A 57,671-nucleotide genomic window follows, 5' to 3' on the forward strand; every position below is an offset into this window, starting at 1 on the left:
CGTCCTCCCACAGCTGAGAAAGCTTCATCTCAGTCACGTTTCTCGGCGCTGTGTAGGTCTCCGCATCTGCCGCTCCGCCAGGAGCTGGCAGGGCGTTTCGGTCAAGCTTTCCGCTTGGCGTAACAGGCCACTGTTCCATCTCTATCATATAGGCTGGGATCATGTAGCCCGGCAACAGTCTCTCAAGCTGTGCCCGCACTTCGTTTCTTTGGAGCCCTTCTATATAAGCGCATAATTCCGGCTCGCCGCTGTCTGTCCGTATGGTAACGGCCGCCTCCCTTACGCCTTCTATATTTCTTAGTGCCGCTTCAATCTCTCCCGGCTCAATCCGGTAGCCGCGAATTTTTACCTGATCATCCAACCGTCCCAGGAATTCAATATTCCCGTCAGGGAGCCAGCGCGCCACGTCTCCTGTTTTGTACATGCGTTCCCCCGGGTAAAACGGGTCTTCAAGAAAACGCTCCTCCATTAATGCCGGCCGATTCAAATAACCTCTGGCAACACCCGCTCCGGCAATGTACAGTTCGCCGGCGACACCGGAAGGCTGTACGGCTAAATGCGGATCTAAAACATACAAACGCGCACCGGGTACGGGCTTCCCAATCGGAATCCGCAAGCGGTCCCTGTCCCGTTCTGGATCCAATACGTAAAATGCCGCGTCTACCGTTGCTTCTGTCGGCCCGTAGCCATGGATTAATGAGACCTGCGGCAATACAGAAGCAAAATGGGCTGCCGTACGCGGCGCAAGCGGTTCACCTCCGGCGAATACACGCTTCAGGCTTGTCTCGTCACCGAGCGCTAACATTTCCGCTTGATCGAGAAAGCTGTTCAGCATAGCCGGAATAAAATGAGCCGTTGTCACGTTTTCCTGATGAATGGCTTGTACGATCAACGCGGGGTCTTTTTCCCAGCCGGGCGGAAGCAGATACGCCGAAGCACCGGAAAGAGTCCACCAAAACAGCTGCCACACAGACGCATCAAAGGAAAAAGAGGTTTTCACCATGACAATGTCATCTTCCGAAAGCGGAAACTGGTGCTGCATGCCGGTCAGAAAAGGAACAGCCTGGCGGTGCTCAACAGCTACCCCTTTTGGCTGCCCGGTGGATCCCGACGTATAAATGACATAGGCGAGAGATCCGTCGCTAACAGAAGCAGACACATAACGTTTTACTTCTTCACGCTCAAGAGATGTCATGTCCACTTCAAGCATTTCGCCAGAAAAGTTCGGTGCGGAGCATCCCGGCTGTGTCAGCAAGAGCGATGCCCCGCTGTCTTTCAGCATGTAGCTCAGCCGCTCCTTTGGATACGCAGGATCAAGCGGCAAATACGCCCCGCCGGCCTTCAAGACAGCAAGGACAGCGATCAGCATGTCAGGTGAGCGTTCAGACAGGACACCGACGATACTTTCGTTTGTGACGCCGCGTGCCGTAAGGTGCGCAGCCAGCCGGCTGGCGTACATATCAAGCTCAGCGTATGTCAGCGAACCGCCTGAAAAGCGAATGGCCAGCCGCTCCGGTGTGAAAGCTGCCTGTCGCTCAAACAGCTCATGCAGGGTGAAAGCTTTAGGCGAAACAGCTTCCGTCTTGTTAAACTCATACAACAATTTTTGCTTTTCTCTTGTATTCGTCATATCTAATTCTCTTATAAAGCTGTGCGGATGTTGAAGGGCGTTTTCCAGTATGGTAAGCAAATGAGATTGTATTCGTTTAATATCCTCAAGAGAAAACAAGGTATTTTGATAGTCGAAATTTAATTGAATGGTTCCATTGTCTATCCGTTCTTGTATTTGAACTGAAAGCTCGTTCGCGGTGTATCCGCTGAAATAAAGCGCTGTTTCATAGTCAAAATCATCTGCATTATGCCACTGAAGTGGCTGATACTGCATAGATATACCGATAAGGTTGTGTAAATCCTTCTGTTCATTTCTTAATTCATTTACAAGCAAATTATAAGGAAATCGTTGATGACGCATAACAGAAAGCTGTTCCCTGCCTATTGTGCGGACAAAGGAAAGAAAATCTGTGTCAGGATCAACCGTTATTCTGATTGGAAGAGAACTAACGAACATGCCGAGCATTTCTTTTTCAGCCTTTGACCCTCTGTTGCCATAGTAGGTGCCAATGGCAAGATCTTTTTTAGAAGTGATTCGGCTGATGCATATGTAAAATGAAGCCATAAATAAGGAAATGATATTGATCTTGTGTTCTTCGCAGAAGATTCGAATCGTTTGCTCTAGATCAGGTGAAAGAATGATGGTGTCTCTGGATGCAGATGTGCTCTGTTTTTGTAAGGACGTCTGGTCGGCTAACGAGTGGTATTCCAACGGGTGCTCAAAGGTTTGCGTCCAAAATAAACGGTCCTTTGCAAACCGCGGAGATTGTAGATATTGACTCTCTTTTTCGATGTAGCTCAAGTAAGAAGGTTCCGGCTGATCAGGTAAAGGATCTTTCTTTTTTATTTTTTGATAAAGATCTATAATTTGATTTCCCATCACGTTTAAAGAGATTCCATCCATTATGATATGATGGAATTTCGCAAATAGCCAAACTTCATGAGAGTCAATTCTAAGGAGGTAAAATTGATAAAGAGGCGAGTTGAACAGTTTAAATGGAATGCTCGCTTGATCCTGAATCCATTGCTCTATTTCTATCATTTCAACATTTGAAAAATCAATTATTCTAAGTGGATAATATTTATATTCAGTAAGGTGCAATCGCGGCTCAAGCTCTTCTCCTTCTAACAGCTGAAATCTAATGGCGTCGTTGCGGGAGATGGAATGATTCAGCGCTCCTTCCAGAGTATCAAGCTCAATATTGCCTTTGAATTTCACACAGGCTGTGAGATTGCAAATGCTGGTATCTGGCTCCAGCAGTTCGGTAAACCACACTCTCCTTTGGGCATGGGTTAAAGAATAAGTATGTTCGCTCAACGGATTCCCTCCAGTTCTCATAATAAGAGGATAAGAAAAAGTAGAAAAAAGCAGAAAAATGACAATAAAAGAAATTATATGACTATATAATCCATATATGCACTATATTAACGGATATTTTTTAAAGTACAATAAAAAACATTAAATTTTTATAACATTTTTTTGAATATAGTATTATTTCTTTATTTTTCGTTTCTTTTTTTATCAAATTTCCGGATATAAAGTGATAAAAGTATTGTTTTACATAAGGTCTTATACACTACTTTTTAATCGAACTAATTTGCTTTTGTGCATCATTCTTCTAATTATTGGAAGGTTCGACAAAGACAGACATAAAAAAACCTGTTTTCTCATGGAAAACAGGTCTGCCGCTATTATTGATTTGCCAAAATGACAGCGATTTGATCCTCAATATCTTTTCCATCCTCTTCATCAATCAATCCATTTAGAAGAATAGAGAAAACAAGTTTTTTTCCGCTCTTTGTTTCTGCGTACCCCGATAGAGAGCTTACCGTACTGAGCGATCCGGTTTTTGCTCTTACTTTTCCTTGTGCAGGAGTGTCTTTCATGCGGTTTCTCAGCGTTCCGCCCACCATTCTGTCAGGATTCCCCGCAACAGGTAAAGAATTTAGATAAGCCGAGAACCAACTCTGATCCTGAATGTCATATAACAGCTGTGAAAGTTGATCTGAGGATACAGCATCAATATGTGAGATTCCTGATCCGTCCCTTAAGACGAGTGATTTAGAATCAACACCAAATTCCGGAAGCGTACTGTTTAACACTTCGAGCCCCTTTTCCCAGCTCCCTTCTCCTTTTTTCACTTTCCCCATCTCTTTTACGAGCACTTCGGCATGTCCGTTATTACTTAATTTCATGAACGGCACAAAAAGTTTCGATAAAGGCATTGAGCGATGAGAGAGCAGCACATCTGAAGAACTAGGTGCTTCACCCGTCTTGATGTCCCCTTTCACAGTAATTCCTTGTTTTTTTAGTGACTGCTTAAATAAATCTAAGGCATATCCGGCAGGCTCCCAGACAGAAATCCATTCCTTTGTCTTGTTTGCGTCAACCGGTACGCTCCCTTCAATTGTAATCGTGTTTGTTCCATGCTCTCTTTCGATTGTGAGGTCTTTCTCTGAACCGGCAGCAGTCGTTTCAGCATCGTTCTTTATCGTTATATAATCGGTTTTCGGAGAGACAGACACGGCAGGCTCTTCCCCTTCTTTTTGATTTGGGGTGACTTCAACAATCACAGTGCCTGCATCATAGTCTTCGTTTGGAGACGCTGTTAGAGCGGAGATTGGCGCGCCATAATATGTGTATTCATCGCTCCAAGGCATATCAGGTGATAATCGCATGTCATCATGCCACGTATCATCACCGATCAGATTGCCTTTAATTACTTTTACGCCGGAATGTTTCAATTTCTCAGCCATTTTGTCAAAATCAGATGGTAAAAGTGTCGGATCGCCTTTCCCTTTCAAATAAAGGTTACCATTCAGCTTTTTCCCTTTCAGTGTTCCATCCGTCCGGACCTCGGTTGTAAAAGAATAGTTCTCGCCAAGGACAGAAAGTGCCGCGGCCGCTGTCAAAAGCTTTAGAGAAGAGGCAGGCCTCATTCGGGTGTCTCCTGAATGTTCATATAGAACAGCACCTGTTTCCGCAGAGCGAACGGTGATGCCGGCCATTGCGCCTTCGAGGGCAGGATGATCAGCTAAAATCTTATCGATCTGCCCGGAAAGTGCATCTTGTTTTTCAGCGGCAAGCGCAGCCTGATGCATATAAGGCACCGAAGCAACGACGAAAAGCAGTAAAACAGCAACATAAAGCTTTATGCTTTTTTTCATTAATTTCCCCGCCTCTCTGCGCTTCATCATTGGCTATTGATGATTCAGTTCAATGGTGATACTGCTTTTAGCTGTTGTTTCTTCTCCCGGCTCCAGCACTTGTAAACCAGTGAGTGACGAAGGTAAATCAAGATTCACTGCGTTTGTCACCCATGTGTAAGGTTCAGGGCATAAATACCCTTGTTTTCCGTCAGCATTGTATACAACCCAATGTTTAAACTGTTCATCTGCCTTATAAATAATGCTGATATGTGCATGCTGATGATAAATGACTGCCTGGTTTTCTCCGCCCCTCTTCTGATAAGAAGATAAAAAGACATCATCCAGCTGCTTGTGGCGCAAATCCATTCCTTCATGCAAAGCTTCTTTATTCGGTACATCCATCAGTTTCCCGGTCGGCAGCAGGCGTTCATCCAACTCCCATTGCTGATCTGCTGTCAGGGAGAATAACGAGCTTTCTGCCGGAAACACAAATGTAGTATGATAACCAATTCCCCAAGGAAACGCTTCCTTTCCTTTGTTCATGACCGTCGCATGTTTAAATAGAGTATTCCCTTTTACCGTGTATGTCATCCGAACGACGGCATGGTGAGGAAATTGCTTATACACATGGGGGAGCTCAGAAAGATCAATTTCTGTTTCAACAATCACTTCTTCATCAGTTTTCTTCGCGGTCACTACGTTCCACTTTTCATGGTAAAGAAACCCATGAAGATGGTTGTGTTTATCCTTCTCGTTGATATCAAAATGATACGTTCTGCCCCGGAAACTGAATGTACCGTCACTTATGCGGTTAGGCGGGAACAGGATTGGAATGCCATACAATGTTGGTGTGTCGTGAAAACTTTCTGCTGTTTCCGGTTCACGCAAAAGCTGGACTTTTGTTGTTTTGTCCACGAGAGAAATGACGTTGCTCCCCCACTCAGGGACAACAATCATTTCTAGATATTCGTTGCCCGCTTTGATGGCCGGCGTTCCCAAATACGTGATTTTCTCAATAAAGTTTGCCATGTTTACTCAACCTCTCCTTGATTCATTGCTAGTATAAGAATTCAATGTACTGTACCATATTTCCTCCATTTTATATTTTCCCCTATCAAATAAAAAAACACCGTTCAAACTTATGAACGGTGTGATTCGAAGGCTATTGGATGAGACGTGTGATTTGTTTCTTTTTCCAGACGAATTGATAATACCCATAAATCAACAGCAAGCTGACGGCAAACGCAGCTGGATAACCGACCCAGACGCCGAGTATTTCAAGCTTTGTATAGTGAGAAAGGACGAAAGCGACAGGCACCTCTACTCCCCAGATTGCAAAAATACTGATGACGGTCGGCCATAAAACCGTTCCGCTTGCCCGCATCGTTGCAGAAATAATTTGGGCATTTCCAAACAGCAAATAGCTCCACAATGTAATCATCAAAAGACGGTGCGCAATGTAAAGCGTCTCTTGCTCGGTTAAAAATAACGATAAAATCTGATGTGAAAAAACATAGATCAGAATGATCAGTACGCCGCCAATGATATAATTCAGCCAAATCCCCACGCGAATGACCTGCTTTAAGCGGTCAAACTCGTTCGCTCCGATGGATTGCGCAGCGAAAATAGAAACCGCAATACCAAGGCTGACGGCCGGCATCTGTACATAGCTGGCCACCTGGTTGACCACTCCGTATGCAGCTGTTGCATTAGAGCCGTAATGATTGACGAATGAAATAACCGCTATCTCTGATAATGAGACAAGAATCATATTGATGCTTGCTGGGACCCCAAGACGCAGCAGGAGAACCAGCAGTTCCTTATCCATTTTCAAATAACGACGCACTGTTTTATCAAATTGCAGCGGGTGTTTTCGCTTTCGTAAATACACCATTAACACGAGAAAAGTCGCAATCGTGGAAATGACAGTTGCATATGCCGAGCCGTATATGCCCAGTTTCGGAAAACCAAACATGCCAAGGATTAAGACAGGCAAAAGCGCAATGTTGATAACCGTGCTCACAATCAGCGTATAAAACGGTGTCTTGGAATCTCCTGTTCCGCGCAAAAAGGTAGTATAAGCAAAATATAAAAACATAAATGGCATAGCATAAAATAAAATACGTGCATAGTTAGCGCTGACATGAATGACATTTTCAGGTGTTCCCATTAAACGAAGAATATCGAGGGTGAAAATACTGCCGATGACGGCTAACACAACGCCTAATAAAAATGTAAACGTGAGCGTCGTCCCGACAACAGCCTTTAGCCGTTCCTCATTTTTCGCTCCGTAAGCTTGTCCGATCAGAATCGAACTTCCTGAACCGATCCCAATCGTAAATGAGATTAAAAGAAAAAATAACGGGAAAAAGGATGATACAGCTGCCACTGCATCAACACCGAGCCATCTGCCTACAGCCATCATCCCGACTAGCTGGCCGACTGATTGCAGCACATTGCTCAGCAGAAGCGGCACTAAAAAGAGTGACATCGACCGCCAAACTGATGGTTTGCTTTTCTTTTGAGTTACAAGAGGTTCTTGTGATGTTTCCATATTAAAGGACTCCTTTATTTGAAATCGTTTTTAAACATGCCCTCATTTTTTGACAAAAACAGGATATGTAACATGTTATTATTCATCACTGCACATATGAAACCCTTCCCGATTCTTCTAATTTTACACATCTTTTTAGCTTATGAAGAATAAACTAGCAAGTAATGGCGTATTTTTTGTGAGTAAAAGAATAAAAAATAATTTATGAAAAAGTATTGTAATCTATCCGTAATTATTGTAACATTTGTAACATAAGAGAAAGAGATTTTGAAGGAGAGAGCGATAATGAAAAAATGTCTTCTATTTCTAACAACCATTGCACTTATTCTGTCATTAAGCACAAATGCATTTGCGAAAAATACATCAGGCGATTTATCACAAAAACAAGCATTACAGTTGGCATTATCCGCTAGAGAACATTTTTGGAACACCATGAGCGGCCACAATCCAAAGGTGAAAAAAGCAGTTTGCCCATCAGGCACATTCGAGTATCAAAATCTTCAATATGTATACATGTGCAGTGATCTAGGCACTAAAGCAAAAGCGGTGAATTACTTAACTCCTATTTTTACAAAAACAGCAATCGAAAAAGGCTTTAAAGATTATCATTTCACTGTTTCAAAAGGAAAGCTTGCTGTTCCAATCGGTGACGGAGACAATCTTTTGAATTGGAAAAAATCAACTGCTAAACTGGTCTCTAAAAAAGGCGGCACAATCACATACGAATTTACCGTCCCTACATTAGACGGATCCCCTTCTGCAAAACGGAAAGTGACATTCGTGAAAGAAAATAAAAAATGGAAAGTCAATCAATTTGACGCAGTTATATAAGAAAAACGCCCGGTATAAGCGGGCGTTTTTTATTTGGTTTGCATAAAGAAAGACAACAGGCGAAAAGTGCCTGTTGTCTTTTTGTGAATATAACGCTCTAGGAGAGATTCGAACTCCCGACCTGCAGTTTAGGAAACTGCTGCACTATCCGCTGTGCTACTAGAGCTTTTGGTATTTATATAGTAGCTCTGATGATCAATATTTTCAAGCGATTTGTATTAAAGCCCTCCAAAAACCTTATACGCGGCTCTTGTCGTATCTTCATCAATACCGATATAGCGCATTGTAATTGATGGTGATGAATGATTCAGTATTCTCTGCAGCTCGGCGATGTCTTTCGTTCGCTGATAAAAATGATAGCCAAACGTTTTCCGGAGTGTATGCGTCCCTATCTCCTCAAGTCCGCACGCCGCAGCGGCCTCTCTTAAAATTCTGTAGGCTTGAATGCGGGAAATCGGCTTCCTGGTCCGCACTGATTTAAAAAGATATTCGTTTTCCTTCATGTCTTTCGTATACTCGTATATTTCCTGTTTCAGCGATTCTAAAATAAGAATCTTTCTTTTCTTTTTCGTTTTGCTTTCAGTCGCCCATAAATGATCTTTATTTTGAACGTCCTTCACTTGCAGCGGCAGAATATCAGAAATGCGGAGCGCGCTGTTGATGCCGAAAATAAACAGAAAATAATCCCGCTTGTTTTTGTTAAGCAAATACTGTTTGACTTCTTGGATTTTCTCTAGACTGCGAATCGGCTGTACAATATGCATCAAAAAACTCCTTAAAAACCGTTATGTAACGTTTTGAGATCTATGTTACTATTATAGCTGAAAAACGTTGAATGTCAAAGTGCGGCGGCATTTATGTAACATAATATACATAGTGTTACATAATCTTTTAAAGTAGCTTCTTCAAACCTTCACCCTATAAAATAAGCTTTAAAGCCTCTTATAAAGCTTTTAACCTCTTGGATACTTATCCCCCTACTGATCACCAAAAAACCTCTTAAAACGAAATCTGAAGCTCCCAATTTTCTGGAGCTTCCGCAAAAAAACATACAAAAAAAGACACAATTTCAAATTGTGTCCTAATCCTCATCCTTTACATCAATATCTTCCGGGATTGGTTCATTTAATATTTCCTGCACAAGTGCTTTGTAATTCTCCAGCTGTTCGAGATGCGTTTTGAACTGCTCCTTATAAATCAAAAATTGCTCCCCGTCATGAACGGCTCTGATTTTCCCTTCGAGCACCAAGCTTTTAATATAATCCTCTGAAAGATTTGTATATTCTGCTGTTTCTTCAATCGTTAAATACATATAGCAGTCCCTTCTTAATCCGTATGCTGATTCTAATATAGCACATGGCTCATATCAATATAATCAATTTTGCACAGAAAAACGGCTTTATGCACTATATAATATACCATTTGTCACTTGTGAAAACGCTGTAATTTTTTTACGCTAAGATTGTAACAATACAGCTTCATATAGGAGGGAGAACATGAAAAGAACGTGGAACGTCTGTTTAACAGCTCTGCTTAGTGTTCTGTTAGTCGCTGGAAGTGTCCCTTTTCACGCGGAAGCTAAAAAACCGCCCAAAAGCTACGATGAGTACAAACAAGTAGATGTTGGAAAAGACGGCATGGTTGCGACCGCACATCCTCTTGCTTCTGAAATCGGTGCTGATGTGCTGAAAAAAGGAGGAAATGCTATTGACGCAGCGGTTGCCATTCAATTTGCACTCAATGTAACAGAGCCGATGATGTCAGGTATTGGCGGCGGCGGTTTTATGATGGTGTATGACGGAAAAACGAAGGATACAACGATAATCGACAGCCGTGAGCGTGCTCCAGCAGGCGCAACTCCTGATATGTTTCTGGACGAAAACGGAAAAGCAATACCTTTCTCTGAACGTGTAACAAAAGGTACTGCCGTTGGTGTTCCAGGCACTCTGAAAGGGCTGGAAGAAGCCTTGGATAAATGGGGAACCCGTTCGATGAAGCAATTAATTACCCCTTCTATTAAACTCGCTGAAAAAGGCTTTCCGATTGATTCTGTGTTGGCAGATGCCATTTCTGATTATCAGGAAAAACTTTCACGGACTGCCGCAAAAGATGTATTTTTACCAAATGGCGAACCGCTTAAAGAAGGAGATACCCTTATTCAAAAGGATTTGGCTAAAACATTTAAGCTTATTCGCTCCAAAGGCACTAACGCTTTTTATAAAGGAAAATTCGCCAAGACGCTTTCTGACACTGTCCAGGATTTCGGCGGATCAATGACAGAAAAAGATTTAGAAAATTACGACATTACAATTGATGAACCGATTTGGGGAGACTATCAAGGCTATCAAATCGCTACTACTCCTCCTCCAAGCTCCGGCGGTATTTTCTTATTGCAAATGCTGAAAATCCTTGATGATTTTAACCTTTCACAATATGATGTCCGCTCATGGGAAAAATATCAGCTGCTTGCTGAAACGATGCATTTGTCTTATGCCGACCGTGCGTCTTACGCAGGTGATCCCGAATTTGTAAATGTTCCTCTCAAAGGCTTGCTTCACCCCGATTATATTAAAGAACGCCAGCAATTAATCAACCTAGATCAAGTGAATAAAAAACCGAAAGCCGGTGACCCTTGGAAATACCAAGAAGGATCAGCAAACTATAAACAAGTTGAACAGCCGAAAGACAAAGTAGAAGGCCAAACAACCCACTTTACAGTTGCTGACCGTTGGGGAAATGTCGTTTCCTATACAACAACAATCGAACAGCTGTTCGGAACGGGTATTATGGTCCCTGATTACGGTGTCATCCTAAACAATGAATTAACGGATTTTGATGCGATACCAGGCGGAGCTAACGAAGTACAGCCAAACAAAAGGCCTTTAAGCAGCATGACCCCGACGATTTTATTTAAGGATGACAAGCCTGTCCTCACTGTTGGATCTCCTGGCGGGGCGACAATTATTTCATCCGTTTTGCAAACCATTCTCTACCACATTGAATATGGTATGGAATTAAAAGCAGCTGTTGAAGAGCCGAGAATTTATACAAACAGCATGAGCTCTTACCGTTACGAAGACGGAGTTCCTAAAGATGTCCTCAGCAAGCTAAACGGGATGGGCCACAAATTCGGCACAAGTCCGGTGGATATCGGAAACGTGCAAAGCATATCGATCGACCATGAAAACGGCACCTTTAAAGGTGTAGCTGATTCAAGCAGAAACGGAGCGGCGATCGGCATTAATTTAAAACGTAAATAAATAAAAAAACTGTACTCGCTTCAAATGAGTACAGTTTTTTTATGCAGATCTTTAATAACAACGGGCATTGCTGATGCTCTGTATCCCTGATTGCAATCCAAAATGACAGAATGATGACTGCTTCTTTGACAAACGTCTTTATTCTGCTAATGCACGTCTATCTTCATCTTTTCATTTCGTTTATCTCATCAAGAAATGTCTGAAACGCACTCGTAATAAAAAAGTCTTTCCTGTATATAAAGACGATCTCTAAGTCTTGATATGCTGGCGGCAGTTTATGAATCCATACATTTGTACGATGCTCGGAGCCGTCAACAGCGGACTTTGGGAGCAGCGCCGTACCCATCCCGGCGGAAACACCTTTTATAATAGCCTCCAATGTGCCAAACTCTATGATTTTTTGATTGTGTATGCCTGCTTCCTCTAGTAATCTTTTGACCCTGTCACGATGAGAACAGCCAGCCCCAAAAAAGAGCATCGGCTGCTGAAGCATGTCTTCTGCCGTCCCTTCTCGTGATGAAATCAAAACTAATTCATCATGGGAAACATGGAGTTGTCTAACTGCAGCGTGTTCAACCGGCCCATATACAAAAGCGCCATCAACTTTATGATCAAGAACCTGTTGAATCAAATGATGCGTATCCGCTGTGTTCACTGATAAATCCACTTCAGGAAAACGCCTGAGGAAGGATGCTGCATGCTCAGGCAGATGCGTTACCGCCGTCGTTTCCAGTGATCCGATCCGCAAAGGCCCTTTTGGTTGCCTGCTCATTCGGGTCGATTTTTCAGCTTTGTCTAACAGCGATAATACTTGATCTGCATATTGTAAAAGATTTTCTCCTGCAGTAGTCAGCTTCATCCCCCGATTCGTTCGATGAAAAAGCCTGATATTCAAATCTTCCTCAAGGTTATGCACTCTGGCTGTCACATTCGACTGAACATAATTCAGCATTTGGGCTGCTTTCGTTATGCTTCCTTCGCGGGCGACAGCCTGAAAAATCTTTAAATCTCCGCTTTCCACGCGCTCTCACCTGCTTGCTATGATGAAAAGTGATATTGGCTATCATATTTGTTCATTTTACTCGAAGAAAACCGCTATGTAAAATATGTAAAGATATGAAAATACAATTCAATGAGGAGGCAGACAGCATGAAAGCTGTAATTCACAACGGAAAAGCCGGCCTTCAGGGGTTATCAGTCGAGGACGTTCCATCAACAAAGCCTGGATACGGAGAGGTAAAGGTTAAATTAAAATCCGCGGGCCTGAATCATCGTGACTTGTTTCTTATGAAAAACAAATCGGAACAAGATCCTCACATGATACTGGGTTCTGACGGCGCGGGTATCATCGAAGAGATTGGTGAAGGCGTGAAAAATGTTACTGTTCAGACAGAAGTAGTCATTTTCCCGACATTGAACTGGGATTTAACAGAGAATGTACCACCTGTACCTGAGATTCTGGGAGGTCCTTCGGACGGAACACTTGCTGAATATGTGATCATTCCTTCACAAAATGCAATCAAAAAACCTGCTTATTTATCTTGGGAAGAAGCGGGCGTTTTACCTTTATCCGCTTTAACTGCATATCGGGCTTTGTTTACAAAGGGGCAATTAAAAAAAGGCGAGCATCTATTGATACCCGGCATCGGCAGCGGTGTGGCAACCTATGCTTTATTTATGGCTAAGGCGATTGAGGCAACAGTAAGCGTGACCTCCCGCAGTGAGGAGAAAAGAAAAAAGGCGCTGCAATTAGGTGCTGATTACGCATTTGACAGCTACAGCAATTGGGATGAGCAGTTGCAGGGAAAAAAGGCGGATGTTGTTCTTGACAGCATAGGACCTGCTCTCTTTTCGGAATACTTCCGCCATGTAAAACCAAATGGCCGTATTGTCAGCTTTGGGGCAAGCTCAGGGGATAATCTCAGTTTTCCGGTGCGTTCTCTATTCTTTCCTCAGGTCAATGTTTTGGGAACCTCGATGGGAAGCGGTGAGGAATTTCAAGCTATGCTCGCTTTCATTGACAAACATAAGCTGCGGCCTGTAATTGACCGGATATATCCTTTAGAAAAAGCATGTGAAGCATATAAAAGAATGCAGGAAGGCAGACAGTTTGGAAACATCGGGATCGTAATGGAATAAAAAAAGAAACCGGCTGGCAACCAGACCGGTTTCTCTTATATGATAATCCCCTTTATTTACGGAAGAACTGAACTCCCCATCAAATATCGATCCACTTCACGCGCCACTTCACGGCCTTCATTAATCGCCCATACGATTAAGCTTTGGCCTCTTCTTGCATCCCCTGCGGCGAATACACCATCGATATTTGTTTGATAATCCCCATATGCTGCACTGATTTTGTTATTTACTGAATCAACACCGAACTGTTTCAACAGCGGCTGTTCTGTGCCTTCAAAGCCGATAGCGATAAAGACAAGCTGAGCAGGCCATACTTTTTCCGTTCCAGGCAGCTCGCGGAACTCGTATTTTCCATGCTCATTTTTCACTTTTTCCATTTGGATGGTATGAAGCTCTTTCAGCTTTCCGTTTTTATCCGCAACCATTTTTGTCGTTTGAATGGAGTATTCTCTCGGATCTCTTCCGAATTTTGCTTCTGCTTCCTCGTATGCATATTCAAGTGTAAAGACGTGTGGCTGTTCAGGCCACATATTGTCATTCGTGCGGGTTGGCGGAAGTTTCGGGTGTTTGCCGAATTGGTGCACGCTTTTGGCTTTTTGACGCAGAGCAGTAGCCACACAGTCAGCTCCTGTATCTCCGCCTCCGATTACGATGACATCCTTCCCTTTGGCATCAATGAATTGCTTGTCTTTAAAATTAGAATCTAAATAGCTTTTTGTTGCAAGTGTCAGGTAGTCCATCGCGTAATGGACTCCTTTTGAGTCGCGTCCTTCAATTAAGAGGTCCCGCTGTTTTTGAGCGCCTGTGCATAGGATCACAGCATCAAATTGCTCCTTTAGCTCATCAGCTGTAATGTCAACACCGATTTCTGTGTTCGTGACAAAATCAATTCCTTCTTGCGTCAGCAATTTAATTCGGCGTTCTACAATGCCCTTCTCAAGCTTCATGTTTGGAATGCCGTATGTTAAAAGGCCGCCCGCTCTGTCTGAGCGCTCAAAAACAGTGACGGAATGTCCCGCTTGATTCAGCTGGTCAGCACTCGCCAGTCCGGCTGGGCCCGACCCGACGATAGCCACTTTTTTGCCTGTTCGTTTTTTTGGAATTCTAGGTTGAATCCAACCGTTCTCAAATCCTTTATCGATAATGGTCCGCTCGATGTTTTTAATTGATACGGCCGGATCTGAAATCGCTAAAGTGCATGATCCTTCACAAGGAGCGGGGCATACCCGCCCTGTGAATTCAGGAAAGTTGTTTGTTTTCAACAGACGTTCCAATGCTTCCTTCCATCTGCCCCGGTAGACAAGATCATTCCATTCAGGAATTAAGTTGTAAATCGGACAGCCGGATGTAAATCCGTTAATGTCCGCACCGATCTGGCAAAACGGTGTACCGCAATCCATGCACCGCGCCCCTTGCCGTTTCGATGCTTCTTCTGAAAAAGGAGCAGAATATTCTTTCCAATCCTTTAAGCGAGTGAGAGGGTCCCGCTCCGCAGGTTTTTCTCGTTTGATCTCCATAAATCCAGTTGGTTTCCCCATGTTCCTCTCCCCTTCCTTACTGTACTACCGCTTGTTTTTGTCCCGATGCTGCTGTATTCTGCTTTGGCTTCGTGTTGGCCTCAAAAGCGAACATGATGGCTTCTTCATCTGATAAACCTGCAGCTTTTTGCTCTTGGATGCTTGCGAGCATTTGTTTATAGTTTTTCGGAATGACTTTGACGAATTTTTTCACACTGTCTTCCCATTGATCAAGCAGATCTTCTGCTTTTTGGCTGTTTGTATACGCAGTATGTCTTTCAAGCATTGCTTTGATTTGCTGGATTTCTTTCTCATCCTCTAATGATTCAAATAAAATCATCTCAAGGTTGCATTTGCGTTTAAACGCTTTGACATCTTCGGCCAGTACATAAGCGATTCCGCCGGACATACCTGCCGCAAAGTTTTTGCCTACTTCACCGAGAACGACAACGCTGCCGCCAGTCATGTATTCACAGCCGTGGTCGCCAATGCCTTCTACAACTACGTTCACACCGCTGTTTCGAACGGCAAAGCGTTCACCAGCACGTCCGTTAATATATGCTTCTCCGCTTGTCGCACCGTAAAAAGCCACGTTGCCGATAATGACATTGTCATCCGAAGCAGAGTTGAATCCTTCTGGTGACTTGACAATGATTTTTCCGCCAGAAAGCCCTTTTCCGACGTAATCATTTGAGTCTCCGTCCAAATAAAGCGTCATCCCTTTAGGAACGAAAGCTCCAAAGCTTTGGCCGGCTGATCCGGTAAATTGCAGCTTGATTGTATCTTCAGGAAGCCCTTCATCTCCGTAGCGCTTTGAGATTTCACTGCCGGTTATCGTTCCGGCTACACGATTTGTATTATTGATTTCAATCGAAATATCAGCTTCTTTTCCAGATTCGATGGCTTCTTGTACAGCCGGGAGAATTGTTGTGATATCAAGCGATTGATCAATTTTATGATTTTGCGGAGATTGGAATGTCCGCACTCCTTCAGGCTGATAAAGAAGTGTAGACAAATCAAGCTGGCCTGCTTTCCAGTGCCCCTTCGCCCGTTCACTTACATGAAGTACATCAGTGCGGCCGATCATTTCATCAAATGTCTTGAAGCCTAACGCAGCCATGTACTCACGAACTTCTTCGGCAATGAACAGCATATAATTCACAATATGATCAGGATCTCCCATGAACTTTTTGCGAAGCTCTGGATTTTGTGTCGCTACACCGACAGGGCATGTATCCAAATGGCAGGCACGCATCATGACACAGCCGAGTACAACTAACGGAGCTGTTGCAAAACCAAATTCTTCGGCGCCGAGCAAGGCAGCCATCACAACGTCGCGGCCCGTCATAAGCTTTCCATCTGTTTCTAATACAACACGGTCACGAAGTCCGTTCAGCATTAATGTTTGATGTGCTTCTGCAAGGCCAAGCTCCCATGGAAGCCCTGTATGTTTAATACTGGTTTTCGGAGAGGCACCTGTACCCCCGTCGTACCCGCTGATCACAATGACATCTGCAGTCGCTTTGGCAACACCTGCAGCGATTGTTCCTACACCTGCTTTTGACACCAGCTTTACGCTGATTCTTGCGTCACGGTTGGCATTTTTCAAATCGTGGATCAGCTGGGCTAAATCCTCAATCGAATAAATGTCATGGTGTGGTGGAGGTGAGATTAATCCGACACCTGGCGTTGACCCGCGGACATCGGCAACCCATGGATATACTTTGTTGCCAGGCAGCTGCCCGCCTTCACCCGGCTTAGCACCTTGAGCCATTTTAATCTGCAGCTCATCAGCATTGACGAGGTAATGGCTTTTGACACCAAACCGTCCGGATGCAATTTGTTTGATCGCACTTCTTCTATCATCGCCGTTCTCATCTGGAACAAAGCGTTTGGGATCTTCTCCGCCTTCACCGCTGTTGCTTTTTCCTCCAAGACGGTTCATTGCGATTGCCAAAGCTTCGTGCGCTTCCTTACTCAAGGACCCGAATGACATCGCACCCGTTTTAAAGCGTTTGACAATCGATTCAGCGGATTCAACCTCCTCCAACTTCAAAGGCTTGTGGTTTCCGTCAAATGCGAACAAGTTCCGCAAAAATCCGATGCGTTCTTCATCAGCCGCTTTTGTATACTGTTTAAACAGATTGTAATCATTTCTGCGGCACGCCCATTGCAAAGTATGAATCGTTTTCGGATTAAACGCATGATGCTCTCCGCCATTTCTCCATTGGAAGTCACTTCCCGGTTCAAGCGTTTTGCTGTAATCATCCTGATACGCTTCCCGGTGGCGGCGCTGTGCCTCTTCTGCAATTGTTTGTAAATCGATGCCGCCTAGCTGTGATGCAGTACCTGTGAAATAGCGGTCGATTACATCGCGGCTGATTCCTACTGCCTCAAAGATTTGGGCGCCTCTGTAGCTTTGCACAGTTGAAATTCCCATCTTAGACATCACTTTTACGACGCCCTCTGTAATGCTTTTTCCATATTTACTGACCGCTTCTTCATAGCTGATATCCAAACGGCCTTCATCAATTTCTTGCTTGTAGGTCGCATAAGCGAGATAAGGGTTAATCGCATCCGCGCCATAACCGATTAATGCTGCAAAGTGATGCACTTCACGCGCTTCTCCCGATTCCACAATAATACTGACCTTCGTACGCAGCCCTTTGCGGATTAAATGCTGGTGCAGCGCGCTTACTGCCAGAAGCGGCGGAATTGGTGTCAGTCGTTCGTTCATCTTTTTGTCTGATAAAATTAACAAACTTACGCCTTGGCTGATGGCTTTCTCTGCTTGTGTGAACATGTCCTTTAATCCGCGTTCAAGATCCTCTGAAAACAGCACATCAATTTTTTGGCTTTTTAAATCAGGATGAACAATCGTTTTCAATGCGTAAAACTGTTCATTGGATAAAACAGGTGTATACAGTTTAATCCGGCGAACATTTCGTTCACTCGGATGAAGAAGATCGCCTTCCGCACCGAGCCAAGTCATCGTTGAAGTGACAAGCTGCTCACGAATCGCGTCGATTGGCGGGTTCGTTACTTGTGCAAACAGCTGTTTAAAGTAGTTAAACAGTGATTGCGCTCGGTCAGAAAGTACAGCAAGCGGAGCGTCATTCCCCATTGAACCAAGGGGATCTTTGCCTTCTTTAATAACAGGAATTAGATACTTTTGGATATCTTCATATGTGTATCCGAATGCCTTCTGGCGAGTAAGAAGATCACTAAATTGTTCTTCTTCTCTTGACTCCGGATCAGGATTCACTTGTACGAGCTCTTCTTCAAGCCATTTTTGGTACGGATACTCAGTTGCAATTTGTGTTTTGACTTCTTCATCGGAGATAATACGGCCTTCTTCCAAGTCGATTAAAAGCATTTTCCCAGGCTCAAGGCGGTTTTTATATAAAACGTTCTCCTGTTCAACTTCAATAACGCCTACTTCAGATGAGAAAATAATATAATCATCTTTTGTGACATAATAACGGGCCGGACGGAGACCATTCCGGTCAAGGATCGCCCCGATTTGTTTACCGTCAGTAAATGAAATAGCTGTCGGTCCGTCCCAAGGCTCCATCAGGGAGCTATGGTACTCGTAGAACGCCCTTTTTTCCTTGGACATATGCGTATTTTCCGTCCAAGGCTCTGGAATGAGCATCATTGCCGTATGTGCCGGTTTGCGTCCAGCCATCACAAAAAACTCAAATGCGTTATCCAAAATGGAAGAGTCACTGCCATCAGCATTGAGAATCGGCAAAATCTTGTTTAAGTCCTCACCGAAGCTTTCAGAAACAAATTGCTGCTCACGTGCTCTCATCCAGTTGATATTTCCGCGAAGGGTGTTAATTTCACCATTGTGAACCAAATAGCGGTTAGGATGCGCTCTTTCCCATGTAGGGAATGTGTTGGTACTGAAGCGTGAATGAACGAGCGCAAAAGCAGAAACGAATGCTTCGTCTTGCAGATCAGAATAAAATGCATCAACCTGTTCAGGTGTTAAAAGGCCTTTGTAAACAATGGTCTGGCTTGAAAAACTGGCAAAATAAAAATCAAGACCTTCCGTTACTCCCCAATTTTCAGCCTGTTTACGAATGACATACAATTTTCGTTCAAAAGATAAATTGTCCTTTAGATCAGAACTTGCGCCGATAAATACCTGACGGACAAACGGACAGCTTTTTTGCGCCACTGTTCCGATTTTTCCGACATTTACAGGTACAGTTCTCCATCCAAGAACGACTTGGCCTTCTTGTTCAATCAGTGCATTGATTTGCTTTTCAATTTTTTTTCTTTCATCTTCTTTCTGTGAGAAAAAGACCATTCCTACCCCGTAACGTTCTTTTTCTGGCAGATTGATGTCTTTGCACTCTTTTCTAAAGAAAGCATCAGGGATTTGAACCAGTAAGCCGGCTCCGTCTCCTGTATCCGGATCACTGCCTTGCCCTCCTCTATGGTCTAGCTGGCAAAGCATCTTAAGTCCTTGTTTGACAATGTCGTGAGTCTGCTTGCCCTTTAAGTGTGCATATAGGCCGATTCCGCATGCATCATGTTCAAATTCAGGACGGTAGAGACCTTGAGCTTTTGGCATTTGATTGTACGTCATAATTCCTCTCCCCCGATCAATTTCCGATAATACCGGTCATAAAATCTAACAACTCTATAATCATTGTAGGTTTTCAAAACGATATAAACAATATATAATTTAGATCAAAAGAATCTCAAAATGAGATAGATGGATGTGAGACAAACATGGAGCTGCGCCAACTGCGTTATTTTATGGAGGTGGCTGAAAGAGAACACGTTTCAGAAGCCGCTGATCATTTGCATGTGGCCCAATCAGCAATCAGCAGACAAATTGCCAATCTTGAAGAAGAATTAAATGTGACCTTATTTGAGCGTGAAGGGAGAAATATCAAACTCACGCCAATCGGAAAAGAATTTTTGATTCATGTGAAAACGGCGATGAAAGCCATTGATTATGCGAAAGAACAAATTGATGAGTATCTTGACCCGCATCGCGGAACGGTAAAGATCGGCTTTCCTACAAGCCTCGCCAGCCAGCTTTTGCCGACTGTCATTTCAGCGTTTAAAGAAGAATATCCGCACGTCGAATTTTTGTTGCGCCAAGGCTCCTATAAGTTTCTGATTGAAGCTGTCAGAAACCGCGATATTGATCTGGCCTTATTAGGGCCGGTGCCGACGAATTTCTCTGACATAACGGGAAAAATATTATTTACTGAAAAAATTTACGCGCTTGTTCCATTAAATCATCCGCTTGCTAAACAAAAAACGGTTCATTTAATCGATTTGCGCAACGACCAATTTGTATTGTTCCCGGAAGGATTTGTACTTAGAGAGATGGCAATTGATACTTGCAAACAAGCAGGCTTTGCTCCTCTCGTTTCCACGGAGGGTGAGGATTTGGATGCTATCAAAGGGTTAGTGTCCGCAGGAATGGGCGTTACCCTTCTGCCTGAAAGTACTTTTGCTGAAACAACACCTCGTTTTACTGTGAAAATTCCAATTGAGTTCCCTCAAGTAAAACGGACTGTCGGAATCATTAAACCGAAAAATAGAGAGCTTGCGCCTTCTGCGAATGATTTTTATGAGTTTGTCATTCAATTTTTCTCTAAGCTGGAGCAGTATCAATAAAAAAATGAACCCGAGCTTCTATATAGAAGCTTCGGGTTTTTTTCTGCAAATTAATTTACAGGTAAAGAAAAATCCACATGGCAAACAAATGCTTCTTGATCAATTAGAGCTCTGTTTGTCAGTTCCTTTTTCTTTTCCGGTTCTTGAAGCTGTACAGAAGAGTAATTGACGATTCCAAGGCCGATTTCCGTCCCTTTTGAATTCATCAGCCGAACAACTGAACCGCTTTTGAATTTCCCTTTAATCTTCTGTACACCGTCCAGGTATAAACTCGATTGGCCGTTTGTTATTTTTCGTGAACAATCATCTGATAAAATCATTTCACCTTCCGGGCCGGAATTAAAAGCGATCCATTGCTCCTTTTGATTCAACGGAAGCGTTCCTTCTGCTTCAAAATAGGTGCCTTCCGCCTGTTCATGAACGGCGTGGTATAAAATATCGCCGGCATCTGCCTGACCTAGGAAACCTTTAATGCCAGACGCCATTACGATTTTAAACGCATCAAGCTTAGAACGCATGCCGCCGGTGCCAACGATGCTTCCAGTGTCACCTGCGCATGCTTCGATGTCAGGTGTTATTTCACTTACCCGCTGTATCCTTTTCGCTTCTGGATTTGTGCGCGGATTGCCGTCATATAATCCGTCTATATCTGATAAAATCACAAGCATATCTGCATCAATCAAACCTGCGACTTTTGCCGCGAGCGTATCATTGTCGCCAAACTTGAGCCGATTGACAGTAACTGTGTCATTCTCGTTTATGATCGGGATAATGCCGCGCTCGAGCAGTACATTCATTGTATTCCTGACATTGTTGTATCGATATTCATCAGAAAAATCGCTTCTCGTAATTAAAATTTGGGATGCGACATAGCCGTGTGCCAAGAACAGCTTTGAATAAGCCTCCATCAGCAATCCCTGGCCGATTGAAGCTGATGCTTGTTTTTCTGGAAGCTTCTCGGGCCTTTGGATAAATCCGAGCTTCCGATATCCTGCCGCCACTGCGCCTGAGGAAACCAAAATCACTTCATAACCGGCGTCTTTGAGTTTGACGACCTGGTCGACCAACGCTTCTAATTTTCGAATGCTGATTTCTCCATGAAGGCTTGTTAATGAACTGCTTCCAATCTTCACAACGACTCTTTTCATGCTTGTATCAGGCGTCACTTTATCACTCCTGATAGCGGCGTTGCAGTTTTTTCGATATCTTCGCTGATTTCCTTTGAACGCTTAGCCGCATGCTTTATTGCTTGAGAAATCGCTTCTCCGCCGCCGCTTTTTTTCAAGGCTTGCAGCCCCGCTGCTGTCGTTCCGTTCGGTGACGTGATATTATCTCTTAAGATCTCAGGATGTTCTCCTGTTTCCATGAGCATTTTTGCGGCACCTAAAAGTGTCTGTGCGCCGATGCTTCGAGATAACTGTTTATCGAGGCCCGCTTCCTCGCCTGTCTTTTCAATGAATTCCATTAAATAATAAAAATACGCGGGGCCGCTGCCTGCAATTCCGGTGAATATATCCATTTGATTTTCTTGGATTGTATAGACTTCGCCCATGCATCCGAGCAATGCTTCGGCCAGCTTCTTCAGGTCTTCCGACACATATTTGCCAAGGGCAATAGCTGTTGCAGAAGCGCCAATCATACTGGAAGTGTTGGGCATCACTCTGACAACCGGCTGTTCATTAAGCAATGATTGTTCAATAAAAGAGGTGGTTATGCCGGCAAGGACCGACAATATTAATTGATGGGGTTGAATACGTGATTTTAGTGATGACAGAGCGTTTTCGGCGTCTTTTGGCTTCATTGCCAAAATGAGCACATCCATGTCTTCAATACATAGTTGGTTCGGCAAGGCGCCTTTGATTCCATATTGAAGTTCAAGTTCAGTTAATCGCTCTGTATTGCTGCGGTTTGTTACGCAGATGTTTTGTTTCGGGATTTTGTTGGCACGAACGATACCTGATATCATTCCTTCCGCCATAGATCCTGCTCCTATAAAGGCTACTTTCTTTTGATCAAAGATCGGTAACATCTCCTTTGTTCGCTTTTTTGTTCGCATTTTCACACGTTTAAAATGTTACCACGTGAGGAAATGATGTCAAGTTTGAAGGTCATCATTGATTTGTATTGTTTCTTTTCGACAAATATGTATAATGAAAAGCAGAAAACACCCGGTTCATACTGCTGCGCCGGGTGTTTGTTTCTATTAAAAATTATCTGAGAGAGCTTTTTCAATCAGTTTTTTACAGCGATCCAGCTCTACCTTCAGCTGTTTTTTATATAGCTTGGCAGCTTCGTAATCTTTAAATTGATAGAGGACGACTTCCTGGAGCTTAGCCCCTTCTTTTTTTACTTTAATTTGTTTTAATATCCCGTCATCAAGAAGCTCATGCAAAGACCGGTATACTTCTGTATGATTTGGTTTAAAACCAATCTCTTTAAATTCAGACCGAAGTACTTCAAGCAGCTTTAACCCATAGAGTCTCTCTTGCTCTGTCATCGTTATCATATAAAGCTTCAAAAATGCGCGCTGTTTCACTAAAAAGCCTGTTGAACTCCTTTTTTCTTCTTTCATCATATGCACTCCTTCTTCTGTCACTGACAACACTATGTACTAAATATTCAATTTTCTTTTATTGTTTTCCTTCTTTATATTAAAGACTGATAGTCCAGTCATTTCATGTTTACTGATTATAGGTGTAGTGGAAAAAATAAATTCCAACTGAACATTTGGTACATAGTTTTCTTAGTTCTATTATAGTCTGCACTCACTGCTATCTTCAATTTAAACGATTGTCAGGTTTACATATCGCATTTTACCGGTACGGATTTCATTCAAATAAAAAACCTGTCTTTCGACAGGTTTTCATTTTTAAGGATTTGTTGACCATAATCCCGCTGTTTTGATGAAAATGCGTGGATCTAATTTCAATTGTGCCACCATGTACTCAGCAAGATCCTCAGGCTGCATAACTTTTTCAGGGTTACCGTCTGTTAAGTTCAATTCGATAGACATATCACTAGCGACAGTGCTCGGCGTTAACGCACTGACTCTGATATTATGTTTTCTCACTTCTTGCATAAGAGACTCTGTTAACCCGAGAACGGCAAATTTAGAAGCGCTGTAAGCACTTGTTACAGCTGCTCCTCTTTGGCCCGCTGTAGATGAAATATTAATGATGTCTCCGGCTTTGCGTTCGATCATTTCCGGAAGCACCGCGCGCGTGACATGGTACACACCCATTAGGTTGACTTGAATAATATTTTCCCACTCATCGGCTGACAGATCTAAGAAACCGCCAAATTTGCTGATGCCGGCGTTATTAATGAGGATATCGATATCACCAAGCTGTTCCTTCACTTGAGCTACAGCTTGATTAACCTGATCGGCATCTTTTACATCTGCAGCAGCAAATGCAGCTTTTACACCAAGCGCTTTGACTTCTTCAGCCACTTTTTCTACATTAGCGGAAGTCCGGCCAATTAACCCGATATTCACGCCTTCTTTGGCAAGCGCCAGAGCAGTAGCGCGGCCAATTCCTCTGCCTCCGCCTGTGATTAGTGCAGTTTTATGTTGTAAACTTTGCAATTGAAGCACCCTTTCTTTGTTTACATATGTACGATATCACATTATAAGTACAATACATCCAATACGCAAATCAAACGAACTGTGTAAATATCATTTCTTCTGATTAAAAAAACGGATACAGGGTAATGACATAAGAAAAGGAGTGAACATATGATTATTGTTTATATCAGTCTTGCAGTATTAGCAGTTTCTATTATCTTCTTAGGAGTTACCGTGATTCAAAACAAGAAAAAAATGGACCCTGCACTAAAGGAGCTTTCCTCTGTTACGCAGGCTATGCAAAAACAAATCGAAGGATTAAAAACAGAAACAGAGCTGCTGACGCAAAAACAAAAGAAGATTCAGCAGGATGTCCAAATGAAAAAATCCGCGTTTCAGCAGACCGCAGCTGAAGTGAAAGAAGTTCCTAAAGCCGTTAAAGAGGTGTGGCAGGCTGGCCATTTAAATAGCAGGTCATGATGAATGATATCCCGTTGTTTCGATCAGAATGGACAATGGGATATCATTTTTTGAGGAGGCTTTCGCATGATTGTAAACCGCAGCTGCTTAAAGGAGTTCGCAGAAAAACTACATTCTCTTCCCTCTTCACTTACAAAGTCGGATTTACTTATTTCTCCATTTCATCTCCATCAAGAAAATGAACTTGACATCTACTATTCACCTCATAATGAATATATCAATCGGACTGCTACGATTGTGATTGCCGGGATCACGCCGGGTTTTTCCCAGATGAAAACAGCGTACGAAACAGCAGTCGAAAGTCTGCGGCAAGGCCGCACTCTTGAGCAAATGGCGGTAGATACAAAAATAGCAGCGGGTTTCTCCGGGTCGATGAGACATAACCTTATCACCATGCTGGATTTATGCGGGCTGCCGCAAGCTTTCGGCATTCAAAGCGCCGCAAAGCTTTTTGGAGAATTACGGCATATGCTCCATACAACTTCCGTTATTAAATATCCTGTCTTTATCCAGCAAAAAAACTATACCGGATACAAACCGGCTATCACTCATTCTCCTATCCTAAGCACTTATGCTTTTGGACACTTCCCTGCGGAGCTTAACCATGTGACGGGACCAGCTCTTCTCATTCCGTTAGGAAAAGCGGCCGAAACAGTGTGTGAAACATTGATCAGACAGCAGAGCCTCCAGAATTTGATTTGCCTTAACGGCTTTCCCCATCCATCAGGCGCGAACGGCCATCGTTTGAAACAATTCAGCAGAAACAAAGAGCAACTAGAAACACAAATTCGTTCCTTTGCTGCATTGGTTGATTTCGCTATAGAAAAGAGGAAATAAAAGGGATATGATAAACAAAAACACAAACGTGGGGAGTGGTTGAATGTTTCCTATATTAGAAACGGATCGGCTTATACTTAGGCAAATCACAGATCAGGATGCAGAAGCCATTTTTGCTTGTTTCTCAAACGATGAGGTGACACGCTATTATGGGCTTGAAAACATGGAATCTATAGAACAGGCCATTTCAATGATTCAAACGTTTGCTGCCCTCTATCAAGAAAAACGCGGTATACGGTGGGGAATTGAAAGACGGGACACTAAAGAACTGATCGGAACAATTGGCTTTCACGCTCTGGCCCAAAAGCATAGGCGCGCGGAAATCGGTTATGAAATCATCCCGGAGCATTGGCGAAACGGATTTGCATCAGAAGTCATTTCAAAGGTCGTATCTTACGGATTTTCTGCCCTTGGACTGACGCGTATTGGCGCAGTTGTATTTACCGCTAATGAAGCATCAAATCGTCTGCTTCTAAAAATGGGTTTTCAAAAAGAAGGCGTTTTAAGACAGTACATGTATCAAAATGGTACTCCATACGATACAAATGTGTATTCTATTGTAAAACCAAGAGAATGACATCATTCTCTTGGTCTGTGCGCACATCCCTTTTCCTTTAAAATGTCCGATTCATGACCTGCACCAGCTGTGACGTTTTGATTCTTGATCAATCCCTACAAGATTTTCATCTCTTAAAACAAAGCTAATAACTTTTTTCCCCTACTCATAAATCCCTTTATTGGTTCTTCTTCTTGTGATAAAATCCCCAAGAAAACAAAACGCAGCCGACCACATCAAAATATAAATAACCTGAGTTTTGTATTCCCACATTGAATCCCCCATTTCTACCCCGTGAATGAAAGTCATATACGCTTTTTGCGGCAGTATCGCACAAAGAGCATTCAATATTGGATGATGTGGAGCAAAAGAAATAAAACAGCCTGACAATACACACGTGATCACACTGATACCACTCGTCATCAAACTGATGTTTCGATCCATCACAGAAGCCATAAAGATAGCGAATGCTGTTGCAAGCACTGTAAGAACACCCAGTAACCCAGCAAGAATATTTAAACGGAAACCAATTTCAGCATGAAAGAGTACATTTGTAATCAGGATGGCGAAGTAAGTGGGTATGTATAAACATAAAAAAGTAAAGATAAACTGAACCAACAAATATTTCCCCACATGCACGGGAGACACTAAAATCCTTTTGAAGGTTTTGAGCATCCGGTCTTCTGGATATAACGCAGCTAATGCCACACCTTGCATCAATACAAGCATCATGATAAAGCCTAATATATTCGTTCCCGTTCCCCGTTCCGTCCTTAATTCATCCTCTCCCTGGTAGCTACCTGGCATTTCTCCAGTCTCAAAAAATTGCTGAATCATTTTTTGATCCGCTTTACTTTTCAACGTGGTTACTTTGTAATCAAGTTGATTTTTTTCTACAATGGCTGCGTATTTCCCTAACATCAGATCAGAAAACTTCGGCTTCTGATGTACCGTTACCACTCTAAATGCAGAATCACTCGGCAAATGATGAACTTCGTCCAGTTCTGTAACAAAAGCGATTGTTTCTTTGAAAACCGGCTTCCCGGAAAACATAATCGCAACGCCAATCATCAGAGGGATAATGATTAATGCAATGATAATAATGGCTTTTTTGGTCAGGATTCGCTCCCACCTGTTTTGGAATAAACTCAGCATATATATCCCTCCGGCTTAAATACAACATGAGAAACGGCAATACAAATGATTGAAGCCAATATTAGTCCTGACATAACAGGCAGCAGCATACTGAAATCATGATCATAAATGAGACGAAATGAACATTCTGTTACCCATTTAATCGGAGAAAGAATCGATATCTGATTGACGGTATCTCCAAATCTATGAATTCCGAAAAATACGCCGCCAAAGAAAACAAAAAAAGCTATCGGAATTTGCATAATCCCATTCGCCTGTTCTTCATTCTTGAACAAACTGCAGAACATTGTGCCAAAACAGCAACCGAAAAATAAAAATACATACAATAAAAGCATGAAATACGTAAGATATTGTCCTCCAAAGTTCAAATGAAAAATCGTTTGGGCTATCAACACATTCATGCTGTACATAATGACACTGAATATAAAGGTTGATAGTAATTTAGAAAGATAAATACTAGTTGTCGAAACCGGCGCATACACAATACGAAGGTTCGCCTTCTTCACCTTTTCCTCCATAAACGTATTAGAGGTCGTCATAGCAATCAGAGCTGCAGTGAAAATCATCATATTCACTCCGTAATAATCATAAGAACTGACCCCGCCTGCTCCAAAGCTGCTTTTCGTAACAAAGCCCATGACCAGAATCAGAACAAAAGGAAAGACCGTATTGGCTATTACAAGAACCGGATTCCTTAAAATATTCATAAAATCAAATGTTATTAATTTTAACAAACTCATTTTGCTCTCCTAATCTCTTAAATTTCTTCCCGTCAGCTCTAAAAATACCGTTTCTAACGATGCCTCTTTTTTGTTCATGTTTAGGATGCTGCAGCCTTGGGCACTCAATTCTAATATGATTTCACTCAGGTGATCTTGGTTCTTTTGAACGGTAACATTCAGTTGATGGTCAGAGAAATCAACTCCTGTCACTCCTATGATTTCTCTAATCGAGTTTTTATTTAATCGCTGAACATGCGCCAGTTGAAAAGCGTATGTTATTTCTTTATTGACTTCTCTGTACAGCTCTTCTTTTGTTCCATTGGCAATAATTCTTCCTTCATTCATGATCATAATACGATCTGAAATTGCCTCGACTTCTTCCATATAGTGTGTAGAGTAAATGATGCTTGCGCCTTTTGTTTTCAGCTCTTTTATCGATTCCAAAATGTGATGCCGGGATTGCGGATCGATTCCTACCGTGGGCTCATCCATGATAATCAGTTTCGGCTGATGGGCAATGGCGCACGCAATGTTTAATCTTCTTTTCATCCCGCCTGAAAACGTCTTTGGTTTGTCATCTTTCCGGTCGTATAGCTGTACGAGCTCCAAAGCCTCTTTGACTCGGGCTTTCAGTTCTTCTCCTTTAAGAGAATAAAGGCTGGCAAAAAAACGAACATTTTTCTCAGCTGAAATCTCCTCATAAATCGCGATATCTTGAGGCACAATCCCAATGCCTTTCTTCATTTCCTTTGACCCTTTTTTCACACTATGGCCTAATATCGAAACGTTACCGGAACTGGCCGACAATACTCCTGATAAAATATGAATGGTTGTGCTTTTTCCTGCACCATTTGGACCTAGTAAGCCAAGCACTTCCCCCTCTCTCACTTCGAACGAAATCCCATCTACTGCCGTTTTGTTTTCATACTGCATTTTCAAGTTTTCTACTGTTGCTACGTTGTTCATAGTTGGTTCTCCTTTTTACTTTCTCCGTTTTGCGAATTCCTGCAATAAATTTGTTTTCAAATTGTCTCGGTTTTGTTCAATGTCAAAATCAGCAGCGTCTTCTTCAAAACCATCCTGTTCTTCTCCGTCAAAACTGTACAGTTTCTTCAATAAAATCCACAATGTTTCCAGCTCTTCCGTCGAAAAGCCTTTAAATAGATCGGCCATAAAATACACCGCTTTTTCACCGCATTCCTCCATGACACGCTTTCCTGAATCAGTAATCTTCACATTAACTGCACGCTTGTCGCGTTTACTTGGTACAGTGATGACATAACCTCTTTTTTCAATACCGCTGACAAGTCTGTTGATGTTTTGTTTTGAAGTGCCTAATTTTTTTGCAATGTTGTTGAATGTCGTTTCCTCTTCCGGTAAATGCAGTATGGCAACCATCGTCATAAATTGCCTCGACGTTAAGCTTTCATAATAATCGTCTCCGCGTGATTGGATTTTGTTTAAAGTGGAAAAAAATGTAGCGTAAGACTGTTGCATTAAAAATAAATCTTTCAGTTCCTTAGAATAATCCACAATGTTCCCTCCTTGAATGGACAACTTATTGTCTATATATCTTAACATTTCTCATTACTTTGTCAATATGTTGTCTATTTTTCTTTAGACTCCCTCGATAATTTATAGAATAGTTATATACTGATCAATTCAGAAAGAGGTAATGTTGATGGCTCGTCATCGAGAATTCAATGAAGAATAAAGCATTGGAGACCGTTATGAATTTGTTTTGAGAGAACATTCGGGCGAGCTAAGACGTGAAATTAACGTGGAACAAACGGCTCAGACTTATATTCTGTTTCTTATCGGCTGACTGTTATGGTGAAATCCCGTCCAGATCAATCATTTTTGCGTCATTCCGTATCGGAAATCCTTACATTGCTGAACAAATGATAGAAAGCGCCCCGGAAAATGGGCGCTTTCTAATTAAGATGCATATTGAGGAGATGATTCCTCCTTAACTGCTTTTTCCTCAGGTATATGAATACATTTCGTCAAGACCGCACTTGCAAGGTAAAGGACCGCAAAGATCCAGACGACGCCTTGCGCGCCGACGAGACCGATGAACAGCCAAGCGAGTGCAGGGCCGACAAACGCTGATAAACCTGCAGCCAAATTCAATACAGACATGGCTGCCCCTTTATCTTTTCCTGCCACCGTCGGCACAATTGCACCAATCGGCACATAGCCTGCCAGCAAACCGCCCCAAATAAAGCCGATCACGCTGACAACCGCTAAGCTTCCGCCGGAGAAAACAGGTGCGTAGTATAATAAGAGGGTGAAAATGCCGCAGCCGACTCCGCCGAACCAAATAACAGTATTTTTCCAGCCGAATTTATCGCCGACAATACCAAAGATAAGGTTAAACACAATGTTCCCCAGAAAAATCGTTCCCCAAATTTGCAGCCACACATTGGTTGAAATTCCATGCTGGGCCATGTGCATCGGCAAAAAGACTGGAAAACCATATGTACCAATGCTGTTGATGATTCTGATGATTCCGCCTGTAAGCACGCGCGGATTTGTAAATAAAATCGTAACCCCTTTTAAAAGCTCCTCGGCTGTTTCTGATCTTTTTCTTTTCTTCTTTTCAAAACGGTCTTTATTGATAAACAATGCAAAGAATGCACCGAGACATACCCAGAAAATAGAGCTCCAAAGCGTATTCAAATAACCGAACGCTTTGATCGCGTAGCTTGAGTACCAAGCGCCGAACACAAACATGCCGAGGCAATATGCTATCCAAAACCAGCCGACAGCAGTGCTCAGTTTGCTTTGCGGTGTTCTGTAAATGACCCATGTCAAGAAAGAATAAGCGAAAAGCGGGTAACCTAACCCTTTTACGAAGTAAGTCACATACATCACAGGCAGGTTCAGCTGTTCAAATCCAAATACGATAAAAGCAGCTGTACCGATCACATAAAACAACAGCCCCATAAACATCGTTCGTTTTGCGCCAAATGCTTCGAGACATACACCCGAAAACCAGGAAGCTATGGCAAGCGCAATTCCGTATATACTAAAAATAGAAGCGGACTGCTGAACGGTGAGCCCGTTTTCGATCAAAAAAGGACTGAGCCAGCCTTGTTCAAGGCCATCTCCCATCATAAACAAAACAACCCCTAAAAATCCCCAGGCAAGCCGCTTCGGTATTCCTATTTTATCCAACATATCTGTCTCCTCCTTAGATGCTTATATCCATTACCGTATTACCTTATTAAAGTTGAAAATTAAATGATTCCTCAAAACAGCAAAAATGCTGCCGCCTTAAATCAATACTTTGCTTTCTGAACCTGAAAAAAAGCGCTGTGTTTGCTTCCATTTCTCATATAAAGCCAATTCTGTCTGACAGTCCTTCGGTTCAATCACCCGGACATTTGCTGACATCTCCTCCGTTAATTGAAAGGTTTCATTGCAAATGACTGCAGCACCAACGACAGATGCCTGATGATATCCCTCTTGGACATAGACCTTTTTTTGAAGAAGATCCGCGATATATTGAGTGAGCGCTTTGCTTTGGAATCCCCCTCCGCACACCCAAACATAGTCACGTTCAAACGGAGTAACCTCTGTTAAAATGTCAAAGTTCCATTTGATTGAAAATGCGATTTCTTCTAGCGCTGCACGTACAAAATGTGCCCTCTTTAAATGTGCTGACAGCGGGGCATCAAAAAGAAAACCGCCTCTCGTTAATGCATTCTTTTCAGCCGATAAATAAGAGCCGAGAGCCGCTACACATGCATGGTCTTCTTTTGCAAGTGCAGAAATCTCCTCCTCCATTACTTCGTACGTTTCATTCGGATAAAAAATCTGTTTTAATTTTTGATAATTCAAGCCGGTAATTCCCGGATTCGTTTCCACAAGCCAATGCCCTTGATCTGTATGACAGTTCAGCCAGGCTTTATGTTTTGTGTCGCCATGATCCGCAGTAATTTTGGTTATTGGCGTTGTTGTCCCTGATACAATGACAATGTCCTCAAGTCCAGCTCCGGTGCTTTTGACAGCCAGCTGTGTATCCCCGCCCCCTGCTATAACCTTAGCATTTATTGAAAGGCCTAATTCGGATGCATATTCATTTGCTATCGTTCCAATTGCTGTTCCCGCTCTTACAAGAGGCGGAAGGATAGATGGAGAAAAGCCGAAAATGTCGCACATCTCTTCTGACCAAGTGTTTTGCTTCACATCAAATAGCAGAGTTTCTGTTGCCTGTGATGGTTCATATGTTAATATTCCGCTCAGTTGGTACGTCACCCAATCACTGATGCTTGTAAAGCTTGCAGTCTTTTCCCATAAAGAGGGCTGGCGCTGTTTTAATCCATAAAGCTTGAGCGCAGAAAAAAGTGCAGTTGGCAGGCGGCCTGTGCGGCTGTATATCTCTTCCCGATCGGGAATGCCCGCCTCCCACTCTCGGCCGCGATTATCGATGTTCGGCAGCCCGAGAAAAGGATTGCCGTTTTGATCAATCAAAACAATCCCCTGTCTTTGGCTCGTCGATGTCAAACCAATGATGTCAATATCACACGAACGGGATAGCGCACGTTTTGCCAAATTCATCACCTGCTTCCACAGCACCTGAGGAGAAAAATAACGGCTGTCCGGGTAAAGCGTCTCTGTGGAATACTCGATGTCCTCCCGTTCAACTGTTAGAACACTGCCAGTTACACTCACGACCGCTACCCTCGCATTGCCTGTGCCAATATCAAAAACGAGATAGCCTTTTTGTTTTTTCATTCTCTTAGCCTCCTTTCTTATACCCCTGTTTTCAGTTCGTCCTTGTTATATATTGTCGGAATATTAAGAGTTTTTTCACCCTTCCACTTTTTGAGGGCTTTATTCAGTATCGTCACGTGATGATCCTCCACTTCAAATGTTGCTCCAGCGAGATGCGGTGTTGCCAGAACATTAGGCAATGAAATCAATTCATAATCTGATTCCTCTGGAGGTTCATGATAAAAAACGTCTAATATCGCACCTCTGATTTTATGTTCTTTTAATACAGATAAAAGATCTTCACGGTTTACAACAACTGCTCTTGAAGTATTGACGAAAATCGCACTCTGTTTCATCAGATCAAAATACTTCCGATCAATAAGTCCAAGTGTTTCCTCAGTACGAGGCAGATGGACAGAAACGATATCACTGTCTGAAAACACCGTTTTAAGAGATACTTTTTCATACAGCGGATGATCGTCTTGAATGTATGGATCGTAATACTTTATTTTACAGTCAAACGCAGTCAGCAGTTTTGCAATCCTTTGGCCAACCGCCCCGAACCCAATCATGCCAACCGTTTTTCCTGATAATTCATTTCCTTTAAATTTGACATAAGCCTGTAGGTAATCCCTGTCCCACTTTCCATCCTTCAGCCATTGATTCGAGACGCTGGTATGGCGGAGAAAGGTAATCACATTTCCAATAAACATTTCAGCAACGGCTTGTGCATTCCGCCCTGGTGTATAAAAAACAGGTATGCCTCTTTTTGAAGCAGCTGCCACATCCACATTGGAGGGCATTCCCCTGCAAACACCGACAAATGAAAGTTCGGGAACAGAAGCAAATACGCTGTCTGTTACCTGATCAAGCTCAGTAATCAAGCCTGTCGCATTTGTTGCTTTTAGCAGCTGAATGAGTTCATCTTCCCGATATGCCCGGCCTTGTTCCTTCCAAGATTGATAAGCAACTGAGCCAAACAAGTTTTCAAGCTCTTTTCGTCCTTCTTCGTTGTACGGTGCTGTAACCAAAACCGTCATGGTGCAAAACATCCTTTTCATCGTATTTTTTCATAAAAAAAATCTCTTTCCGCAGATGGAAAGAGATTCATATATAGGCGCGCTCTGTTACAGGCAGACGCCGGTATAAACCTTGCTTTCCTATCTTTCAAGCTGACGCTTGCTGGAATTGGCACAATAATGTTGCCGAGGTTTCATAGGGCCAGTCCCTCCACCTCTCTGGATAGAAAATGTTGAGTATGTAATTTTCAGAATAAAGAATACGTTTATCATAAAGAAGTCTCAGATTGATGTCAATCTCTTTTTTCAGAATTGACGTTATGATCCGAAATGTTATAATTCTTACAAAATATCTAACTAGAGAGAGGAACTGGGCCATGAAATCTTTTGCCACACAACAAAACGGCATTTTCAAATCCGTTTGCTCGCTGGACTGCCCGGATCAGTGCGGATTGTTAATACATAAAAAAGACGGGAAAATCGTAAAAGTGCAAGGAGACCCTGATCATCCTGTCACAGCCGGAAACATATGCAACAAAGTCCGGAATATGACGGAGCGCATATATGATGAAAAGCGGCTGACTACACCGCTCAAACGAACAGGTGCTAAAGGCCAAGCGATATTTGAACCGATTTCTTGGGAAGAGGCAATCGATACGATCACCTCCCGCTGGAAACAGCTGATTGATGAAGAGGGAGCTGAAAGCATACTTCCTTACAGCTTTTACGGAAATATGGGGAAATTGACAGCTGAAGGAATGGACCGCCGCTTTTTTTACCGCATGGGGTCAAGCCAGCTTGAACGGACGATTTGCAGCAAAGCGGGATCTGAAGGCTATAAATATACAATGGGCATAAGCGCGGGAATCGATCCTGAGGAAACCGTTCATACAAAACTATTTATTTTTTGGGGAATCAACGCGGTCAGCACAAATATGCACCAAATTACGATCGCCCAAAAAGCGCGAAAACAAGGTGCCAAAATTGTCGTGATCGATGTGCATAAAAATCAAACAGGACGTCTCGCAGATTGGTTTATTCCGATAAAGCCGGGAACCGACAGTGCACTTGCTCTTGGCATCATGCACATTTTATTTAAAGAAAATATGCATGATGAAGCATTTCTGTCCGAGTACACGGTTGGCTATGAAGACCTCCGTGAACACGTGAAACAATATGATCCTAAAAAGGTATCGACGATCACCGGTGTCAGTACCGAAGATATTTACCGACTGGCAAAAATGTACGGGGAAACCTCCCCTTCTTTTATCAGAATCGGAAACGGACCCCAGCATCACGATAACGGCGGGATGATTGTAAGGACGATTGCCTGTCTTCCGGCGATCACCGGCCAATGGCTGCACACAGGGGGCGGCGCAATTAAGCATAACAGCGGAATTTTAGAATATAACACAAATGCCTTGCAGCGGCCCGACTTATTGAAAGGGCGCACCCCGAGGTCGTTTAATATGAATCAGCTTGGCAAGGTGCTTTTGGAAACAGACCCGCCGATTCGCTCTCTATTTATTTACGGAACGAACCCTGCCGTCGTCGCACCCGAAGCAAACAAAGTCAGACAGGGCTTGCTGCGGGAAGACTTGTTTACTGTGGTTCATGATTTGTTTTTAACGGAAACGGCTGCATATGCGGACATTGTACTGCCTGCAACATCCGCTTTTGAAAATACTGATTTTTACACCTCCTACTGGCACCATTACATTCAGCTTCAGCAGCCGGTGATTGAGAGATATGGGGAAAGCAAGTCTAACACTGAGGTTTTCCGATTACTGGCTGAAACCATGGGATTCACAGATCAGGAGCTTAAAGATTCAGATGAAGAATTAATCCGCCAGGCGCTTGACCATCCAGATAATCCGCATTTGGCAGAGATTGATTACGATGCACTTGCTAAGCATTCATTTATGAAAGCGAAACGCGAAAAGCCGCTGTTTCCGGGCGAACTTCCAACGCCAAGCGGAAAAATAGAATTATATTCAGAAAAAATGAAACAAGACGGCTTCCCTGCTTTACCGACATATACACCTCTTGTAACCGATAATGAACATCCGTTTATGTATGTTCCGGGGCCAAACCATAATTTCTTAAACTCAACATTTTCCAATAATGAAAAACACATCAAGCTTGAAAAGACGCCAAAGCTCTTTATCAACACAAAAGATGCTGAAGAACACGGAATCGTTGATGGGGCACCTGTACGAATTTGGAACAGCCGGGGAGAATGCCAGCTGACCGCTGCAGTTGGAGAACAAGTGCTGCCAGGTGTCGTTGTCAGCCAAGGATTATGGGCGGATGAACAAGGAAAAAAACAGCTTGTAAACGCGCTAACCCCAGACCGATTGTCCGATATGGGCGGCGGCGCCACCTTTTTTTCAGGCCGTGTACAGATTGAAAAGGTTTGAAAAATAATGAAACCCGGAGTATGCCAAGCCCGTATAACATAACATTGACATAATGGAGGCATACACATGGACGTTTTTTTAGGAATTGGTATTGCTTTGGCAGGATATTTTATCGGTGAAGGCTTAAAGCAGATGAACCATACAAAAGGTAGTGAACAAAATGATATCTTGCTTATAAAAGAACGGGATATTTACTTTTACATCGGACTTTTTTTAGGAATAACAACGACTGAAGCAAAACAGTTAGCTGGAGACATGGCAGACCTGCCTTACATTGAAATAAACGGAAAAAAATATGTCCAGAAACATATGTTAAAAGATTGGACATTCACATTAGTTGAAAAACATCAGGGTGAATAAATAAATCTGAGGAGAGCGAGATTCATTGTCACGCTCTCCTCTGTTTAGCTGTATGGATTGACCGCCACCAAAACTTTGTTCTATAAGCGCTGATAAAACGATAAACCACCATCTATGTTCTTTCCTCAAACAGCTCGAGATGCCCGTTCCACAACAATAGTTTGTATATTCCATTGATGACGTGATGATCTTGATGAACGTATGTATCGTAAAACACTTAGAAAACCTATTCGGTTTGAATGTGTGCTCTCATTATGTCCCCATACTGCGCCTTTATCCGCGGAGAATTTTTTAAAAAAATATGAAACCTAAAGCTTTTAGATTCACGCAGCAATGTTAGTGTAATACCCTTTATTTTTATTGACCTCCATATATCTCCGATTGGTAAAACTACGTTAGCCTGATTTGCTTTATACGCCGGAAGCTGTTCGTTTATAAAGGATCAGAGAATCCCATAACCAGTAAATCACTGCAGCCGCAATACTTAACATATAATAAAAATACGATTGCAATGTCCATGCTATTGACGCAGGTTCATTGATAACAAAAAACAAGAAAGCTGCGATAAAAGCAACCACACTGTAAATCAATAGGTACATGACATTGAATGTTCTCGCTTTTTTCTGCAACTTCATTTGGAGCGGAACAGCAAAAAGGCCATACACCACAAAACCGTATAATAAAGCAATTGCTGCCGTAAACAATGCAATTATCATATCGCCATACATAACAAAAGAATAAAATCCTAAAAACAAACCAAATGTAAGGCTGGATAGCCCTAATGTCATTAAATAATATGATGCAATTTTTTTCATTTTTTCACCCCCTTGTTTGATTTATTCACAGTGCTGTAAGTATAAATTCACAACCTTTGTATTTCTTTTATCGAGATGTCTTCCCCAACAATGCGATGATAAAAAGTTTCAAAAATACGACTTTTTATTAAATAATACGCTGGCATGAAAACGCCTCTCCTGATTGGCGAAAGCGCGAATGAAAAAAGTGAATGAATACCTGATCAACAGACAAAATAAGAGGAGTTGATATTCAACACTTTTCGTAAAGGAGTGAAACCAATGAGTAAAAAGGGAATTCAAAATTCAAGTATTGAACAAATGAGAAATGACCATGAGACTGAAACAGCTTTTAAAGCAGATGATCCCAAAAAACATGGTTCTGATCCTAAAAGAACGAAATAAGTTCTTACCCCCACTAAAATATCAATAATCTGGAGGAAGTAAAGTGACTCAAAAAAACGGTGCAGACAGACCTGATGATTATAAAAGATTTTCTTCATTAGACAAGGAATATGATTTTCAGCAATCTATAAGCAGCAATACTAAGACAGAAAGTGTAAACACTGAAACACAAACTCATAACAAAGAAAACAAAAATGACACAACAGATGTTGCCGGGAAATACTTTGAGCCCTCAGATTATAAAGGAAGCACGCAATTAGAAAAAGGATTAGCTGAAACTCATGAACAGGTCAGCGATGACTATTTTGAAGGGACGATCGATCAAAATTTGGACTAGCCATACAAACAGAGCTAACTTAAAAGGTCAGTTAGCTCTGTTTTTAGAAACAACCACAGTAAAAGAGCCAACCCCCACCGAATAGGATGGGGGTTGCACGTAAGTAGCCTGTTTAATATTTAAAACGATTAATGACTTTTTGAAGTTCTTCTGCCAACTGAGATAGAGATTCTGCGGCATAGGAGATTTCCCCCATTGAATGAAGCTGTTCCTGTGATGAATTTGCAACCGCTTCTGTATTAGCAGACGTTTCTTTTGTTCCAGCGGCCAATGTATGAACTGTGTGCTGAATCACTTCAACGCCTGATGTAAGCTGTTGAGTTGCCGCTGCGACTTCTTGTATTTGAGAAGTGACCTGTTCCACAAGGTTCAGTATTTCATTGAAATTTCCTGTTGCCTCTTGAGAAAGAACAATACCTGAGCTCACATTTTCTTGAACAACCTTAATATTGTTTACCGTTTCTATCGATTCATCTTGGATGGTCGCTACAACCGATTGGATGTGGTTTGCAGATTTATTTGTTTCATCCGCCAACTTCCGAACTTCTTCTGCCACCACAGCAAATCCTTTTCCTTGCTCTCCGGCTCTGGCCGCCTCGATCGCTGCATTTAATGCCAACAAATTTGTCTGCTCTGAAATCGTCGTGATAAGCGAAGAGATATCGCTGATTTCTGCTGTGCTCGTTACCAATGTCTGCAATCCATTGCCGGCTGAATCTACAGATTTATCAATGAATTTCATCTGATCTAACATCTTGTTGACGGACTTAGAGCCTATTTCAGCTTTGTCTCTCATCGAAGAAGAAAGATCCGCTATGTTCCCTGTATTTGAAGCGACTGATGATATACTGTCTAATAATTCAGTAATGGATTCCGCACTCTTTTCTGTCATTGAGCTTTGCTTCACATTGCTTTCGGCAGCCATTTGCATGGCTCGTGAAATATGTTCAGATGTTGATTTCGATTCTTCCGCGCTTGCCGATAATTCTTCGGAGGAAGCAGCGACTTGTTCAGATGAGCTGCTGATCTGCTTCACAATTTGAGTTAATGAATGAGTAAAAGAATTAAACGATTGGGCAAGCTGACCAAATTCATCTTTATTTTTCACAATGACTTTTTTGGTTAAATCAGCGTCGCCGTGTGCAATTTCCTCCAGCTGCTTATTTATGCTTCTTAGGGGCACCATTATAGACTTTAACAGCATTATGCTTAAAACAACGCCTAATATAACTGATATCCCGGTGACAATGATGATGAGCCATTGACTCATTTTCCCATTGCCTCGTATTTCATCTTTTAGATCCTCCACCTCTTGATCCAGGCGATCAGACAGCTTATTGACAGCCGGATCTACGCCTTCTTTTCTTAGTGTTCTTTCTTCTCCAAAATGGATGGTTTCTGCTTTTTTCGGATTTGAAGAGTAGGCTGTTACTACTTGCTGATTCAAAGCTCTATACTGAGTAAAACTTGTCTTAATGTCTTCGATATTTGATTGATATCTCTCTTCATCAATCAAGTCATTAACCCGGTCAAGACTCTTTAAGACATCGTCTGCTTTTTCCTTCATACCCTCGTCGTATTCTTTGTCTCCGGTAATCAAGAAGCCTCTTTCATCATTTGATAACCCGGTCAATTCATATTGGATGTGTTTTATCTCTTTTTGGAATTCCATTTTGTCTTTAAGTTCTTCATTCTTTTTCACAGTAGAAGAAATCATAAATACTGAGGAGCCTCCAATTCCAATAATTGAAACAACTAATATTGATATAATCCCCAGCAATTTTGTTTTCACTTTCATGTGTCGTTTTCCCTTTCCGCACAATGTAATGGCTGAAATAAAATATGTTCAAGCGCGTTTAAATCCAATTCGCTTACGCCCATGTCCATAATATCGACACGTGTTATCAAGTTTTATAGTGCCATTTTCATATGAATAAGCAAATTCTTTACGGCTCTGAATCTTCAAAAAGGCTTCAAGAAAAATTGGCTGTCTTTTGTCGTATAAGCTTCTTATTTTCTATTAGGCATACAAAAAAGGCTTTTCCCACCTCAAATTGGCTGAACCGGCTGTTTTCTCGAAAATATAATACAATACGCAGCATAATATGAAGGAGCGAAACTTAAATGGGGATCATCAATGGTAAAGAATTCATTGACCGATTGAATAAACTAGAAAACGAAATATGGTATGATGGCGAAAAAATAAAGGGTAACATTTCTGAGCATCCTGCATTTAAAGGAATAATCAAAACAAAAAGCTCACTTTATGAATTGCAAACAAAGGATGAGTTAATACATGAAATGACTTATTGCCTTCCTGGAGATCATAATCGAATCGGCCTTTCCTATCTCCAGCCTAAAACCAAAAATGATTTAAAAAAAAGAAGGAACATGATTGAACATTGGGCTAGACATACTCACGGAATGATGGGGAGAAGTCCGGATTACATGAATACGGTTATGATGAGCTTTGCTTCGTCAGCGGAGCTTCTCAAAGATAAAGAGAATTGCTTTCCTGAACATATACTAGATATGTATGAACAAGCTGCTAAGCATGACCTTTCCTTTACCCATACATTCATTACTCCGCAAGTGAACCGGTCACAGTCTTATTTTGGGCTAAGTGAAAAACCGATATCTGCTAAAGTCATTGATAGAACCGAAAAAGGTTTAATGATTCATGGCGCACGTCTGCTTGCAACACAAGGCGGATTGACCGATGAAATCTTGGTTTTTTCAGCGCCTAAATATTTCTTTGAAACAGATGAAGCTTATGCTTTTTCAATCCCTTCTAATACAAAAGGCGTAAAATTCATCACAAGAGAATCATTTGTATTAAGCGACTCTTCCTTTAATCATCCCTTAAGCTCAAGGTATGAAGAAATGGATTCAATTGTGGTTTTTGATCATGTGTTAGTGCCGTGGAATCGTGTGTTTTTTTACGATAATGTGGAAGCAGCTAAAGATTTTATGACAAAAAGCTCCTTTCATGCCTTTACCTTTCACCAGGTTGTCATTAGGCAAATGATAAAAATTGAATTTCTATTAGGTGTTGCACAGCTTCTTGTCGACACCATTAATGTTTCCGAATATCAGCACATCCAAGAAAAGCTCTCAGAAATCATTGTGGGATTGGAAACAATCAAAGCGCTCATTGACAAATCAGAAAATGATGCTCAGTTAGATGAATTCGGCTATATGCGCCCCTGTTTAATTCCTCTTCAAGTCATCAGTACGATCATTCCTAAGCTATATCCTCGATTTACTGAAATCATACAATTAATTGGAGCTAGCGGAATGGTGACACTGCCTACCGAAAATGCATTTGACTCAGAGATACGGGAAGATCTTGACCAATATCTTCAAGCAACCAATACAAATGCTGAAGAACGTGTGAAAATTTTCCGTTTGGCATGGGATTTAACAATGAGTTCATTCGGAACTAGACAAACTCACTACGAAAGATATTTTTTCGGAGATCCTATTCGGATTTCAAGCAGGCTGTATACCAGTTATCCAAAGCAGGAGCAGTTGAACATGATTAAAACATTTTTACATGCAGATGCAGAACAATGAAAAAACAGCGGGAAAAGATCCGCTGTTTCGTATTTTTTATTCAGGAAACTGAACATGGCCCGGTACAGTATAGGCTTTGGACGTTCCGCTTTCAGGCAGCTTTGGAATGGTGTCTTTCACAACTTTTCCGCGGATGTCAGTCATTCTGACTTTGAGAGAGCCTGTCCCTAAATTCGTACTCACAAAATGGTTATAGTCCATTTTCTCCATGTTGATCCACTTACCATCCTTTTCATATTCCATTTTCATAACAGGATACTTGTGATTTCTGACTTGGATTGCTGCCCACCACCTGCTGCTGCCTTCTTTGATCCGGTACGTGAAATTGCCGGTGATTGGGGCTTTGACAACACGCCATTTAATATTGATTTTTCCGTCTTTCATATTGCCGATTTTACGGAAGGCATTAGGTGACAGATCAAGAGCTCCCCGAGCGCCTTCGGGATAAAGATCAGTAACATATACGGTTGTTTTCCCTTTTGGCCCTTCAACTTCCAAATAAGAGCCGGCAAGTGCTGCTTTTACTCCTCCGTAATTGAGATCCGCCGGATTTATTGCAGTAATCTCCATATCGGAAGGAATGGGATCCAGCAGGAAAGCTCCTCCTGAATAACCTGACCCTGTATACGTTGCATAACCTTCATGCAGGTCGTCATATGCTGCCGAAGCTTGCGGGGAAAAACAGAAGATCGTCAACAAAACCATACCAACAAATGCACTCATGATCTTTTTCATATTTGGTCCTCCTCAAACCAGACTTCAAATGAGAATCATTATCATTATAAGACTCAATCCATCTGGTTTGAAAGAGGAAATAGATTCATAGATGCTTTTAAGGCAAATTCACTATCATTCATATATCAAATGTAGGTACTTATGAAAAAGCCAATACAAATGAACGAATGTGCACTTCAGCCGAATGTCTTATTTTGCCCTCTCAAAATTCGCATAACAATAACGAAATGAGACAGGCTGTTGTGATAACAGCTATACAGGAAAAGCTATTTTTCCCCGCTCAGTTTCAACTTAGCTGTCATCATGATGCCAAATATCAGCACAATCGGAACCCAAATAATGAAGTGATAAAAATCAGGCTCAGCCAGAGCAACAATAATAGCCCCCACACAATACAAAATAATAGCCAGTGCTCTTAACACAGTATCTCTTAAGAAAGTCTTCTTCTGCATCTTAAAAAACAATCGGCCGGATATATCCTCTAAAAGAGAAGCCAAAGTGCCGGTCAACACAGTTGAAGAAATACCTGCGATCCCCAGTTTTTTTGCTGCTGTAGTTTGAATCCCCATAGAAATGCTCATGAGTATAATTAGAATGTGCACAGGAACAAAAGCCCGGTAAAAAGAAAGACAAGCAAAGACAAACAAAATGAATGCTTCAAGTGCGAGGGCTTTTGTCACAGCAGAAGGCCAAAGGGTATTTTCCGCCTTTCCGACCATCAATGTGGCAATGATCACGCCGCATATAAATCCGATTAGTGCAGTCAAGGAATTAAAAACAGTGACCTGAATGGATTTGCCGATAGCTAACCCCAATAATACAATGTTTCCAGTCATATTAGCTGTGAACACATGTCCCAGGCTTAAATACCCGATTACATCCACGGTTCCAGCTGTTAAACATAAAAGTGATAGCAAGGTGTTTCGATAAGCTGCTGCAGTCAACGGTGTATCAATCCTTTCTTCTATTTTAATTGTTAGTATGTCTTTTGGCGCAATCTGTATTTTTTAAGTAACCCAACATTAATTAGGAAGATAGAACCTATCATTCCTTTCCATTAAATGTAATAATAATCCCCGCAAGGAAATGATTAAAATTGAAAGGAAGCATATTGTGATGAAACGACTTTGTTTATGGTTCACCGTCTTTAGTTTGTTTTTGGTTCTCTTGCCTGGAAAAGCATTAGGTGCAGCCGATTTTCCGAATACCTCAACAAATGGCCTTTTAGGTTTTGCCGGAAATGCCAAAAATGAAAAAGGCATTTCTAAAACGGGCACAACGGGTGGAAAAAACGGGCAGATTGTTTACATTCAAAGCGTAAATGATTTAAAAACCCATCTAGGAGGATCCACTCCGAAAATTTTAGTGCTTCAAAATGATCTTTCCGCATCTGCGAAAACAACAGTTACCATTGGATCAAATAAAACACTCGTGGGCTCTTACGCGAAAAAAACGCTGAAAAATATTTATTTAACAACTTCATCAGCTTCTGGAAATGTCATTTTTCAAAATTTAACGTTTGAACACAGTCCGCAGATTAACGGAAATAATGATATCCAGCTTTATTTAGATTCCGGTATGAACTATTGGATTGATCACATCACATTCTCAGGTCATAGCTATAGTGCAAGCGGAAGCGATTTGGACAAACTCGTGTATATCGGAAAATCCGCAGATTATATCACGATCAGCAACTCAAAATTTGCGAATCATAAATACGGTTTGATTTTAGGATACCCGGATGATTCTCAGCATCAATATGACGGCTACCCTCACATGACAATCGCCAATAATTATTTTGAGAACTTGTATGTTAGAGGCCCAGGTCTGATGAGATACGGTTACTTTCATGTTAAAAACAATTACAGCAATAATTTTAACCAGGCGATTACAATTGCTACAAAAGCAAAAATATATTCCGAATATAATTACTTTGGGAAAGGCAGTGAAAAAGGCGGCATCCTTGACGACAAGGGCACTGGTTATTTCAAAGACATAGGCAGCTATCCATCACTCAACAAGCAAACCTCTCCGCTGACTTCTTGGAATCCCGGGTCAAACTACAGCTATCGTGTCCAAACGCCGGAATATACAAAAGAATTTGTCACGAAATATGCCGGATCACAAAGTACAACTCTGGTATTTGGCTACTGATATAAAAGAGGCCCTGCGTTAAAAACGCTGTGCCTCTTTTTATACTTATAGGCTATTTTTAAGCGATCCTTGTAACTCCATCAAGATCCAGCGTCGGTCCAACCAAAAAGCGTATGTTTTTTCCACAATAACTTCTTAAATGGCTTTCTTATTATACCAGTTTATCGCAAGTGAAAAGAAATCATTGTTCTGAACCTGTATTAAATGAACGTTCGTCCCACACACTATTCAAAAACCCCTAAAAAGGATGATGGATATGTGCGGCAGGTTTACTTTGTACTCTGCATTTGATGATATTATTGACCAGTTTGACATCGATCAATTTTTTCCTAAAGGTGAATACCAGCCAAGCTATAATGTCGCACCATCACAAAACATCCTTGCAATCATCAATGATGGATCAAATAATCGCTTAGGCAAGCTTAGATGGGGACTTATTCCACCTTGGGCAAAAGATGAAAAGATCGGTTATAAAATGATCAATGCTCGAGCCGAAACAATTACCGAGAAACCGGCCTTTCGAAGACCGCTTGTCAGCAAACGCTGCATCATACCAGCAGACAGTTTTTATGAATGGAAACGGCTTGATTCCAAAACCAAAATCCCAATGCGGATCAAATTGAAATCATCTGCTCTTTTTGCGTTTGCTGGCTTATATGAAAAGTGGAGCACACATCAAGGAGATCCTCTTTATACCTGCACCATCATAACAACTGAGCCTAATGAGTTCATGAAAGATATACACGACCGAATGCCGGTTATATTGGCCCATGATCATGAAAAGGAGTGGCTTAACCCCAAAAATACAAGCCCTGATTATCTGCAAAGTTTGCTGCTGCCTTATGATGCTGATGACATGGAAGCATACCAGGTTTCATCATTAGTAAATTCACCCAAAAATAATTCAGCTGAGCTTCTTGATGCAGAAAATCATATGTAGTGATTGAAATTCTCTAGCAAGAACTTGTCAAATAGCTTTGTTCCTTAGGTGCCAATCCCTCTAGTAATTATGAATATTTAGTACATAGATCAATTAGTTATTTTTAGCATCAGTTTGAAATAATTTTATTATGTAAACTTAAATAAGCAATGTTATCCCTTTCATATAAAATAGTTTACATTTTTATAAAATCGCTTCACTTTTCTATTTTGTCAGCAAAAAAACTGAACCACATTAAACTTATGAAACCTGCCGCACCTGTGATTGCAAATATGATATAAGCCCATAGAGGTAAATCCATACACTTTCCCTCCTAAGAATTAAATGAAATTTCTTTCATCTTACATGAAGGTCTTCTTTCTTTTGTTTATCCAGTGTAATACTTAATAATATGTTGATGAATGCAGCTGGAAAATATATAAATCCCACTCCAAGAATGCCTAGTATCGTACTTAAACTTACTATGTAATTCTTTGTCATCGTTTGACTGTCAATCAATAATAGAAGTGAAATCAATCCAGCTAAAACACCTATAAACCAAGCATCGCCAACAGCATAAGAATCATCCAGCATCCCTAACCATCGCCCCAATATAGAGCTCCCAATGGCAGTCAAACTGGATAAAAATATGAGTGCTTTCATTTCTTGTCCTCCTTTAAAGCCAATCAAACTGGTAGAAATCGGCCATTGAATTTCCATTAGCGGGTGGTTATCATTTCCACATTAACATTTTAAAGCTCATTACAATACGATTCAAGCAGAAAAACCCTACATAACGTATATATAGGGATTTGATAAAACACAGGCCAACACCCAGCTCTAGTTACTTTAAGACCACTGTATGATCGGTTCAGTCTTTACGTACCGGGATATTTCACAACAGGCACTTTCTTCTTACGCAGAGAATCAAGCATGACTGATCCAGCATTCAAGTTGCTTTGCACTAATTCTTTAGGCGTCAATGCCATCCACTGATTGAGTGACACATCTGCATAGCGGTCACTTTTGAACATTTCTAAAAACCATAATGTTTCTGTACCAGTGTTTTGTATATAGTGTCCAGCATTAGAAGGCACGTATCCAACGTCGCCTGCTCTATAATCAAATGTGCGGGCAGTCCCATTTCCGATAAATACCGTCATTCGTCCCTGTCCTGTTAGATAATATTGCCACTCATCGCTATTGGGATGCCAATGAAGCTCTCTCATCGCGCCAGGCTCAATCTGAACAAGTGCAGCGGCTATCGTTTTTGAAATTGGGAAGTTAGAAGAATCCACAATTCGTACACTCCCCCCTGGCATTTGAATTGGGGGTTGATTTAACAACTCGTGTTTAAAGGTCATGGGGACTTTTCCATATGGTGACTGAATGTCTTCACTGGCGACTGATCCCGGCACATTCCCTTGGTAGATATAGACTTGCTCAGACGGAAGAGAGTTGAAAGCATTCTCCGGGACACCGAAATTTGCAGACAGAACGTCTTTTGGTGTGTGTGCAAGCCAATCTGAAATGGTTAACGTTGAAAACTCAGAAAAGTTTCCATCATCGAATACGAGCAGAAACTCGCAGTGTTCCAATCCCTGTATGGAATGCGGAATTCCTGCTGGGAAGTACCAAAGGTCGCCGGGACCAACATCAGCAATGAAATTTCGTCCGTCTTGGTCAACAGCGGTGATACGTGCCCGTCCCAAAAGCATATAAGCCCACTCCGCTTGCTTATGCCAATGAAGCTCACGGACGCCTCCCGCAGTTAAGCTCATGTTTACACCTGCAATCGCAGTCGAAATCGGAAGCTGTCTTACGGTGATTTCTCTTGACCAGCCGCCGTGATCTAATTTCATGGGAGCATCAGAGAATGAAAATCTCAAGTTAGGAATCATACCCTCATCTGTAACAGGCGGAACAAGTATATTCGGATTTTGAATATCCCGCATTATATTTCGCGGGCCTGCATCAATAGCTCCAGCTCCATCACTTCGAATAGGCTGTGGCACGTTTCTGTCTTCATGATTGATTGGTTGTTGTTCCAACAGCATGCACCTCGTTTTAGAAATGAACAAGATTTTATTTCAGCCTATGCAGAATCTTAGATTGCTGTGCCTAGGAATCCGCAAATAAAAAAGTGACCACCAATGTGATCACAAATACAGCGAATAAGCTATTTTTTATACCATGGCTTCTTATGTAATTTGATTTCTTCTGTCTGTTTTTTCTGGCCTGTCTTCCACTCCACTTTCACTAATACATCATGTCCTATCACTTCATCTTCAGGCATATAATCAAAGGTGGCGATATGGTCCTCCATGCGTCCCCCACCTGGCATTTCATCACCTGTGTATTCTGACAAATCATAATTTTCCCTGTCATCATACATTTTACCATCTATGTATAAGGTGATTTTTTCTATGACAGTCCTCTTTTCGTCCTTCTTACTCCCCTGCCAATACAGATTTAGAAAATAATTGGGTCCAATTGAAGTTTTTCCTGATTTTTCAAGGTTAGACATCCACAGTCCGCTTTTCCCGCTGCCCTCATATTTCACTTTGTTTCCTGACACCATTACAAATAATGTAATGATGCAGATGATCAAGAATCCAGCAATGATCAATAGCCATTTCTTAATATTGTTCTTTTTTCTCATGTTTTTCCCCACTTTCCTAACTCGTTAGTAGGAAAATATGATCAAAATGTTACTGAAAAGAAAATAAAAAAGAGCTAATGATCTAACAGATGGCTGTCTAAACTTTTGACTTAAATTAAAGCGCTCTCTAAAGACAAGATTAAAACTTTTAATAGCTCTTAAATGCATTTTTTGTTTCATTGAGTCAATAACCTTAAAATGGGCTTTTTATTTTTAAAAATCAAGCTAACAAGAGTTTATTAAGTAACTTTTCAAATTTATTTACACTCATGATCTCATGAGTCACAAATCTCCCATCAAAAAAAACGCTAAAAGTTGTCCAAATAGCTGGTGACTTTTGTGCCTCTTCTTTCGATGATAACTGAATTGACTGAAATTGAACCCTGAAAATTTTGAAATTAGAGTTTTTTAATAATGAACGGACTGCACTTGTTTAGGTTTCACTGTCATTATCAGTAAAATATTAAGCCGAAATGCGCAGTCAGTCACAAAGTCTCTATCCGTATTCAATAAAGACTTTGTGATCATCGACAAACATTTCACTCCCATCGGATAATGTATCCAAAAGGCCTCCTCTGGTTCTTCTCTATAGTCATAAATCACAGTCACTTTGACATTTGATTCAGCTATGATTGGTTTCCCAACAATTATTTTCGTTTTTTCCTCAGGCAAAGTAAGAGATCGAATCATCAAAGCCATTCCATCTTTACTGTCTAATTAACGCCATCTTCAGTGAATTTAAAGGTCTGTTTTAAATTGCGTCCTTCTTGCCCCTTCTGTGTCCAAATAATCACAACCTCTAATTCAGAGGCCTTATCTGCCAGCATAAAATGATTGAACTTCAGCGGTGAGCCATCATTTAAACTTTCAGCTAACATTTTAGAATCTTCTTTTGGTTTGTCACAATTTTCATCGAGGCATCCAAAAAGTGAAAATCTTGTGATTGAATGAGGATCATTTCTATACAATTGCACATCCACTGTAGCTGCTTTTTCCCCTATATTTTTGACTTCCAAGGAATATACTTGATATTCTCCTTTTTGAGGTCTCGCAAATTCCTTTACATTTTTTGCTTCACTTACTTTTACTGACCACTGTTCTGTTTTTTGTGTAATAGGCAACACCGTAAAAGTCAGGGCATGCGCTTTTGATTGGCAAAACGTAAATCCAACTGCTGTAAAAACAATTACAGAAAATAATACCCTTTTCACTTCATTTATCCCTCCTTCCTTTCACTGGCCGCTCCTTAAAGAATTGATTTTGAGCAATCTACAAGCTCTCTTAACCAAAACCTTACCTGAGGTTTTGTCTTTACTGCTCTGCATTTATTTCTTTCGGTATCCGAGATGGAGCTTTGGGGATTTTTCTCAATTTGCTGTTTATCACATCAGAAGAGTATAGCGTAATAATCATACTTCCCCCATACCTTTTTGCCCGAATTAAGATTGGTTGGTTATATTGGTTTTGAAAGCGAAAGTCAGGACCTCCCCAGCTTACCGTCGCATCCCGTCCGGGCGGTACATATGGTACACTTCTAGTATGAGAATAGCGCTGAACGATCTGCAGTCCTGCACGATCAACTGCATTAAATAGAGTTGAGGACACCTGACAAATTCCTCCTCCTACACCTTCAGACAACTCCCCTTTTACAATAATGGGTGCACTTTTATATCCTTTGTTCCGAGTTCTCATTCCCACAACTTGGTTAAACGAAAACGTCTCATTAGGGAAAACAACGTGATTGTCGATTGCTTTTGCAGAAAGAGAAATATTGTGTGAACGGCTTTTATTGCTTGAGTTAAAATACGTCACGTACTGACCAAGCTGCTGCGTACTGATGTGAGCTAGCAGCTCGCTGTCAACTTTCGGATAAATGTTCATTTCCGGCACTTCTATCTTGGAGGGACCTTGGCCATAAAAATACGCATAAAACTTTTCCATAAACGCCTGTTGATACAGTTTGTAGCCAACCCTGCCCGGGACGATGCTTCCATGATCGTTAAGGACAGCATTTATCGGCTCACGGTACACTTTCTGATCAAGCTGTTTGATGAATTTACTGTATTTTTCATAGTCAACCATTGGAGTGCCGGGAAGAGGCATTGTAAAGTCTTCACGGTTAACAGTGGCAATCGTCCGTCCTTGCTGTGTGACCGTTAAACTGTCCTGCGGCTCACTCGGCTGAGCCAATAAAAAAAGACCAGTGATCAAAATTTGTATCATAAGTCGGTTTACCTCCCGATCATTAGTATGAACAGCCGCTTATCCTTTGATGTATTTCTTCCCATCGTTTGTTTGAATCTTTAGACGTTGATAAAAGCCTTCATAAAAGAGCTTAGCTTTATGTTCACACCGATCCCTAAGTTCACTGAGGCACACGGTTCATTCAGTCGGCAAAGTTTAAAATAGTTGAGCATCTCCAGTGATGAGGGATGCTTTTTTGTCTTGTCAAAAATGAAAAGGTCCTCCTATAACAACAACAAATCAATCCATTTCAATATTTTTTTATTGAGAAACGATAATTTTTTTGTTACATTCAATTAGACAACAAATAAATGAGGTGCTTGTTATGAATCGAATGTCGACAATTTTTTTAAAGATAGCTTTGGTTCTTATTGGAATTCCAATTCTTGCTTTATGCATTTTTTTAGTGCCTAAGATAGCCAACTATTCAGCGGATATATTTCCAAATATCGCTTATATAAAATATCTCGTTTTCATCTATTTGTATGTAACGGCGATACCTTTTTACTTTGCTCTTTATCAAGCGTTCAAACTTTTAAGCTATATTGACAAAAACAAAGCTTTCTCGGGTTTGTCTGTAAGAGCTTTGAAGAATGTAAAATACTGCGCAGTCACTATCAGTATCTTTTACGCAGCAGGCATGCCTGTCTTTTATCTGATGGCCGAGATAGACGACGCCCCGGGTATCATTGTGATCGGATTGGTTATTATTTTTGCTTCAATGGTGATTGCGGTCTTTGCTGCTGTTCTTCAAAAACTGTTAAAAGAAGCGATAGATATAAAATCAGAAAATGACTTAACGGTCTGAGGTGATGACATGGCGATTATTATCAATATTGATGTGATGCTTGCTAAGAGGAAAATGAGCGTAACAGAGCTTTCAGAGAGAGTTGGCATCACCATGGCTAATCTTTCGATATTAAAAAACGGAAAAGCAAAGGCTATTCGATTATCAACTTTAGAAGCGATTTGCAAGGCTTTAGAATGTCAGCCCGGGGATATATTGGAATACCGAAGTGATGAAGACACACAGGATTCGTAAAGAAAAAATATGTAGGATCAACAGAAAAATAAAGTGATTGGCGGTGAGCTTATGGACATAAACTTATATCCATCTAGCTGCTATACTAAGCGTCCCTTTCATACACGAAGAACACAACTATGGAGGAGGCATACATCATGAGAGCCATAAAACAAATCGTTCATTTTGGCTGGGAACAAGCCCTTTCATGTTTGTTTCCTGCCGTTATTTTTGCCTCTTTGGCTATTACGCAAATCATCCCACTACCGTTCTTGCCGCGGTATGACTGGCTGCTCATTATCTGCGTTCTCATGCAATTGTGGATGGTGCGTTCCGGTCTTGAAACACGGGATGAATTAAAAGTGATCACATTATTCCACCTTATTGGGCTTGCTCTGGAACTTTTTAAAGTCCATATGGGCTCCTGGTCTTATCCAGAAGAAGGATACTCCAAAATATTTGGAGTACCTTTGTATAGCGGCTTTATGTACGCAAGTGTAGCCAGTTATTTGTGCCAGGCATGGAGAAGGCTTAAGGTTGAACTGGTTAAGTGGCCGCCTTTTTTTGCAGTTATTCCGCTTGCCGCAGCGATTTATTTGAATTTTTTCACCCACCATTTTTCTATAGACATTCGATGGTGGTTATCTGGGCTTGTCATCATTGTCTTTTGGCAAACATGGGTTACATACGAGGTGAATGGAGCTCGTTACCGTATGCCGCTCGCACTTTCTTTTGTACTCATCGGATTTTTTATATGGATAGCGGAAAATATCGCTACGTTTTTTGGAGCTTGGAAATATCCAAACCAAATCGATACATGGAGTCTCGTACACCTTGGAAAGGTAAGTTCATGGCTCTTGCTAGTGATTGTTAGCTTTCTTATAGTAGCATCATTAAAACAAGTTAAGGAGCAGAATCCCACAAAGGCAGAGATTGGTGAATCTTTTTCTTAGCATTCAAGTCCCAAATAGAGTGAAAAGCAACGTTCAAATGGTTGCTTTTTTCTACTCTGCCGCTGAGTATTCATCTTCTTCAAATTTCATCGCACCACGATAACTGATTCAGATTACAACTGCTTTCAACACCTTGACAAACTCATGCGCCGCCGGCGTTATCTCTTCAAATGAATGTACGATGACGCCAATATCGCGTGTGACCCTAGGAAAGATGTCCTTTTTAATCAATTGATGCGGGACGGATGAAAGTGTAAAGTTTGAAATGATGCCGATACCCAAGTTATTTTTGACCATATTAATCAAGGTTTCGGCATTTTGCACAGTTAAGTTTTCCTTTAATTCGATGTTGTATTGCGAAAATGCGTTTGACATCGCGATTTCATGACCGCCTTTACAAAAAATTAGGTCATCTTGATATGTTTCAAGGTCGACATGCTTTTCAAGTTTTAATTCGTCACGCTGCGGCGGGATGACGGCCACCATATAGTCGTTACACAATAGCTGATTTTCAAACGGTTCAAATGGAGATGCTGCGATCCCGATATCAACCGTCCGATCCTCAACCCATCCTTTTATTTGGTCAGAGGTTCCTTCGATCAATTCTATGCGGATCAGCGGGTAGTTTGATCTGAATGCCGCAATCGCCTGTGGCATAATATTTGTTGAAACTGCAGGAAATGAACCAATTTTCACCTTCCCGTTTAACAGCTTGTTTTCCCGGTTGGCTACTTGATATATTTTGCTTTCAATTCCCTTCATTTGCCTCGCCAGCAACAATATTTCTTTTCCGATGTCAGTCAGCATTAAACCATGATGTTTATCCCTGATCAATAATTTGAGCTGCAGTGAGCTCTCCAGGTTTTTTATCGCTTTACTTACCGCCGGCTGAGAGATGAACAATTCTTTTGCCGCTTCTGTAATATTCAATTTCTCCCCGACTTTTACAAATATGTGAAGATGATTCATGTTCATAACCATTTGGTTATACCCCCAATAATAAAAATGTATTTCAGTTATACATAAATGTAACATATGATAGAAACCAGCACGATATTTAAACAAGAAAGGCGGCTTCATTATGGTAAAAGTTATGCTGGGAATCATATCTGTCACACTTATTTGGGGTTATACTTGGGTTGCGATGAAAGTAGGAATTCATGACATCCCCCCGCTTTTATTTTCGGGTTTGCGCCTGTTCATCGGAGCGGTTCCTTTATTTCTCATTCTCTTCATCCAAAGAAAAAAGCTTTCAATTAAAAAAGAACATCTCAAAAGCTATATCATCATGAGCCTCTTGATGGGGCTGGGCTATATGGGGATCTTGACGTATGGAATGCAGTTTGTCGATTCAGGGAAAACCTCTGTTTTGGTATATACAATGCCTATATTTGTTACGGTGATCAGCCATTTTACATTAAACGAGAAAATGAATGTGTATAAAACGATGGGACTGGTCTGCGGCCTCTTCGGACTGTTATTTATATTTGGAAAGGAAATGCTCAATATCGATAAAAGCGCTTTATTTGGGGAGCTGTGCGTCCTTGCGGCAGCGCTTAGCTGGGGAATCGCGAATGTGTTCAGCAAGCTACAATTCAAGCATATCAATATTATTCACATGAATGCCTGGCACCTTATGATGGGAGCCGTCATGTTATTGGTGTTTTCCTTTATATTTGAGCCGGTCCCTTCAGCCGAGTGGACATATCAAGCGGTGTGGTCATTGCTGTTTAATGGCTTGCTTTCCACCGGCTTTACCTTTGTCGTATGGTTTTGGGTGCTCAATCAAATCGAAGCGTCAAAAGCATCCATGGCATTAATGTTTGTTCCCGTATTAGCCCTATTCTTTGGATGGCTGCAATTGCACGAACAGATCACCATCAACATTATCCTCGGCGCACTGCTGATATGCTGCGGGATTTTTATGAATACATTTACATTTTCACGACGGAAAGTGTGAATGATATACATTTCCCCTGTCATTTGGGCTTCATGTGACAGGAGACGACTATTATGAGAAAGTCTTCTAGAATCCTGACGACAGCCTATTAAACAATGAAAAAAGCTAGTGTCTGCATGTGAGACATTAGCTTGGCTGGCGTTTAGGCCGGTGAGAATCTAGATTCTTTTTTATTACCATTCTGGCTGATCAAACTGAAAACCGTATAGACCTTTTACTTTAACATCTCCGCAATCTGGATCTTTTGTCAAAATCAAATAATGAGTCTTATAAGGCATCGTCTCAACTCGATCAGTTGCACTCAAATCAAAATGATCCCCTGAGAAGTTTTTTTCACTAACGGTTATTTCATATCCTGACAAAGTCATTCGCATGATTCTTGTGTTAATTGTACATCCTTCAGTATCGAAAATGGTGAATCTGTACCCAAAGTGAGATGTCCAATGGTTTGAATTTAGGTCATCAGACTTCATAAACCATTTTTCATTTTCTGTCATTGTAAAACTCACTTTCTCCTCATCTTTCACGATAACGGCCGAAACTTCCCCTACATGGATAGTGAAAGCCAAAAGAAATGTAAAAGCTAACATCAACATCTTTTTCAAAAGAGTTCCTCCCGATATCTTTTACTTCAATATATTGGAAGGGCCTGTTCTGATCAAGACAGTCTTCTCCAAATGAATCTTTAGCACCATGAAAAGAGCCTTAATAAGAACAGTTTTAACCCAAATCAAACTCTATTCGAAATAAGGCTTACCAATCTATATTCTTTTTAAAGTTTCTGCATTTCTTTATATAGCTCCTAGACACATATAAAAAATGCTCCCATAAGTTCAGGAGCACTACAAAAAACTGCTAAAGTGTTTTCTATCGATTTATTGTATTCATTAGCTCAAAGAAGTATTCAGGCTTTTGAGTCTTATTTAGCTTATACCATGAACGCAATGTATCTGGTGCAAATACATCTAATTTTTTCAATACTTCTACCGCAAATTCCAGAGGAGCAATTCCTGATGCAGTAACCAAATTTTCATCAGATACTGCAGGCCCGTTTTCATATAGTGTTTCTCCTTTGTAATTAGGGCAGACCATTTTCATATACTCTAGGTCATTGCTTGTGTGCTTTCTCGAATTTAAGTATCCTTCATTCGCGAGGCCCAAGGTTGCACCACAAATCGCAGCAATAGTCGTGCCAAGCTTTAAAGCGTCGCCAACTTTTTTCAAGATCGGCTGATGAATATCTTCTCCCCAAGTGTTTCCTCCGGGTAAAATGATAAGATCTTGACTCTCAAGAGTACACTCATCAAGAGAAATATCTGGTTTTATGCTTAATCCTCCCAACGTAGTTATCATTTCTTTATTAGCCCCTACTGTAACTACTTTTAAAGATGCTGCATCCTGTTTAAAATATCTCCCTGAGTTTAGTTCAGCAATTAAATATCCATATTCCCAGTCTGACATTGTGTGAAATACGTAGAGATAAACTTTTCTCGTTTGCATCCAATAACACTCCAATCACAATTGATAAAGCCTTCTAATAGATGACCTCGCTGACAGCCATTTTCAGCTTTTTTGTTGTTTCATATGTAATCGCCTATTCTTTATAATACCATGTAGGTGGGCAATTGCCCTTGTTCTCCCAACTTATTAAAAATATAAGATAAATTGATTCTATGTTTACTAGCGCAAAGGGGTTTGTTACACTAACTGTCATGGGAAACATTTCAAAGGTAATACAAAATCATTTGAATGAGGAGGCCTGATGAAGTTGAAAAATAAAGCGTCAATAAAATTCGGAATATGTGTTGGGCTTTTATGTTTAAGCATTACTGGTTTCACACCTTTTTACAGTTCAACACATGCCGAAGCAAAATCCATAGAAGACACAAACATGGCAAGCTGTATAACGAATAAAAAATTTGTTCAACTTGAGAAAAAATTTGATGCCAGGCTTGGTGTTTATGCCATTGATACAGGTTCAAACAAGACAATCGCCTATCGGCCGAATGAGCGATTTGCTTACGCATCAACCTATAAAGTTCTAGCCGCAGCTGCTGTCCTGAAGAAAAACTCAATTGAAAAACTTAATGAAGTCATCCACTACAGCAAGGACGATCTTGTTACATATTCTCCAATCACAGAGAAACACCTAGATACAGGCATGAGCCTAAAAGAAATCTCGGAAGCGGCTATCCGTTACAGCGATAATACCGCTGGGAACATCTTGCTGCAACAGCTTGGCGGCCCTAAAGGTTTTGAAAAGTCACTGAAACAGATTGGGGATCATGTAACGAAAGCTAAACGATTCGAGACGGATCTAAACTCTGCGATTCCTGGTGATATTCGTGACACAAGCACCGCAAAAACACTGGCAACCGATCTTAAAGCTTTCACTTTAGATAACACGCTCACGACTGACAAACGCACGATCTTAACCGATTGGATGCGAGGCAATGCTACTGGTGACGAACTGATTCGGGCAGGCGCTCCAATAGAATGGGAAGTTGGCGATAAATCCGGAGCCGGAAGTTACGGGACACGAAACGACATTGCTATCGTTTGGCCGCCTAACAGAGCTCCTATTGTTTTGGCAATTCTGTCAAACCGCTTTACGAAAGATGCTAATTATGATAATGCTCTTATCGCTGAGGCTGCAAAAGTCGTCCTTAACGATCTCAAATAATATGTTTAGCCTTTTGCCACAAAGGAAAAGACATTACTTTTTTAACCCCTACCGTTCATTTTTTGATGAACGGTTCTTTCATAGGACCTCTAGAATCATATATTTAAACACCACAAAATTAAACGTTATTATAATTAACGGCAAGTTTTCATTTTATGGAACAAGTAAAGTTTGACCTGACAAGAATTAAGATTAAGCACCCTAAAATCCGTTTTCTTTCCTTCCAAGAATATACTCCTTAGTACAAGCCATTATAAAGAAGTGAACATACAATGCAGACAACTCCCTTAAGTCTCTTATTCTGTGACCAATTTGTAATACTCATGAATATCCGGACTCACTTCCAATATTTCGTCTCGAAGACACTAACATATCAAACCACTTGAATTAACATAACTGAACTTGATATTGGTCACTGGCAGTTTCAATGCAATAGAACAACATTTGTTGACTCAGAGGTTATCTATATGAGAATTCAACAATTTTTTTATAATAATTCATATTTTTGTATCGTTGCACTTGGTGGATTTGACTCTTTTAATGTATGGAACCACACTTTTATTTTTTCACCTCTTTTGAGACCATCTGTGTTATCAATCTCACTTAATCCTACAATTACTATGTTATTTTTAAACTTGTTCATAAGTTGTCCTTCAGAAAGATCGTAATCTTCTTTTACTG

The 57,671-nt window shown here is 41.3% G+C and carries 51 protein-coding genes, 1 tRNA gene, 5 pseudogenes and 1 riboswitch (1 of these 58 running past the window's edge); of the genes and pseudogenes, 19 read left to right on the forward strand and 38 right to left on the reverse strand.

What is annotated here, in order from left to right; genetic code table 11:
* From ppsA to AC07VD_RS13405, 4 genes and pseudogenes are all read right to left on the reverse strand, one after another.
* Window positions 1-2,929 (reverse strand): annotated as a pseudogene (gene ppsA / locus AC07VD_RS13390) (plipastatin non-ribosomal peptide synthetase PpsA); the annotation flags it as partial.
* A gap of 374 nt (window positions 2,930-3,303) precedes the next feature.
* Window positions 3,304-4,779 carry a D-alanyl-D-alanine carboxypeptidase/D-alanyl-D-alanine endopeptidase gene (gene dacB / locus AC07VD_RS13395; protein WP_024573330.1) on the reverse strand — a complete coding sequence of 492 codons (1,476 nt, stop codon included), beginning with the start codon at window positions 4,777-4,779 and terminating at the stop codon, window positions 3,304-3,306.
* A gap of 33 nt (window positions 4,780-4,812) precedes the next feature.
* Window positions 4,813-5,790 carry an aldose 1-epimerase gene (galM, locus tag AC07VD_RS13400; RefSeq protein WP_124058181.1) on the reverse strand — a complete coding sequence of 326 codons (978 nt, stop codon included), beginning with the start codon at window positions 5,788-5,790 and terminating at the stop codon, window positions 4,813-4,815.
* Window positions 5,791-5,923: 133 nt separating this feature from the next.
* A complete protein-coding gene (locus tag AC07VD_RS13405; RefSeq protein ID WP_004399508.1) occupies window positions 5,924-7,315 on the reverse strand; it encodes an MATE family efflux transporter in 1,392 nt (463 codons plus the stop codon).
* Window positions 7,316-7,600: 285 nt separating this feature from the next.
* Here AC07VD_RS13405 and iseA point away from each other — a divergent pair, with 285 nt between their 5' ends.
* A complete protein-coding gene (gene iseA / locus AC07VD_RS13410; protein WP_014479968.1) occupies window positions 7,601-8,146 on the forward strand; it encodes a DL-endopeptidase inhibitor IseA in 546 nt (181 codons plus the stop codon).
* Between the two features lie 93 nt (window positions 8,147-8,239).
* Here iseA and AC07VD_RS13415 read toward each other — a convergent pair.
* The 3 genes from AC07VD_RS13415 to AC07VD_RS13425 form a co-directional block, all read right to left on the reverse strand.
* A tRNA-Arg gene (locus tag AC07VD_RS13415) sits at window positions 8,240-8,312 on the reverse strand.
* Between the two features lie 52 nt (window positions 8,313-8,364).
* Window positions 8,365-8,910, reverse strand: coding sequence for a site-specific integrase (locus AC07VD_RS13420; protein ID WP_003231473.1), 546 nt, complete (start codon window positions 8,908-8,910; stop codon window positions 8,365-8,367).
* 317 nt (window positions 8,911-9,227) lie between these two features.
* The gene (locus AC07VD_RS13425; protein ID WP_003231472.1) at window positions 9,228-9,458 is read right to left on the reverse strand and encodes an excisionase family DNA-binding protein; all 231 of its coding nucleotides are present in this window, start codon (window positions 9,456-9,458) and stop codon (window positions 9,228-9,230) included.
* Window positions 9,459-9,642: 184 nt separating this feature from the next.
* Between AC07VD_RS13425 and ggt the strand changes: the two genes are divergently transcribed.
* Window positions 9,643-11,406 carry a gamma-glutamyltransferase gene (gene ggt, locus AC07VD_RS13430; protein ID WP_024573328.1) on the forward strand — a complete coding sequence of 588 codons (1,764 nt, stop codon included), beginning with the start codon at window positions 9,643-9,645 and terminating at the stop codon, window positions 11,404-11,406.
* A 163-nt stretch (window positions 11,407-11,569) separates the two neighbouring features.
* Here the strand turns inward: ggt and yofA are convergent, their stop codons facing one another.
* The gene (gene yofA, locus AC07VD_RS13435; RefSeq protein WP_217018463.1) at window positions 11,570-12,427 is read right to left on the reverse strand and encodes a LysR family transcriptional regulator YofA; all 858 of its coding nucleotides are present in this window, start codon (window positions 12,425-12,427) and stop codon (window positions 11,570-11,572) included.
* Between the two features lie 128 nt (window positions 12,428-12,555).
* Here yofA and AC07VD_RS13440 point away from each other — a divergent pair, with 128 nt between their 5' ends.
* A complete protein-coding gene (locus AC07VD_RS13440) occupies window positions 12,556-13,545 on the forward strand; it encodes a zinc-binding dehydrogenase (RefSeq protein WP_124058185.1) in 990 nt (329 codons plus the stop codon).
* Between the two features lie 56 nt (window positions 13,546-13,601).
* Here the strand turns inward: AC07VD_RS13440 and gltD are convergent, their stop codons facing one another.
* Together gltD and gltB are read right to left on the reverse strand one after the other, a co-directional pair.
* Window positions 13,602-15,083, reverse strand: coding sequence for a glutamate synthase small subunit (gltD, locus tag AC07VD_RS13445; protein ID WP_212130377.1), 1,482 nt, complete (start codon window positions 15,081-15,083; stop codon window positions 13,602-13,604).
* 16 nt (window positions 15,084-15,099) lie between these two features.
* Complete coding sequence (gene gltB / locus AC07VD_RS13450; protein ID WP_217018455.1) at window positions 15,100-19,662, reverse strand: glutamate synthase large subunit; 4,563 nt, start codon at window positions 19,660-19,662, stop codon at window positions 15,100-15,102.
* Window positions 19,663-19,808: 146 nt separating this feature from the next.
* Here gltB and gltC point away from each other — a divergent pair, with 146 nt between their 5' ends.
* Complete coding sequence (gltC, locus tag AC07VD_RS13455) at window positions 19,809-20,711, forward strand: glutamate biosynthesis transcriptional regulator GltC (RefSeq protein ID WP_004399246.1); 903 nt, start codon at window positions 19,809-19,811, stop codon at window positions 20,709-20,711.
* A gap of 50 nt (window positions 20,712-20,761) precedes the next feature.
* On the opposite strand, the gene proB is transcribed toward gltC, so the two are convergent.
* The 4 genes from proB to AC07VD_RS13475 form a co-directional block, all read right to left on the reverse strand.
* Window positions 20,762-21,877 (reverse strand): glutamate 5-kinase, encoded by a 1,116-nt coding sequence (gene proB / locus AC07VD_RS13460; protein ID WP_217018453.1) that lies wholly within the window; start codon window positions 21,875-21,877, stop codon window positions 20,762-20,764.
* Entirely contained in the window at window positions 21,874-22,767 is an 894-nt protein-coding gene (gene proC / locus AC07VD_RS13465; protein WP_217018450.1) for a pyrroline-5-carboxylate reductase, read from the reverse strand. The genes proB and proC overlap by 4 nt, the downstream gene beginning before the upstream one ends.
* A 147-nt stretch (window positions 22,768-22,914) precedes the next feature.
* Window positions 22,915-23,283: a replication termination protein gene (gene rtp, locus AC07VD_RS13470; RefSeq protein ID WP_003220337.1), complete on the reverse strand. Its 369-nt coding sequence runs from the start codon at window positions 23,281-23,283 to the stop codon at window positions 22,915-22,917.
* Between the two features lie 297 nt (window positions 23,284-23,580).
* A complete protein-coding gene (locus AC07VD_RS13475; protein WP_004399223.1) occupies window positions 23,581-24,297 on the reverse strand; it encodes a 3-ketoacyl-ACP reductase in 717 nt (238 codons plus the stop codon).
* Window positions 24,298-24,447: 150 nt separating this feature from the next.
* On the opposite strand from AC07VD_RS13475, the gene AC07VD_RS13480 reads away from it, so the two are divergent.
* The 3 genes from AC07VD_RS13480 (at window position 24,448) to AC07VD_RS13490 (ending at window position 26,170) form a co-directional block, all read left to right on the forward strand.
* Window positions 24,448-24,756 (forward strand): DUF948 domain-containing protein, encoded by a 309-nt coding sequence (locus AC07VD_RS13480; RefSeq protein WP_021481395.1) that lies wholly within the window; start codon window positions 24,448-24,450, stop codon window positions 24,754-24,756.
* Window positions 24,757-24,822: 66 nt separating this feature from the next.
* Complete coding sequence (locus AC07VD_RS13485; RefSeq protein WP_217018447.1) at window positions 24,823-25,593, forward strand: hypothetical protein; 771 nt, start codon at window positions 24,823-24,825, stop codon at window positions 25,591-25,593.
* A gap of 43 nt (window positions 25,594-25,636) precedes the next feature.
* On the forward strand, window positions 25,637-26,170 hold the full coding sequence (locus AC07VD_RS13490) for a GNAT family N-acetyltransferase (protein ID WP_047182706.1): 534 nt from the start codon (window positions 25,637-25,639) through the stop codon (window positions 26,168-26,170).
* A gap of 141 nt (window positions 26,171-26,311) precedes the next feature.
* Here the strand turns inward: AC07VD_RS13490 and AC07VD_RS13495 are convergent, their stop codons facing one another.
* From AC07VD_RS13495 to AC07VD_RS13525, 7 genes are all read right to left on the reverse strand, one after another.
* Window positions 26,312-27,304: an ABC transporter permease gene (locus AC07VD_RS13495; protein ID WP_217018445.1), complete on the reverse strand. Its 993-nt coding sequence runs from the start codon at window positions 27,302-27,304 to the stop codon at window positions 26,312-26,314.
* Complete coding sequence (locus AC07VD_RS13500; protein ID WP_024571763.1) at window positions 27,298-28,044, reverse strand: ABC transporter permease; 747 nt, start codon at window positions 28,042-28,044, stop codon at window positions 27,298-27,300. Before AC07VD_RS13500 ends, AC07VD_RS13495 begins: the two co-directional genes overlap by 7 nt.
* Window positions 28,045-28,053: 9 nt before the next feature.
* The gene (locus tag AC07VD_RS13505; protein ID WP_014479987.1) at window positions 28,054-28,992 is read right to left on the reverse strand and encodes an ABC transporter ATP-binding protein; all 939 of its coding nucleotides are present in this window, start codon (window positions 28,990-28,992) and stop codon (window positions 28,054-28,056) included.
* A 15-nt stretch (window positions 28,993-29,007) separates the two neighbouring features.
* Window positions 29,008-29,559: a MarR family winged helix-turn-helix transcriptional regulator gene (locus tag AC07VD_RS13510; RefSeq protein WP_024571762.1), complete on the reverse strand. Its 552-nt coding sequence runs from the start codon at window positions 29,557-29,559 to the stop codon at window positions 29,008-29,010.
* Window positions 29,560-29,964: 405 nt separating this feature from the next.
* Window positions 29,965-31,209 carry an MFS transporter gene (locus AC07VD_RS13515; RefSeq protein WP_041335442.1) on the reverse strand — a complete coding sequence of 415 codons (1,245 nt, stop codon included), beginning with the start codon at window positions 31,207-31,209 and terminating at the stop codon, window positions 29,965-29,967.
* 96 nt (window positions 31,210-31,305) lie between these two features.
* The gene (locus tag AC07VD_RS13520; RefSeq protein WP_217018444.1) at window positions 31,306-32,769 is read right to left on the reverse strand and encodes an FGGY-family carbohydrate kinase; all 1,464 of its coding nucleotides are present in this window, start codon (window positions 32,767-32,769) and stop codon (window positions 31,306-31,308) included.
* 17 nt (window positions 32,770-32,786) lie between these two features.
* Window positions 32,787-33,809, reverse strand: a complete 1,023-nt coding sequence (locus AC07VD_RS13525; protein ID WP_217018441.1) for a 2-hydroxyacid dehydrogenase — start codon at window positions 33,807-33,809, stop codon at window positions 32,787-32,789.
* Between the two features lie 96 nt (window positions 33,810-33,905).
* Window positions 33,906-33,997, reverse strand: a riboswitch (SAM riboswitch).
* A gap of 147 nt (window positions 33,998-34,144) precedes the next feature.
* On the opposite strand from AC07VD_RS13525, the gene AC07VD_RS13530 reads away from it, so the two are divergent.
* Complete coding sequence (locus tag AC07VD_RS13530) at window positions 34,145-36,187, forward strand: molybdopterin oxidoreductase family protein (RefSeq protein ID WP_217018440.1); 2,043 nt, start codon at window positions 34,145-34,147, stop codon at window positions 36,185-36,187.
* Between the two features lie 66 nt (window positions 36,188-36,253).
* Window positions 36,254-36,547: a hypothetical protein gene (locus AC07VD_RS13535; RefSeq protein ID WP_015251960.1), complete on the forward strand. Its 294-nt coding sequence runs from the start codon at window positions 36,254-36,256 to the stop codon at window positions 36,545-36,547.
* Between the two features lie 410 nt (window positions 36,548-36,957).
* Here AC07VD_RS13535 and AC07VD_RS13540 read toward each other — a convergent pair whose 3' ends face one another.
* The gene (locus AC07VD_RS13540; protein ID WP_015714052.1) at window positions 36,958-37,362 is read right to left on the reverse strand and encodes a UPF0715 family protein; all 405 of its coding nucleotides are present in this window, start codon (window positions 37,360-37,362) and stop codon (window positions 36,958-36,960) included.
* 67 nt (window positions 37,363-37,429) lie between these two features.
* Window positions 37,430-37,555: pseudogene (locus AC07VD_RS13545) on the reverse strand (hypothetical protein).
* Window positions 37,556-37,623: 68 nt separating this feature from the next.
* Between AC07VD_RS13545 and AC07VD_RS13550 the strand changes: the two are divergent.
* Entirely contained in the window at window positions 37,624-37,746 is a 123-nt protein-coding gene (locus tag AC07VD_RS13550; protein WP_014477000.1) for a hypothetical protein, read from the forward strand.
* 43 nt (window positions 37,747-37,789) lie between these two features.
* Window positions 37,790-38,083, forward strand: a complete 294-nt coding sequence (locus AC07VD_RS13555; protein ID WP_015251959.1) for a YozQ family protein — start codon at window positions 37,790-37,792, stop codon at window positions 38,081-38,083.
* A 112-nt stretch (window positions 38,084-38,195) separates the two neighbouring features.
* Here AC07VD_RS13555 and AC07VD_RS13560 read toward each other — a convergent pair whose 3' ends face one another.
* Window positions 38,196-39,881: a methyl-accepting chemotaxis protein gene (locus AC07VD_RS13560; protein WP_077671329.1), complete on the reverse strand. Its 1,686-nt coding sequence runs from the start codon at window positions 39,879-39,881 to the stop codon at window positions 38,196-38,198.
* A gap of 326 nt (window positions 39,882-40,207) precedes the next feature.
* On the opposite strand from AC07VD_RS13560, the gene hpaB reads away from it, so the two are divergent.
* The gene (gene hpaB, locus AC07VD_RS13565; protein ID WP_024571751.1) at window positions 40,208-41,659 is read left to right on the forward strand and encodes a 4-hydroxyphenylacetate 3-monooxygenase, oxygenase component; all 1,452 of its coding nucleotides are present in this window, start codon (window positions 40,208-40,210) and stop codon (window positions 41,657-41,659) included.
* A gap of 36 nt (window positions 41,660-41,695) precedes the next feature.
* On the opposite strand, the gene exlX is transcribed toward hpaB, so the two are convergent.
* Together exlX and AC07VD_RS13575 are read right to left on the reverse strand one after the other, a co-directional pair.
* A complete protein-coding gene (gene exlX / locus AC07VD_RS13570) occupies window positions 41,696-42,394 on the reverse strand; it encodes an expansin ExlX (protein ID WP_003231419.1) in 699 nt (232 codons plus the stop codon).
* A gap of 266 nt (window positions 42,395-42,660) precedes the next feature.
* Window positions 42,661-43,338: a YoaK family protein gene (locus AC07VD_RS13575; RefSeq protein WP_494721842.1), complete on the reverse strand. Its 678-nt coding sequence runs from the start codon at window positions 43,336-43,338 to the stop codon at window positions 42,661-42,663.
* A 172-nt stretch (window positions 43,339-43,510) separates the two neighbouring features.
* On the opposite strand from AC07VD_RS13575, the gene AC07VD_RS13580 reads away from it, so the two are divergent.
* Complete coding sequence (locus tag AC07VD_RS13580; RefSeq protein ID WP_124058209.1) at window positions 43,511-44,548, forward strand: polysaccharide lyase family 1 protein; 1,038 nt, start codon at window positions 43,511-43,513, stop codon at window positions 44,546-44,548.
* Between the two features lie 256 nt (window positions 44,549-44,804).
* Window positions 44,805-45,488 (forward strand): SOS response-associated peptidase, encoded by a 684-nt coding sequence (locus AC07VD_RS13585; RefSeq protein ID WP_038829978.1) that lies wholly within the window; start codon window positions 44,805-44,807, stop codon window positions 45,486-45,488.
* Between the two features lie 336 nt (window positions 45,489-45,824).
* On the opposite strand, the gene AC07VD_RS13590 is transcribed toward AC07VD_RS13585, so the two are convergent.
* From AC07VD_RS13590 to AC07VD_RS13625, 8 genes and pseudogenes are all read right to left on the reverse strand, one after another.
* Window positions 45,825-46,130 carry a hypothetical protein gene (locus tag AC07VD_RS13590; protein ID WP_024571746.1) on the reverse strand — a complete coding sequence of 102 codons (306 nt, stop codon included), beginning with the start codon at window positions 46,128-46,130 and terminating at the stop codon, window positions 45,825-45,827.
* Window positions 46,131-46,345: 215 nt separating this feature from the next.
* The gene (oxdD, locus tag AC07VD_RS13595) at window positions 46,346-47,524 is read right to left on the reverse strand and encodes an oxalate decarboxylase (RefSeq protein WP_124058210.1); all 1,179 of its coding nucleotides are present in this window, start codon (window positions 47,522-47,524) and stop codon (window positions 46,346-46,348) included.
* A gap of 122 nt (window positions 47,525-47,646) precedes the next feature.
* Entirely contained in the window at window positions 47,647-48,129 is a 483-nt protein-coding gene (locus tag AC07VD_RS13600) for a DUF4944 domain-containing protein (protein WP_031315569.1), read from the reverse strand.
* Window positions 48,130-48,153: 24 nt separating this feature from the next.
* Entirely contained in the window at window positions 48,154-48,309 is a 156-nt protein-coding gene (locus AC07VD_RS13605) for a hypothetical protein (protein ID WP_124058212.1), read from the reverse strand.
* Window positions 48,310-48,349: 40 nt separating this feature from the next.
* A pseudogene (locus AC07VD_RS13610) lies at window positions 48,350-48,511 on the reverse strand (YoaP domain-containing protein); the annotation flags it as partial.
* A pseudogene (locus AC07VD_RS13615) lies at window positions 48,506-48,738 on the reverse strand (hypothetical protein); the annotation flags it as partial. The pseudogenes AC07VD_RS13610 and AC07VD_RS13615, both read right to left, overlap by 6 nt.
* Before the next feature lie 104 nt (window positions 48,739-48,842).
* A complete protein-coding gene (locus AC07VD_RS13620) occupies window positions 48,843-49,340 on the reverse strand; it encodes a YozF family protein (RefSeq protein WP_129092452.1) in 498 nt (165 codons plus the stop codon).
* Between the two features lie 100 nt (window positions 49,341-49,440).
* Window positions 49,441-50,352 carry a VanW family protein gene (locus AC07VD_RS13625; protein ID WP_015714063.1) on the reverse strand — a complete coding sequence of 304 codons (912 nt, stop codon included), beginning with the start codon at window positions 50,350-50,352 and terminating at the stop codon, window positions 49,441-49,443.
* 346 nt (window positions 50,353-50,698) lie between these two features.
* On the opposite strand from AC07VD_RS13625, the gene AC07VD_RS13630 reads away from it, so the two are divergent.
* The 3 genes and pseudogenes from AC07VD_RS13630 to AC07VD_RS13640 all read left to right on the forward strand — a co-directional run bounded on the left by AC07VD_RS13630 (window position 50,699) and on the right by AC07VD_RS13640 (window position 52,347).
* Window positions 50,699-51,181: a DUF2975 domain-containing protein gene (locus AC07VD_RS13630; RefSeq protein ID WP_129092453.1), complete on the forward strand. Its 483-nt coding sequence runs from the start codon at window positions 50,699-50,701 to the stop codon at window positions 51,179-51,181.
* Window positions 51,182-51,190: 9 nt separating this feature from the next.
* Window positions 51,191-51,447, forward strand: a pseudogene (locus tag AC07VD_RS13635) (helix-turn-helix domain-containing protein).
* Window positions 51,448-51,552: 105 nt separating this feature from the next.
* The gene (locus AC07VD_RS13640) at window positions 51,553-52,347 is read left to right on the forward strand and encodes a DUF817 domain-containing protein (protein WP_217018438.1); all 795 of its coding nucleotides are present in this window, start codon (window positions 51,553-51,555) and stop codon (window positions 52,345-52,347) included.
* 108 nt (window positions 52,348-52,455) lie between these two features.
* Here AC07VD_RS13640 and AC07VD_RS13645 read toward each other — a convergent pair whose 3' ends face one another.
* Window positions 52,456-53,328: a LysR family transcriptional regulator gene (locus AC07VD_RS13645; RefSeq protein WP_021481419.1), complete on the reverse strand. Its 873-nt coding sequence runs from the start codon at window positions 53,326-53,328 to the stop codon at window positions 52,456-52,458.
* Window positions 53,329-53,428: 100 nt separating this feature from the next.
* Between AC07VD_RS13645 and AC07VD_RS13650 the strand changes: the two genes are divergently transcribed.
* Window positions 53,429-54,307 (forward strand): DMT family transporter, encoded by an 879-nt coding sequence (locus AC07VD_RS13650; protein ID WP_024571435.1) that lies wholly within the window; start codon window positions 53,429-53,431, stop codon window positions 54,305-54,307.
* Between the two features lie 173 nt (window positions 54,308-54,480).
* On the opposite strand, the gene AC07VD_RS13655 is transcribed toward AC07VD_RS13650, so the two are convergent.
* A complete protein-coding gene (locus AC07VD_RS13655) occupies window positions 54,481-54,912 on the reverse strand; it encodes a hypothetical protein (RefSeq protein ID WP_160831969.1) in 432 nt (143 codons plus the stop codon).
* A gap of 262 nt (window positions 54,913-55,174) precedes the next feature.
* Window positions 55,175-55,807, reverse strand: a complete 633-nt coding sequence (locus tag AC07VD_RS13660) for a type 1 glutamine amidotransferase family protein (protein ID WP_217018436.1) — start codon at window positions 55,805-55,807, stop codon at window positions 55,175-55,177.
* A gap of 262 nt (window positions 55,808-56,069) precedes the next feature.
* Between AC07VD_RS13660 and bla the strand changes: the two genes are divergently transcribed.
* Window positions 56,070-56,990 (forward strand): class A beta-lactamase, encoded by a 921-nt coding sequence (gene bla / locus AC07VD_RS13665; protein ID WP_217018431.1) that lies wholly within the window; start codon window positions 56,070-56,072, stop codon window positions 56,988-56,990.
* 487 nt (window positions 56,991-57,477) lie between these two features.
* Here bla and AC07VD_RS13670 read toward each other — a convergent pair whose 3' ends face one another.
* A protein-coding gene (locus AC07VD_RS13670) for a DUF3221 domain-containing protein (protein WP_217018430.1) crosses the window boundary here: on the reverse strand, window positions 57,478-57,671 show its 3' portion. It continues 157 nt past the right edge of the window; the window shows 194 of its 351 coding nt (coding positions 158-351); its start codon lies off the right edge, out of view; its stop codon occupies window positions 57,478-57,480.

It is taken from the genome of Bacillus sp. GW821-FHT01G09 (assembly GCF_059422205.1).

Excerpts from the sequence above, each read along its gene's own strand:
- AC07VD_RS13550 (WP_014477000.1), top strand. The coding sequence starts at position 37,624 with ATGAGTAAAAAGGGAATTCAAAATTCAAGTATTGAACAAATGAGAAAT.
- AC07VD_RS13660 (WP_217018436.1), bottom strand. The coding sequence starts at position 55,807 with ATGCAAACGAGAAAAGTTTATCTCTACGTATTTCACACAATGTCAGAC.
- hpaB (WP_024571751.1), top strand. The coding sequence starts at position 40,208 with ATGGGGATCATCAATGGTAAAGAATTCATTGACCGATTGAATAAACTA.
- gltB (WP_217018455.1), bottom strand. The coding sequence starts at position 19,662 with ATGACGTACAATCAAATGCCAAAAGCTCAAGGTCTCTACCGTCCTGAA.
- exlX (WP_003231419.1), bottom strand. The coding sequence starts at position 42,394 with ATGAAAAAGATCATGAGTGCATTTGTTGGTATGGTTTTGTTGACGATC.
- AC07VD_RS13535 (WP_015251960.1), top strand. The coding sequence starts at position 36,254 with ATGGACGTTTTTTTAGGAATTGGTATTGCTTTGGCAGGATATTTTATC.
- AC07VD_RS13625 (WP_015714063.1), bottom strand. The coding sequence starts at position 50,352 with ATGATACAAATTTTGATCACTGGTCTTTTTTTATTGGCTCAGCCGAGT.
- AC07VD_RS13530 (WP_217018440.1), top strand. The coding sequence starts at position 34,145 with ATGAAATCTTTTGCCACACAACAAAACGGCATTTTCAAATCCGTTTGC.
- AC07VD_RS13515 (WP_041335442.1), bottom strand. The coding sequence starts at position 31,209 with ATGTTGGATAAAATAGGAATACCGAAGCGGCTTGCCTGGGGATTTTTA.
- iseA (WP_014479968.1), top strand. The coding sequence starts at position 7,601 with ATGAAAAAATGTCTTCTATTTCTAACAACCATTGCACTTATTCTGTCA.
- AC07VD_RS13500 (WP_024571763.1), bottom strand. The coding sequence starts at position 28,044 with ATGAGTTTGTTAAAATTAATAACATTTGATTTTATGAATATTTTAAGG.
- AC07VD_RS13490 (WP_047182706.1), top strand. The coding sequence starts at position 25,637 with ATGTTTCCTATATTAGAAACGGATCGGCTTATACTTAGGCAAATCACA.
- ggt (WP_024573328.1), top strand. The coding sequence starts at position 9,643 with ATGAAAAGAACGTGGAACGTCTGTTTAACAGCTCTGCTTAGTGTTCTG.
- gltD (WP_212130377.1), bottom strand. The coding sequence starts at position 15,083 with ATGGGGAAACCAACTGGATTTATGGAGATCAAACGAGAAAAACCTGCG.
- AC07VD_RS13605 (WP_124058212.1), bottom strand. The coding sequence starts at position 48,309 with ATGAAACAAAAAATGCATTTAAGAGCTATTAAAAGTTTTAATCTTGTC.
- AC07VD_RS13520 (WP_217018444.1), bottom strand. The coding sequence starts at position 32,769 with ATGAAAAAACAAAAAGGCTATCTCGTTTTTGATATTGGCACAGGCAAT.
- AC07VD_RS13485 (WP_217018447.1), top strand. The coding sequence starts at position 24,823 with ATGATTGTAAACCGCAGCTGCTTAAAGGAGTTCGCAGAAAAACTACAT.
- bla (WP_217018431.1), top strand. The coding sequence starts at position 56,070 with ATGAAGTTGAAAAATAAAGCGTCAATAAAATTCGGAATATGTGTTGGG.
- AC07VD_RS13645 (WP_021481419.1), bottom strand. The coding sequence starts at position 53,328 with ATGGTTATGAACATGAATCATCTTCACATATTTGTAAAAGTCGGGGAG.
- galM (WP_124058181.1), bottom strand. The coding sequence starts at position 5,790 with ATGGCAAACTTTATTGAGAAAATCACGTATTTGGGAACGCCGGCCATC.
- AC07VD_RS13590 (WP_024571746.1), bottom strand. The coding sequence starts at position 46,130 with ATGAAAGCACTCATATTTTTATCCAGTTTGACTGCCATTGGGAGCTCT.
- AC07VD_RS13505 (WP_014479987.1), bottom strand. The coding sequence starts at position 28,992 with ATGAACAACGTAGCAACAGTAGAAAACTTGAAAATGCAGTATGAAAAC.
- AC07VD_RS13560 (WP_077671329.1), bottom strand. The coding sequence starts at position 39,881 with ATGAAAGTGAAAACAAAATTGCTGGGGATTATATCAATATTAGTTGTT.
- gltC (WP_004399246.1), top strand. The coding sequence starts at position 19,809 with ATGGAGCTGCGCCAACTGCGTTATTTTATGGAGGTGGCTGAAAGAGAA.
- rtp (WP_003220337.1), bottom strand. The coding sequence starts at position 23,283 with ATGAAAGAAGAAAAAAGGAGTTCAACAGGCTTTTTAGTGAAACAGCGC.
- AC07VD_RS13425 (WP_003231472.1), bottom strand. The coding sequence starts at position 9,458 with ATGTATTTAACGATTGAAGAAACAGCAGAATATACAAATCTTTCAGAG.
- AC07VD_RS13650 (WP_024571435.1), top strand. The coding sequence starts at position 53,429 with ATGGTAAAAGTTATGCTGGGAATCATATCTGTCACACTTATTTGGGGT.
- AC07VD_RS13440 (WP_124058185.1), top strand. The coding sequence starts at position 12,556 with ATGAAAGCTGTAATTCACAACGGAAAAGCCGGCCTTCAGGGGTTATCA.
- AC07VD_RS13405 (WP_004399508.1), bottom strand. The coding sequence starts at position 7,315 with ATGGAAACATCACAAGAACCTCTTGTAACTCAAAAGAAAAGCAAACCA.
- AC07VD_RS13525 (WP_217018441.1), bottom strand. The coding sequence starts at position 33,809 with ATGAAAAGGATGTTTTGCACCATGACGGTTTTGGTTACAGCACCGTAC.
- AC07VD_RS13480 (WP_021481395.1), top strand. The coding sequence starts at position 24,448 with ATGATTATTGTTTATATCAGTCTTGCAGTATTAGCAGTTTCTATTATC.
- AC07VD_RS13420 (WP_003231473.1), bottom strand. The coding sequence starts at position 8,910 with ATGCATATTGTACAGCCGATTCGCAGTCTAGAGAAAATCCAAGAAGTC.
- AC07VD_RS13540 (WP_015714052.1), bottom strand. The coding sequence starts at position 37,362 with ATGAAAAAAATTGCATCATATTATTTAATGACATTAGGGCTATCCAGC.
- AC07VD_RS13640 (WP_217018438.1), top strand. The coding sequence starts at position 51,553 with ATGAGAGCCATAAAACAAATCGTTCATTTTGGCTGGGAACAAGCCCTT.
- AC07VD_RS13630 (WP_129092453.1), top strand. The coding sequence starts at position 50,699 with ATGAATCGAATGTCGACAATTTTTTTAAAGATAGCTTTGGTTCTTATT.
- AC07VD_RS13600 (WP_031315569.1), bottom strand. The coding sequence starts at position 48,129 with ATGAGAAAAAAGAACAATATTAAGAAATGGCTATTGATCATTGCTGGA.
- dacB (WP_024573330.1), bottom strand. The coding sequence starts at position 4,779 with ATGAAAAAAAGCATAAAGCTTTATGTTGCTGTTTTACTGCTTTTCGTC.
- AC07VD_RS13495 (WP_217018445.1), bottom strand. The coding sequence starts at position 27,304 with ATGCTGAGTTTATTCCAAAACAGGTGGGAGCGAATCCTGACCAAAAAA.
- AC07VD_RS13585 (WP_038829978.1), top strand. The coding sequence starts at position 44,805 with ATGTGCGGCAGGTTTACTTTGTACTCTGCATTTGATGATATTATTGAC.
- AC07VD_RS13580 (WP_124058209.1), top strand. The coding sequence starts at position 43,511 with ATGAAACGACTTTGTTTATGGTTCACCGTCTTTAGTTTGTTTTTGGTT.
- proC (WP_217018450.1), bottom strand. The coding sequence starts at position 22,767 with ATGCGAACAAAAAAGCGAACAAAGGAGATGTTACCGATCTTTGATCAA.
- oxdD (WP_124058210.1), bottom strand. The coding sequence starts at position 47,524 with ATGCTGTTGGAACAACAACCAATCAATCATGAAGACAGAAACGTGCCA.